Annotated in this window: 44 protein-coding genes; 20 read left to right on the top strand and 24 right to left on the bottom strand. The window is 34.9% G+C overall.

The window, feature by feature from the left end:
- Positions 1-468 precede the first annotated feature (468 nt).
- From VB796_RS20750 to VB796_RS20740, 3 genes are all read left to right on the top strand, one after another.
- Complete coding sequence (locus tag VB796_RS20750; protein ID WP_323348500.1) at positions 469-1185, top strand: class I SAM-dependent methyltransferase; 717 nt, start codon at positions 469-471, stop codon at positions 1183-1185.
- A gap of 65 nt (positions 1186-1250) precedes the next feature.
- Positions 1251-3008, top strand: coding sequence for a glycosyltransferase family 39 protein (locus VB796_RS20745; protein ID WP_323348499.1), 1758 nt, complete (start codon positions 1251-1253; stop codon positions 3006-3008).
- 129 nt (positions 3009-3137) lie between these two features.
- Positions 3138-4667 (top strand): SulP family inorganic anion transporter, encoded by a 1530-nt coding sequence (locus VB796_RS20740; RefSeq protein WP_323348498.1) that lies wholly within the window; start codon positions 3138-3140, stop codon positions 4665-4667.
- Between the two features lie 479 nt (positions 4668-5146).
- On the opposite strand, the gene VB796_RS20735 is transcribed toward VB796_RS20740, so the two are convergent.
- Positions 5147-6457 carry a phosphatase PAP2 family protein gene (locus VB796_RS20735; protein WP_323348497.1) on the bottom strand — a complete coding sequence of 437 codons (1311 nt, stop codon included), beginning with the start codon at positions 6455-6457 and terminating at the stop codon, positions 5147-5149.
- A gap of 467 nt (positions 6458-6924) precedes the next feature.
- On the opposite strand from VB796_RS20735, the gene VB796_RS20730 reads away from it, so the two are divergent.
- Both VB796_RS20730 and VB796_RS20725 read left to right on the top strand, forming a co-directional pair.
- Positions 6925-7716 carry a sensor histidine kinase gene (locus VB796_RS20730; protein WP_323348496.1) on the top strand — a complete coding sequence of 264 codons (792 nt, stop codon included), beginning with the start codon at positions 6925-6927 and terminating at the stop codon, positions 7714-7716.
- A complete protein-coding gene (locus VB796_RS20725) occupies positions 7709-8392 on the top strand; it encodes a LytTR family DNA-binding domain-containing protein (protein ID WP_323348495.1) in 684 nt (227 codons plus the stop codon). Before VB796_RS20730 ends, VB796_RS20725 begins: the two co-directional genes overlap by 8 nt.
- A gap of 850 nt (positions 8393-9242) precedes the next feature.
- On the opposite strand, the gene VB796_RS20720 is transcribed toward VB796_RS20725, so the two are convergent.
- The 4 genes from VB796_RS20720 to VB796_RS20705 all read right to left on the bottom strand — a co-directional run bounded on the left by VB796_RS20720 (position 9243) and on the right by VB796_RS20705 (position 14026).
- On the bottom strand, positions 9243-9395 hold the full coding sequence (locus VB796_RS20720) for a hypothetical protein (RefSeq protein ID WP_323348494.1): 153 nt from the start codon (positions 9393-9395) through the stop codon (positions 9243-9245).
- A gap of 43 nt (positions 9396-9438) precedes the next feature.
- On the bottom strand, positions 9439-11697 hold the full coding sequence (locus VB796_RS20715) for a xanthine dehydrogenase family protein molybdopterin-binding subunit (RefSeq protein WP_323348493.1): 2259 nt from the start codon (positions 11695-11697) through the stop codon (positions 9439-9441).
- Positions 11698-11773: 76 nt separating this feature from the next.
- Complete coding sequence (locus VB796_RS20710) at positions 11774-12139, bottom strand: nuclear transport factor 2 family protein (RefSeq protein ID WP_323348492.1); 366 nt, start codon at positions 12137-12139, stop codon at positions 11774-11776.
- A 264-nt stretch (positions 12140-12403) separates the two neighbouring features.
- Positions 12404-14026, bottom strand: a complete 1623-nt coding sequence (locus tag VB796_RS20705) for a carboxylesterase/lipase family protein (protein ID WP_323348491.1) — start codon at positions 14024-14026, stop codon at positions 12404-12406.
- A 735-nt stretch (positions 14027-14761) separates the two neighbouring features.
- Between VB796_RS20705 and VB796_RS20700 the strand changes: the two genes are divergently transcribed.
- From VB796_RS20700 to VB796_RS20685, 4 genes are all read left to right on the top strand, one after another.
- A complete protein-coding gene (locus VB796_RS20700; RefSeq protein ID WP_323348490.1) occupies positions 14762-14887 on the top strand; it encodes a hypothetical protein in 126 nt (41 codons plus the stop codon).
- Positions 14888-15332: 445 nt separating this feature from the next.
- A complete protein-coding gene (locus VB796_RS20695; RefSeq protein WP_323348489.1) occupies positions 15333-17525 on the top strand; it encodes a peptidase domain-containing ABC transporter in 2193 nt (730 codons plus the stop codon).
- 152 nt (positions 17526-17677) lie between these two features.
- Complete coding sequence (locus VB796_RS20690; RefSeq protein WP_323348488.1) at positions 17678-18967, top strand: HlyD family secretion protein; 1290 nt, start codon at positions 17678-17680, stop codon at positions 18965-18967.
- A 4-nt stretch (positions 18968-18971) separates the two neighbouring features.
- Entirely contained in the window at positions 18972-19535 is a 564-nt protein-coding gene (locus VB796_RS20685; protein ID WP_323348487.1) for a Crp/Fnr family transcriptional regulator, read from the top strand.
- A gap of 62 nt (positions 19536-19597) precedes the next feature.
- Here VB796_RS20685 and VB796_RS20680 read toward each other — a convergent pair whose 3' ends face one another.
- The gene (locus VB796_RS20680) at positions 19598-19861 is read right to left on the bottom strand and encodes a hypothetical protein (RefSeq protein WP_323348486.1); all 264 of its coding nucleotides are present in this window, start codon (positions 19859-19861) and stop codon (positions 19598-19600) included.
- Positions 19862-20072: 211 nt separating this feature from the next.
- Between VB796_RS20680 and VB796_RS20675 the strand changes: the two genes are divergently transcribed.
- Entirely contained in the window at positions 20073-21509 is a 1437-nt protein-coding gene (locus VB796_RS20675; protein WP_323348485.1) for a TolC family protein, read from the top strand.
- 133 nt (positions 21510-21642) lie between these two features.
- Here VB796_RS20675 and VB796_RS20670 read toward each other — a convergent pair whose 3' ends face one another.
- From VB796_RS20670 to VB796_RS20645, 6 genes are all read right to left on the bottom strand, one after another.
- Positions 21643-22131, bottom strand: coding sequence for a DUF1905 domain-containing protein (locus VB796_RS20670; protein ID WP_323348484.1), 489 nt, complete (start codon positions 22129-22131; stop codon positions 21643-21645).
- A gap of 140 nt (positions 22132-22271) precedes the next feature.
- On the bottom strand, positions 22272-23132 hold the full coding sequence (locus tag VB796_RS20665) for an alpha/beta hydrolase (protein WP_323348483.1): 861 nt from the start codon (positions 23130-23132) through the stop codon (positions 22272-22274).
- 30 nt (positions 23133-23162) lie between these two features.
- On the bottom strand, positions 23163-24020 hold the full coding sequence (locus VB796_RS20660) for a 3-hydroxyacyl-CoA dehydrogenase family protein (RefSeq protein WP_323348482.1): 858 nt from the start codon (positions 24018-24020) through the stop codon (positions 23163-23165).
- 90 nt (positions 24021-24110) lie between these two features.
- Positions 24111-25193 (bottom strand): bile acid:sodium symporter family protein, encoded by a 1083-nt coding sequence (locus VB796_RS20655; RefSeq protein WP_323348481.1) that lies wholly within the window; start codon positions 25191-25193, stop codon positions 24111-24113.
- A 48-nt stretch (positions 25194-25241) separates the two neighbouring features.
- Complete coding sequence (locus VB796_RS20650; protein ID WP_323348480.1) at positions 25242-26006, bottom strand: IclR family transcriptional regulator; 765 nt, start codon at positions 26004-26006, stop codon at positions 25242-25244.
- 95 nt (positions 26007-26101) lie between these two features.
- The gene (locus VB796_RS20645) at positions 26102-26518 is read right to left on the bottom strand and encodes a VOC family protein (RefSeq protein WP_323348479.1); all 417 of its coding nucleotides are present in this window, start codon (positions 26516-26518) and stop codon (positions 26102-26104) included.
- Between the two features lie 113 nt (positions 26519-26631).
- Here VB796_RS20645 and VB796_RS20640 point away from each other — a divergent pair, with 113 nt between their 5' ends.
- The 8 genes from VB796_RS20640 to VB796_RS20605 all read left to right on the top strand — a co-directional run bounded on the left by VB796_RS20640 (position 26632) and on the right by VB796_RS20605 (position 33761).
- On the top strand, positions 26632-27474 hold the full coding sequence (locus VB796_RS20640; RefSeq protein WP_323348478.1) for an FAS1-like dehydratase domain-containing protein: 843 nt from the start codon (positions 26632-26634) through the stop codon (positions 27472-27474).
- A 6-nt stretch (positions 27475-27480) separates the two neighbouring features.
- Positions 27481-28689, top strand: coding sequence for a CoA transferase (locus VB796_RS20635; protein WP_323348477.1), 1209 nt, complete (start codon positions 27481-27483; stop codon positions 28687-28689).
- Positions 28690-28850: 161 nt separating this feature from the next.
- Entirely contained in the window at positions 28851-30065 is a 1215-nt protein-coding gene (pcaF, locus tag VB796_RS20630; RefSeq protein ID WP_323348476.1) for a 3-oxoadipyl-CoA thiolase, read from the top strand.
- Positions 30066-30071: 6 nt separating this feature from the next.
- Positions 30072-30884 (top strand): SDR family oxidoreductase, encoded by an 813-nt coding sequence (locus VB796_RS20625; protein ID WP_323348475.1) that lies wholly within the window; start codon positions 30072-30074, stop codon positions 30882-30884.
- Positions 30885-30981: 97 nt separating this feature from the next.
- A complete protein-coding gene (locus VB796_RS20620; protein ID WP_323348474.1) occupies positions 30982-31725 on the top strand; it encodes a hypothetical protein in 744 nt (247 codons plus the stop codon).
- A 493-nt stretch (positions 31726-32218) separates the two neighbouring features.
- On the top strand, positions 32219-32422 hold the full coding sequence (locus VB796_RS20615; protein ID WP_323348473.1) for a helix-turn-helix domain-containing protein: 204 nt from the start codon (positions 32219-32221) through the stop codon (positions 32420-32422).
- A 17-nt stretch (positions 32423-32439) separates the two neighbouring features.
- Positions 32440-32766 carry a HipA N-terminal domain-containing protein gene (locus VB796_RS20610; RefSeq protein ID WP_323348472.1) on the top strand — a complete coding sequence of 109 codons (327 nt, stop codon included), beginning with the start codon at positions 32440-32442 and terminating at the stop codon, positions 32764-32766.
- Positions 32763-33761, top strand: a complete 999-nt coding sequence (locus VB796_RS20605) for a HipA domain-containing protein (protein WP_323348471.1) — start codon at positions 32763-32765, stop codon at positions 33759-33761. The genes VB796_RS20610 and VB796_RS20605 overlap by 4 nt, the downstream gene beginning before the upstream one ends.
- Positions 33762-33800: 39 nt before the next feature.
- Here the strand turns inward: VB796_RS20605 and VB796_RS20600 are convergent, their stop codons facing one another.
- From VB796_RS20600 to VB796_RS20575, 6 genes are all read right to left on the bottom strand, one after another.
- Positions 33801-35159: a replication initiation protein gene (locus VB796_RS20600; RefSeq protein WP_323348470.1), complete on the bottom strand. Its 1359-nt coding sequence runs from the start codon at positions 35157-35159 to the stop codon at positions 33801-33803.
- Positions 35160-35769: 610 nt separating this feature from the next.
- The gene (locus VB796_RS20595; protein WP_323348469.1) at positions 35770-36978 is read right to left on the bottom strand and encodes a hypothetical protein; all 1209 of its coding nucleotides are present in this window, start codon (positions 36976-36978) and stop codon (positions 35770-35772) included.
- An 18-nt stretch (positions 36979-36996) separates the two neighbouring features.
- On the bottom strand, positions 36997-37944 hold the full coding sequence (locus tag VB796_RS20590) for a ParA family protein (RefSeq protein WP_323348468.1): 948 nt from the start codon (positions 37942-37944) through the stop codon (positions 36997-36999).
- Between the two features lie 397 nt (positions 37945-38341).
- Entirely contained in the window at positions 38342-40765 is a 2424-nt protein-coding gene (locus VB796_RS20585; RefSeq protein ID WP_323348467.1) for an alpha-L-rhamnosidase C-terminal domain-containing protein, read from the bottom strand.
- A gap of 238 nt (positions 40766-41003) precedes the next feature.
- Entirely contained in the window at positions 41004-42479 is a 1476-nt protein-coding gene (locus VB796_RS20580; RefSeq protein WP_323348466.1) for a RagB/SusD family nutrient uptake outer membrane protein, read from the bottom strand.
- 11 nt (positions 42480-42490) lie between these two features.
- Complete coding sequence (locus VB796_RS20575) at positions 42491-45517, bottom strand: TonB-dependent receptor (RefSeq protein ID WP_323348465.1); 3027 nt, start codon at positions 45515-45517, stop codon at positions 42491-42493.
- Positions 45518-45834: 317 nt separating this feature from the next.
- Here VB796_RS20575 and VB796_RS20570 point away from each other — a divergent pair, with 317 nt between their 5' ends.
- Together VB796_RS20570 and VB796_RS20565 are read left to right on the top strand one after the other, a co-directional pair.
- Positions 45835-48696 (top strand): triple tyrosine motif-containing protein, encoded by a 2862-nt coding sequence (locus VB796_RS20570; RefSeq protein WP_323348464.1) that lies wholly within the window; start codon positions 45835-45837, stop codon positions 48694-48696.
- Between the two features lie 483 nt (positions 48697-49179).
- The gene (locus VB796_RS20565) at positions 49180-49908 is read left to right on the top strand and encodes an NUDIX hydrolase (RefSeq protein WP_323348463.1); all 729 of its coding nucleotides are present in this window, start codon (positions 49180-49182) and stop codon (positions 49906-49908) included.
- Between the two features lie 504 nt (positions 49909-50412).
- Here VB796_RS20565 and VB796_RS20560 read toward each other — a convergent pair.
- The 6 genes from VB796_RS20560 to VB796_RS20535 all read right to left on the bottom strand — a co-directional run bounded on the left by VB796_RS20560 (position 50413) and on the right by VB796_RS20535 (position 57541).
- Positions 50413-52836, bottom strand: a complete 2424-nt coding sequence (locus VB796_RS20560; RefSeq protein WP_323348462.1) for a TonB-dependent receptor domain-containing protein — start codon at positions 52834-52836, stop codon at positions 50413-50415.
- 5 nt (positions 52837-52841) lie between these two features.
- On the bottom strand, positions 52842-54194 hold the full coding sequence (locus tag VB796_RS20555; RefSeq protein WP_323348461.1) for an HTTM domain-containing protein: 1353 nt from the start codon (positions 54192-54194) through the stop codon (positions 52842-52844).
- Positions 54181-55305: an imelysin family protein gene (locus VB796_RS20550; RefSeq protein WP_323348460.1), complete on the bottom strand. Its 1125-nt coding sequence runs from the start codon at positions 55303-55305 to the stop codon at positions 54181-54183. Before VB796_RS20550 ends, VB796_RS20555 begins: the two co-directional genes overlap by 14 nt.
- 12 nt (positions 55306-55317) lie before the next feature.
- Entirely contained in the window at positions 55318-55806 is a 489-nt protein-coding gene (locus VB796_RS20545; protein ID WP_323348459.1) for a transcriptional repressor, read from the bottom strand.
- Position 55807: 1 nt separating this feature from the next.
- Entirely contained in the window at positions 55808-57214 is a 1407-nt protein-coding gene (locus tag VB796_RS20540; protein ID WP_323348458.1) for a di-heme oxidoredictase family protein, read from the bottom strand.
- A gap of 81 nt (positions 57215-57295) precedes the next feature.
- A complete protein-coding gene (locus VB796_RS20535) occupies positions 57296-57541 on the bottom strand; it encodes an imelysin family protein (RefSeq protein ID WP_323348517.1) in 246 nt (81 codons plus the stop codon).
- Between the last annotated feature and the right edge of the window lie 130 nt (positions 57542-57671).

Genomic DNA, 57671 nt, shown 5'->3' with positions numbered 1-57671 from the left:
AGCCATTTGGTACTTAACCAATTTTAATAAAAGGAGATTTTCAGAGAGCATGGTTGTACGGGATAATCATTATTTTTACTGAGAAAATCTAATTGATATTCTAAATATTGCCGTAGTTGTGTATATCACACACCCAAATGGTCAAGATGTGTGTGATACCAGACATAAATAATATTAATTTATTTATTCCAAATAAGTAATAGTCCACAAAACAATAAATCGTAAAAAGCAAAATCTTTCAATATTTACTTAAATTTAGTTGGCAAACCAAATTTAGGTAGATATTGAAAGATTTTGCTTTTTATAATACGCAACTTATTGTTAAATTAGTAACTAAAGACGAAGCGAACAACCTACCAACCATTTTATATACTCCTTCTTGAGTCATGACCCTACTTTTGTAGGCTAATAATGTCATTTTATACGATATGTGTACCTGATTATATTTTCATATTTAAACTCAAAATTATGTTAAAGCAAAACGTAGAAGTATTTAATCAAAATGTTCAAGAAAATGGTGGGTTCTTATACACCACAAATTCTCAATTCTCTTCCTATGTAGCCAACAAAAGAATATCAGAGGAGATTTTCAAGTTTATTAAACCACAGTACAAAACACTAATAGATATTGGGTGTGGAGATGGTTCATACACAAATGAAATTAAACAAAATTTTCCCCATTTAGAAGTCAGAGGGTTTGACCCTGCTTCAAAAGCCATTGAAAAGGCTGGAATAATTTACCCAGATGTTATTTTTGAGACGGTTAACCTTTTGGATGAAAATTTGCAAATTCCTGCTAAAAAATATGATGTTGGTGTAATCAGAGGGGTGCTACATCACCTCAGTGACCAACAAAAAGCAATTGAAAATGCCTTTAAATTAACAGATAACATCATTATCATGGAACCTAATGGTAACAATCCGATTTTGAAGTTAATTGAAAAAACATCAAAGTATCATATTGAGCATGAAGAGCAGTCTTTTTTTGAATGGAATTTAAAAAAGTGGATTAATAATGCAGGAGGTAAAGTTGTCAAATGGTCTTACGTTGGTTACGTTCCGTTTTTTTTCCCTACTCCAGCAGCAAAACTTATCTATTCACTACAACCAGTTTTAGAAAAAATCCCTGTTTTAAAACACATATTTTCTGCTCAATTTATTATCTCTTGCAGTAAGAAAAACTAATATCTTTAATGTTCAATTTCAAAACACGGAATCATATTCCGTGTTTTTTTAAACGCTCAATTTATATGAATCTTACTCGTCTGAGTTACATTTTTCTATTTTTTACGATACTCTTGGGCTTGGGAATCAGAGTTTATAACCTTGATAAGCATGGGATATTCTTAGATGAAAAAGCAACGATTCTGATAAGTCAAGGAATGGCTTTAGAAGGGAATTCTCAGAAGAATTGTTTTTACACCGTTGGAAAAAGCACTTTTACACCAAAAGAGTTTTGGGCAGAAAAAAACCTCGATGATTTTTATGATAGCATCAGAAGAAGTGATATTGGCAATAGTCCCTTTTACTATCTTGTGTTGCATAATTGGATTAAAGCCTTTGGAATTAGTGATTATTCAATTCGATTTTTATCAGTATTTTTTAGTTGTTTGACTATCATTCTGCTATTCTTTTTCATAAAAGAACACTTAAATAACTTAAAACTGGCTTTGTTAGCTTGTATTTTAATGGCAATAGAACCTTTTTTCATTGCTATTAGTCAACAAACACGGAATTATTCGATGAGTTTTTTCCTAACATTGCTGGCAACTCATATCTTCTTAAAAATTATAAAAAATGAAGAAACCGAGATTAAATCGTTGAAGCTGTATTGGTTTTATGGCATCTTATCTGCCTTATGTCTGTTGTCTCATTTCCTAACTGCAACCGTTTTTATGGTTCATGGACTTTACGTTTTATTGTTTGTTAGAAAATCAAGACCATGGTATTTATTACCTTCTTTTTTAATGATTGGAGGCATCGCTTTTGGCTATTGGATAACCTACGGAGGTGGTGATTACACCTTTCAAACCCTTAACTATCAAGCAAAAATATATTATACTCAAGCTCATCTCAACCCAAATCCACACGCTGGATATATTGACCCTGCAACCGTCAAAAATGTAACTAAAAAGGCTATTCCAATATTTACGGATTTATTTATTTCCATGAATAACTTAACGGCAAATATGGTAGGCAAAAAGAATATTTTACTTGCTCTTGCGATTACAGTTTTCTCTATTTTCTCGCTTTGGAAATTTAAAAAGACACAAGAAAAATGGTGGTTATTCTCCATAATCGGTGTAAATATGGTAGGCTTCTTTGTATATTCAACTGCAAAATGGCAACATTTGGAAATAGTAAATGGTGGTATGTTATTCTACTTATTTATCGAATATTGGAGAAATACGAAGGAAGGTATTGCGAAAAAACAACTTTGGTTATTCCTGTTTTTAACTTTAGTCCCGACTATATTTTTAATTATTATGACTTTTAAAAACGGGCATACTTTTGGTCTAACTCAACGTTACTCAGGTTTTTCATTTCCGTATTCTATCATCCTTGTCAGTATAGCATTATTGAGTGCGAATCAGACTATAAAACCGCTCAATTATTTTATTTGGGTTGTATTTGGAGTACAATTACTTTTTGTAGGAAAAACAATTAAAAACGTATTAAATGATGAATCGCTGAAGTATAATTATCGAGACAAAGCACGTGTTGAGAATCCATATCCAAAAATTGCTCTTGAGTTGACAAAACAATACCAAACAGGCGATACAATCGTTTATCCTTCCTATCTAAAAACATTTTATGAAGGAGACTCATACGTTAATAGCATCAAAAGGTCAGTATTAGATGCACAATATGTAAATTTGTACTTACCAAAAGATGCAGAATTTATCCAAACTATTGACAATAAGGAAGTTAATAAAGTCATACTTAGAAAAAAGGATGGAAAAAGGATAGAAATCTTTGATTTAAAGGGAGATACCTTTCGGTACTAAGTCGGTAAAATCCTTTAAATTCAATTCATTTTAAAAAGATTGGGAAATTCGTCTGATGTGTAAAGCTATATTTTCTGTTGAGAGTATAGCTTTACACATCAGACGAATTATTATTTTCCAATAAAAAATATGACACAAATTTTCAAATTATTCGATTTTAAGCAAAAAGTAAATTACAGAATCGAAATTTTAGCAGGTTTAACTGTGGCAATGACTATGATTCCAGAATCATTATCATTTGCTATTTTAGCCAAATTCCCACCTTTGATGGGTCTGTACGGTGCTTTTATTATGGGAATTATAACGGCTATTTTTGGCGGAAGACCAGGTTTAATTTCAGGAGGAGCTGGAGCAACGGCGGTTGTTTTAATTGCCCTGATGAATGCTCATGGACTGGACTATGTTTTTGCTGCCATTATTATCGCAGGAATATTTCAAATATTAGTCGGTGCTTTCAGATTAGGAAAATTTATCAGACTCGTTCCGCAACCTGTTATGTTTGGCTTTGTGAACGGTTTGGCAGTTATTATTTTCATGGCTCAGGTAGAGCAATTTAAAACCGTCGTTGATGGAAACTCGGTTTGGTTATCGGGTAATTCGTTGTACACAATGGCTGGTTTAGTAGCCATGACGATTGGCATTATCATTGTTGCTCCACGAATAACCAACGCCGTTCCTGCTTCATTGATAGCTATTATTGTAGTTGGTCTTTTAGTTTTTGGGCTAAATATTGACACCAAAACGGTCATAGATATTGCCTCCGTTAGTGGTGGTTTACCTCCTTTTCATCTTCCAAATGTCCCACTGACGTTAGAAACTCTCAATATTATTCTGCCTTACGGACTTATCATGGCAGGTGTTGGACTTACCGAAGGATTACTGACACTAAACGTTGTTGACGAAATTACACAAACTACTGGTGATGGCAATAGAGAATCGTTAGCACAAGGAGTTGCCAATATCTTTAATGGTTTTTTCTTTGGAATGGGAGGTTGTCCAATGATTGCCCAAACCTTAGTTAATTTGTCGGCAGGAGCAAGGGCAAGATTGTCTGGGATTGTAGCCTCTCTAACGATTTTGGCAATAATTTTATTTGCTTCTCCAATTATCGAAGCCCTACCAATGGCGGCATTGACGGGTGTAATGATGATGGTTGCCTTTGGTACTTTTGAATGGATGAGTTTTAAAGTCATTAACAAAATGCCGAAAACGGATATTTTTGTAGGGGTTTTGGTAGCAATAATTACGATTTGGCTTCATAATTTGGCTTTGGCGGTATTAATTGGCGTTATCGTTTCTGCTTTAGTTTTCGCTTGGGAAAGTGCCAAAAGAATCAGAGCCAGAAAATACATTGATGGAAATGGAGTAAAGCATTATGAAATTTATGGCCCGCTTTTCTTTGGTTCAACCACTACTTTTTCAGAGAAATTTGATATACTAAACGACCCAGAAAAGGTAATTATTGACTTTAAAGAAAGTAGAATTGTTGATATGAGTGCCATTGATGCAGTCAATAAAATTACAGAACGGTATGCTAAAGTGAATAAAACAATTCATTTAAAACATCTGAGTGCTGATTGTCGTCAACTTTTACAAAATGCTGATAAAATCATTGAAGTAAACATCATTGAAGACCCTGATTATCTTGTTATGGTGTAGGTTTTTTGATTGTGGCTTTAAAAAGTGTCATCTAATAACGAAACTGTTAATTATTGATTATCACTATTGATTGATGATTAGGAAAGTCTATTGATACTTGAAATAGAATTAGGTCTGGATTAAAAAACTACGGAACTATCTACAATTTGTCGCAGAATAAAATTAGCCCACAGATTGTACTGATTCAACGGATTTACACGGATAAATTTAAAGAAAAATCAGTGTAAATCTGTTTTATCTGTTCTATCCGTGGTCTAATTTTGTCTTGCGACAAATAGTAGATAATTCCGTAAATTAATTTTACACGATTATTTAACATGCCACTGATTCAGTACAAATATAGTAATCAACCCAAAACACTTCAATGAATGTTATTGAAGTGTTTTGGGTTGATTATAAAATATTGAGTAATCGTGTAAAATTAGGCAATGTTTAATTTTAAATAAAAATCTGATTAACAGATAGTTCTGATAATTTTTTCAATCTGCTCCATCCATTTTTAATTTTTTCACAATTTCAGAAGCTACCTTTTTCCCAAGTTCAAGTCCCACTTCATTATCAGTTCTAAAATGAATACCGCCATGAAATCGGGATTCTGCCACATCTTTTGCTTTATTTTGGAAATATACCTCATCTTCTGGGAAAAAATATGAATATATCTCGGCCGTAGTGCTACTCACCGCTGCATGACCAGATGGATAGCCTGGAAAAGGCGGACTTGCAAATAACACAGGTTTAAAAGTTGTATCATATTGCTCTGGACGAATACCCCAATAAGTGTATTTGGCATCAAAACACGAGACAAACCCGTCGTAATAACCAATCGCAGATGCTGCATAAATTCGGGCGGCTTTTGGAGCATTTAAGTGTAAGTTTTTCTCAAATATTTTCTTGGTAATTACATCACTCCAAAATGGTTGGCTATCATAAAAAAACGCATTCGACATAGATTTATGCGTGGGTTTAAAGTTTTTCAATTCAGCCATATCTTTGGCAAAATCTGGTGGTGGCAATGGTCTGAATTGACTACCACTTAATAAAACAATGGTTTTACTTTTACCTGCGTTGGCAAATGCCGCATATTTCCCATTCCAAAGCCCTTCCCCTTCTGGATATTTTCCATCCCAAGCAGTATTTACCAAGAAATCTTTGGTATATTCTATTTCGTGCTGGGCGATTCTTTTTCCTAATTCAAAGCCAGCCCTTGTGTCACTCGGAAAAGCTACACCAGTGGCAATTCGAGATTCCATTGCAAGTTTGGCCATACGGTTTACAGAATCCGCCATTTTAGGAAAATAATGAGCTATTATTGTGGATGCAACACCTGCTGCAACTGAATACTCACAAGGGTATGATGGACTATCAGGCTTTATTCCAAACGTTTGTATTCGCTTATCGGTTGCAAATGGACGAGTACGATTGTACGCATATTTACTATCCCAAGCGGCAAGAGTGGCATCATATATACTCACTGAGACAAGCATATTAGCCAAAATTCCATTTTTTTGTGCATCGGATTGCCATAATTTACTAATCAAATCTTGCCATCGAAAACTCGGAGAACCTGTATTCCAGAATTCAATATTTTTCTTATCGGCCAAGTTTAATTGCTGTTGAATAGCGAGTATCTCAGCAATTTCGTTCTTGTTTGTTGAAGGTGCTGGCAAGCGAAAGTCTTTTCCAGAAGAAATAAACCACGTTTTCCAATTTCCTGCTTTGGGTTCAACTTGTGCTTGGAGCGTAGTAGCCAATAAAATAAGGGCTAATAAAGAGGTCAGTTTTGGGGTCATATTTTTGTTTTTTCTTCAAATTTAGAAGCCTAAAAAAACAAAAAATGGTATTCAGCATATACAACAGTTTTGAGTAAACCAACAACATATTATCATCAATGAATTTCTGAATTATTAACCCGAAATTATTGTATTTACATGATTTTCAAATTGTTATTATTTTTTTGCAAATAAATAATGCCTTTATTTGCACCCAAGAAGTTTCAATATTAAAAATCAGAAAGAGGGTGTTAAAAGAACGAATTAAGTTTTATTTATGGGTAGGACTAAGCTTGTTGTCATTAGAAATTTTTGTTGAGTTGGTGTCCAATACGGATGTATTTTTCACTAAAATGACAAACAGTTTTTGGTTGATGACTTATGTTATGATAGTCAATTTTTTCATTTTTGAGTATTCTATTCCATTTATCAAATTTAGTTGGAAGAGACTGTTGACAATACCCTTTATTTTTGTGTTTTATATTTTCATGTTTTCAGTTGGATTTTATTGGTGGAGAAATCTTGGGGTGGGCTTACACATTTATTTTGCGTTTACTGAATATAAATCTACCAGAGAAGCCTTATCAAGTTTTTTCCCGAGAGGACTTTTTTCAGCCATTGTAATCGGTATTATTAAGTATTCTTATGATTTTAGGATTTTAAAAGAAACGGCTCAAAAGCTACGAATCGAGAAACAGGAAGCAGAATTGAACTATCTTAAATCCCAAACTAATCCACATTTTTTGTTCAATACTCTCAATAATATATATTCATTGGCAAGAGATAATAATCCCTTAGCATCTGAGTCTATCTTACGTTTATCAAAAATTTTAAGATTCATGTTGTATGAAACCAACGTCGATTATATTGCCATCGAGCAAGAATTGAAAATTATGGAAGACTATATTTCGCTTGAAAAACTGCGGTATGATGAATCATTAATTGTCAATTTCAATCACACCATCGAAGATATGAAACAAGCAATTCCACCACTTTTATTAATACCATTTGTAGAAAATGCCTTTAAACATGGAGCCTCTGAAACCCGAAATCATCCTTTTGTGGATATTCATTTGTCTGCCCAAAATCATACATTATTATTTATCGTAAAAAATTCAGCAGAAAATCCTCAAAATCAAGAAGTTGTCAAAGAAAATATTGGGCTTTCCAACCTCAGAAGGCAATTAGAATTGCTTTATAAGGACTATGAAGTGAGCGTTTTTCAGGGAGAATCTGACTTTACGGCAACATTAAGGATAAATCTAAAAAGTCATGTCTAATATCAAATGTATCATTATCGAAGATGAACCGTTAGCCGTAAAAGTGTTAGTGGATTATATTGCTCAAATACCATTTTTAGACCTAAAAGGTTCGTTCAAAGATGCTTTTCTCGCTTCTGAATATTTACATAAGCATGATGTTGGACTAATTTTTTTGGACATCCATTTGCCCAAACTTAAGGGTATGGCTTTTCTAAAAACACTGATTAATCCTCCGAGCGTAATCATCACAACTGCCTATCATCAATATGCCATTGAAGGATTTGACTTGAATGTGACAGATTATTTACTGAAACCTTTTGAGTTTGAACGGTTTTTTATGGCAGTCAATAAAGTAAAATCCGCTTCAATTGAATCGAAAAATTCGGAAATAAAAGATTATATTTTTGTAAATGTTCAAAAGAAGAAAGTGAAAATTTTATTTTCAGAAATCATATTCATTGAAAGTCAAAAAGAATATATCAGAATTGTGACGACTAAACATGAATATCTTTCAAAAATGGGAACGGGTGAAATAGAAGCACTTTTACCCGAAAATCTTTTCAAAAGAATTCATCGTTCCTTTATTATTTCCTTAGAAAAAGTTGAATCATTTAATGCTGAAATGGTTGAAGTAAACGGCATAACGATTCCAATCGGGCGAGGTTATAAGGAAGCCATAGAAGGTTTTTTTTGATAAATGAGACGAGTACTTACTACGTTTTCACAAAAAATGTTTAATCGCCATTATAGTTATTTAATTTTTTAATGGGTTATAGCAAGTTTTATTTTTTAAGCAAAGTTGGTTTTGCAAAAACTGAAGGTAAACAACAAATTTCAAATATTGATTAATAATGTTAGTCGTGACTATGTTTCACACCGACATTTACACATTCGTTATTTCTTATAAATAAAGGCTTTTTAGTAATCCTTGATAATTCATTTGATAACTTTTCGGAACTATCTACAATTTGTCGCAGAATAAAATTAGACCACAGATTGTACTGATTCAACGGATTTATACGGATAAATTTAAAGAAAAATCAGTGTAAATCTGTTTTATCTGTTCTATCCGTGGTCTAATTTTGTCTTGCGACAAATAGTAGATAATTCCGTAACTTTATTCGTAACATCAGTCAAAAAGATGTGTCCTATTTCATTCAATTCACAGAAACCTCACCAATGCTTATTCATTCCCAACTCCTTTAACCTTATTTCAAAACCCCAAATTTCTTATTCAGGCGTTCTATAAAAATGAGAGGTTTTATAAAATCTAACTTGAACAAAATCTAAAACTTAAAATAGTACATAAATCGTGTTTCATAATTTTATATTTCTGTTGCTAAAATCAAATTGTATTTTAATTGATTTGTGTTGAGTATTATGGAATATTGCCAGAAAAGATATTGAAGTATTTCTTCTTTTATAGGTAAAGTAGGAATTTACCCCTCACGAGCAAAAAGACATATTTGAATAGTGATGGTTAATGAACGTATATTTTCTCTTTCAGAATAAGACTCATTCCAACATTAACTAATGAATGGTCGTCAATGATTATGACTTTCGTTTTCATAAGGAATTTCAATGATAAAACTTGTCCCGTTTGGTGGTGAGTTGATGATAATTTTCAAATTAGACAAATCGGCTCTTTTATAAATATTTTGAATACAGATTCCATTAGTTGCTAAATTTTTATCCATGCCAATCCGGCACTTTTTGCTTAGTCTATATTTAACGTATAATTTACAAATTTTCAATAAATGGTTGTTGGTATAAACGTTTGCCAGTAGCCTTATAAAGGGCATTTGCCAAAGCCGCATGAACAGGTGGGTAAGCAGGTTCGCCCATACCTGTTGGCTTTTCGGTATTTTCCACAAAATGAATTTCAATCAATTTTGGAGCTTCATTGTGCCGAATCATACGATAATTATGGAAATTATTTGACTCAGGCATACCTTTGGTAAAGTTCATTTTGCCGTACATCGCTGCTCCAATGGCATCAACAATGCCACCTTCTGACATATTTTTAGCGGCATCAGGGTTTATCACAATGCCACAATCAATGGCACAAAAAACTTTATTAATAATTGGAGAGCCATCTTTCATTTCTACATCTAACACATGAGCCGCATACGAATCGTGACAGAAATAGGCTGAAAAACCTAATTTTTTTGAGAACTTTGTACTTTTCCAATTTGATTTTTCTCTTACCAATTCCAATACTTTTATGAATCTACTCGCATCATAATCGTTATTTTTACCAACGAGATTTTCTTTGGCTTTTTTCAATAAATCAATTCTGAAAGCGATTGGGTCTTTGCCTGCGGTTTCAGCTATTTCATCCAAAAATGATTGCTCGGCAGCCGCCATAAAATTGGAATGTGGAGCTCGGTAAGAACCCACCGTAATATTAGTATCAATGGTAAAATCTTCTGCTAAATAATTATCGACCGCCCCCGCAGGAAAACGATTGGGAGTTAAAGGAGTCTGTGGCATTCCACCCACTTTTACATGGAAACCAATCAAATTATTATTGGCATCAAGAGCAGCTCGATATTTTGCCGAATAAGACGGTCGGTAAATTCCTGCCGTCATATCGTCTTCACGGGTATAAATTAGTTTAATAGGGGCTTTTACTTTTTGAGAAATCAAAGCTGCTTCTATCAACCAATGTGCATACGAACGACGACCAAAACCACCACCCAAACGAGTCAATTTAATATCTATTTTCTCCAAAGGAATTCCCAAACGATTTGAAAGTGCTTGCTCGGTAAATTCTGGTTTTTGGAGAGGACCAGAAAGCGATACTTTTTCGTCGGTAAAATGAGCAAAGAAGTTCATCGGCTCCATGCAGTTATGAGCCAAAAATGGGGCATTATAAGTGCGTTCAATTACTTTTGACGCATTTTTGAAGGCATTTTCTATGTCTCCATCTTTTCTGCGAACATTAGCCGATTTCGCTAAACCTTCGGCTAATTTCGCTGAATGCTCAGTGGAGTTTTCCAAACCAGCAGGTATTTTTTCTTCTATTTTTCTACCCAACATATTACGTTTTTGAGTAAAAGCGGTTTGCTCTTCCCAAGAAACTTTTAAGGCTTTCTTGGCTTGCATTACTTCCCAAGTGGAAGAACCAACAATTGCTACAACCTCGTTGAATTGGGTGGTATCAAAAAACGTTTTCTCATAATCATCATTAAATATTTTGATTGGAAAAATGTCTTTTATTCCTTTCATTTTCTTAATGATAGCATTGTTTTGAATAGCTTTAAACTTCAACCCCATTGCTGGCGGATGAACAATCATGGCTATCAACATTCCATCAACTTTGGTATCAATGCCAAAGAGTGGTTTTCCCGAAACAATTTTATCTAAATCTACGTTTCGCTGACTTTTTCCAATGATTTTAAAATCTTTTATTTCTTTTAGTTTTACGTCTTTCGGAACTGGAATTTGTGCTGCCTCCGTTGCCATTTCGCCGTATTTGGCAGATTTTCCTGAGTTTTTATGATACAAAACGCCCAATTCTGTACTAACTTCTTCAATAGGCACATTCCATTTTTTGGCAGCGGCTTCTCTCAACATTTGGTGAGCGGTTGCTCCTGCGGTACGTAGGATTTGCCAACCTTGATGAATCGCCTGACTTCCACCGATAAACTGTCGAGTAAAATGTTTGGTATCTAAATCGGCTTGTTCGATGATAATTTTTGTAAAATCAACGTCCAATTCTTCCGCAACAATCATGGGCATCGAGGTTTTTACACCTTGTCCGCCTTCGGGGTTGGGCGACATGATTTTGATAACATTGTCGGCAGTAATTTTTACAAAACCATTTAATTCATTGAAGTCTGATATGTTGTTCGTGAAGACACTAACAACATCATCTGCGTTTTCTTCTGACTTCTCAAGCGGTTTAAAACTCGACAAGAATCCAATACCCAACATAAAGCCACCACCCGAAAGAGCAGAGGCTTTGAGAAATGAACGGCGACTTTGATTCTCCATATTTATATGACTTTTTTAAGTAAATATAAGGGAATATTCCTATGAATTAAATTGTACTATTGTCGATTTGAAATTACTATTTCTTAATTTGGTGCGTATCACGTACACTACTAAAAGATAAAGCTAACATTTTCCATTCTTTTTTCTGCTTTTGATAAACCTCAGTTACCGTAAATTCGGTTTTAACTTCTGTTCCTCTAACCATCGCAATTAAGGTAATTCTGTTCCAAACGATTGCTGTTTCGCCCGATATTTCAATGGCAGTATCATGCACTTGTGCTTCTTTGTACCAAATATTTCCTGTTTTGATGATTTCGAGTTCTTCGGCTTTTTTCCATGTGCCACTCATGTGAAGGAATTTAGCTTTATCGTCAAACAATTTTTCGAGTTTATCTACGTCCTTATCAGCCATCCATTGCCATTTATCTTTGGAAATTTGCAAAACAGTTGACTCATCTTCGGAAGATTGACCAAAAGAAAAAGTTGTTCCTAAAAGGAAAATGCAATAATTAAATGTTTAGCTTTCATTTTTGTAAACTGTTTTTTTATTTACGGAGCTATAAACTATTTGTTGCAGACAAGATTCGACCACAGATAATACAGATTATTCTTGATTTTATCAGACCGTGCGTCCCAGTGAAAATCTGTTAAATCTGTATTATCTGTGGTCTGATTTTATCTTGCGACAAACTCTTTATTCCGTTTTTTAAATTCCTCTCGACTGAATTTTACCTCTATTTTTCATCGCTTTTTCAATAACATCTAATCTTGCTTTGCGAGGGTCGGGTTTGGGTACTACTTTACCGTCTAATTCTACATCAAGCATATCTTGGTTTTTGTTGTTGTAAAGTGACCAATTGGGTAGCCCTTCTCCGTTTGGATTACCTGTTTTAGCAAAATTTGTCCAATAAATATTCATGTTTTTTGCCAATTCTTTTTCCTGTGCGGTAGGTTCGGCAGGAGGCCCCCAACGAGCATTTAAGGTATTGAACACAAACGAAACTTCTGAACCATGACCAGCACCATAAGGAGAACGTTGTTGAGCATTGGTAGGCACATAACCAAACTGATACACATAAGCAGGGGCTTGTTTGGCAAGGAAAACTCTCGCCGTCATACGTGCAGGCTCGCCCCAAACCCAGTCTGTATTAAATTTTGCAATAACCTCATTAAAGGTTTTGCTACCATCGGCATCATAAGCGGCTTTTGCTTCGGCTTCTAAGTCTCCAAACGAAGCAAATAATTCTTCTTTGGTTTTGGCATTACTTACAAAAGCTCCACCGATTTCGGCACTACAATTTCCTATCATCAAGGGCATTTTGGGTTGACGACCCGCCATATAAGCACTTTCGGCAGTTTCTACTACTAATTTTCCATCAAGAATTGGCCCCGAATAAGTACGTGGCCCGTTAGTCCCGTCGGTTTCTTGACCGCTATCGACTATTTGCTCAACTTTCAAGGCTCTTAATTTTGCTAATGCAGTTGCATCTGTGCCTTCAATTCCTTGTTTTTTGGCAAAATTCATTCCGATGGTTTCTGCCGAAACGGTATAAAAAACATCAGCATTTTCTTTGTTTATCGGTCTGCCTGTAAGTACACCGTCTCTTCCACCGCCTGACTCACTTATTAATTTATGAAAAAGACCTTTGGCAGCAGGAATTGTCAAGAGAGAATGTACTGATACGCCACCTGCCGAAAATCCAAAAATGGTTACATTTTTGGGGTCACCACCAAAAGCAGCAATATTTTTCTGAATCCATTGAAGAGCTGCAATTTGATCCATATAACCATAATTTCCCTTTAATTCATTTGGAAATTCAGCGTTTAAAGCTGGATGAGAAAAATAACCTAAACGTCCCAAACGGTAATTAATGTTCACTAAAATCACCCCATTTTTGGTAAATTCATGACCAAAGTTTTGTGGACTTGAACCACTTCCACCTGTAAATCCACCACCATGAATCCAAACCATTACAGGCAATTTTGATTTTGGGGTATAGTTTGCGGGTGTCCAAAGGTTAAGATAAAGACAATCTTCTGATGAACCTTCGGCAATTGTTCCAGGTTTTGCTCCCCAACCTGCTTGAGCACAGTTGGCTCCAAACTTGGAAACATCTAATTCTCCTTCCCAATTTTTTACGGGTTGTGGTGGTCGCCAACGAAATTCTCCGACAGGGGGAGCGGCAAAAGGAATACCTTTAAAAATGGCTACATCACCTTCGGTAGTTCCTCTAACAACACCATTGGCTGTTTTTACTTTGGGAGCATTGGTCTGAGCAATGGAAGAAAAGTTAAATGCGATTAAGAATCCTAAGATTATTTTTTTCATGATTGAATAGTAATTTATGCTACAAAGGTCTCATCAATTTTCAACACGGATGGTATAAAAATTACTGCATTTTCTACCATTTTTACTGATTGCCATTTCTCTGTAAAAAAATAAATTTATTATTTAAGTTCTTGAGAGATAATGTATTAGATGAATGAAGGAGATTGCCAAAATAGATAATATCAACAATTATAATCTTGCACCCTTTGGTTGAGTGTGATTGATTTTTCGAAGGTAGTCCCGAGAGATTGGGGAGGAGATACATGGTTTAATTTTTCATGCTGATTTTTTGTCAGGAACTTCCCTCGGTAAAAGTATTTCTAATTATTAATTCTTTGAATATCAATCAAATGGGTATTTAATTGGACGGGGTTATTTAAAGTATTCCAACGGTATATTTTAACCGCAATACTCATCTCAATATTCCGATGAAATCGAGCAGGTTCTAACGATTTATATTAGAATGATTCATCCGAAAAAATTGAGTAGTTGTGGATAGGCTCTCTGTTTTTTCATGGTTGTTATTGATAAAGGATAATTGTGAAAAATATCACAATTTGTTCAATAAAAATAAAGCAAGTATCCGAGAATTTACACCACTACTTAATTCAACAATTCGTCAAAAAATAAAGAGATATAATAAGTTGTTCCAATATAAGGATTGCCGATGGTGGTTCGATATACTCCCCCGCCAAGATTTTTTCCTCCCACTTTTATGATTGACTTAATTGGAAGATGAAATTTCATCAAATGCTCCAATTAATGGCAGAAATTCGGAGCATTATTGAGATGGAAAGACCATTAGGGCTGTTTATTATTTTGGGTTCGCCTTCGCCTACTTTGATAAAAAAGTACGGATAGAAGGAAATATTGCGGTAACATCATTGAAAACATTTTTGCAGGATATTTTAGAATATCACCGCAAATGTTGGTTTCCTGACAACGATATTAGGATGGTGCATACTTCTGATTTAACGTAATTTGAACTATTTATCAAACATGAGAGTGCTTCATGTTTAAAGCCATTAACCATTCGTGGTACAATTTTTGCTTGAAAATAGGCATATAATTAACCCATAATAATCCATTCAAACCCGTTATTTCAGCAATAGACTTCCTGCGAAAGTGTTTTAAGTCGTAAAACAACATCTTTTCGGCTACAAATAGCGAAAATTTTTCAACCGTAGCTCTGCTATGCTTTCAAAATTTCCGCTATTTTCACTCGAAAATATACCATTTTTCAATCATAAAACACTTTCGCAGGAAGTCTAATAGTTCAATAACAGTTTGAATAGTTTTTTAATTTATGCCAAGTTTCCCTTTTTTTAAGCAATTCGATACAATGGATTGCGGGCCTACCTGTTTACGAATGATAGCCAAGCATTTTGGTAAAAATTATTCGTTACAAACTTTGCGTGAAAAAAGCGGAATTAATAAAGAAGGTGTGTCGATGGCTGGTATCGGAATGGCTGCCGAATATATTGGTTTTCGTACCTTAGTTGCCAAAGTTTCCTTTGAAAAAATCGTTTCAGATGCTCCATTGCCCTTTATTGCTCACTGGAAACAAAACCATTTTGTAGTGGTTCATGCCATCAAAAAGGATAAAGTTTTTGTGGCAGACCCAGGTGTTGGTTTGGTAGAATATTCAATAAAAGACTTTAAAACCAACTGGGTAAGTAGTCAAAATAGTACCAACGAACAAACGGGTATTGTGATGTTGTTTGAAACTACGCCAAAGTTTTTTCTTAACGACGAAGACAAACAAGACGCTGGACTATCTTTTAGGTATATTTTCAATTATCTTTTTACCTACAAAAGTCTTCTCATTCAAATTGCGTGGGGTTTATTAATGGGCGGGGCTTTACAACTAATTCTGCCGTTTCTTACCCAATCTATCATCGATATTGGTATCAATACCCGAAATATCGGCTTCATTAATCTAATTCTTATTGGGCAGTTTGTACTTTATTTTGGTCGGTCGGTTGTAGAATTTATTCGAGGCTGGATTTTCCTGCATATAGGGTCAAGAATTAACATTTCTATCCTTTCCGATTTCTTCATTAAGTTGCTTCGTCTGCCGATTTCGTATTTTGACACCAAATTTCAAGGAGATTTACTCCAACGTATTGGCGACCACGAAAAAATAGAAAGTTTTCTGACCAATACCGTCATTAGCACTATTTATGGGCTTTTCAATTTTATCATTTTTAGTATTGTTTTGAGCATTTTCAGCGGCAAAATATTCTTGATGTTTTTGGCAGGAAGTATATTGTATGTCCTTTGGATTTGGCTTTTTCTGAATCAAAGGAAAATTCTCAACAACCGAAGTTTTGAAATAGCCGCTAAAAGCCAAACGGCTACTTTACAGATAATTGATGGTATTCAAGAAATAAAACTGACCAATAGCGAGCAACAAAAACGTTGGGATTGGGAAAATATTCAAGCCTCCTTATTTAGGCTTAATATGAAGGGTTTGGGGCTTTCTCAGATTCAAAGTGCTGGGGCGTTGTTTATCAATGAAGGCAAAAATATTTTTATTACCTACCTCACGGCTCGTGCAGTGATTGAGGGCGAAATGACTCTTGGTATGATGCTTTCGGTAGGATATATTTTGGGAATGTTGAATGGGCCAATCGAACAATTTATTCATTTTATCCAAGATTATCAGGATGCCAAATTGAGCCTCGAACGCCTCAATGATATTCATAAAGTGGAAGACGAAGAACCTGTTGGCAAACAACGTTCGGTGCAACTTTCTGCCAATAAAACGCTGGCATTCACCAGTGTATCGTTCAAATATCCAGGCACGAGCCGAAATATTTTAGACAATATTGACTTTGTAATTCCGCAAGGAAAAACCACTGCCATCGTGGGGTCAAGTGGTAGTGGAAAAACGACGATTTTAAAATTATTACTTAAATTCTATCAACCAAGTCAAGGACAAATTATTGCGGGAAATAACTTTTTGAGTGGTATCAATCATAATTTTTGGCGAAGTAGATGCGGTGCGGTGCTTCAAGATGGCTTTGTTTTTTCGGATACTATTGCCCGAAATATTGCCGTTGGCGAGGATTTCGTAGAACCAAACCGTCTCAATCATGCGGCTCATGTTGCCAATATTGCTGAATTTATTGAGGGTTTACCTTTGGGCTATAATACTAAAATTGGAGCAGAAGGTAATGGGCTAAGTCAAGGACAGAAACAGCGTTTACTGATTGCCAGAGCCGTTTATAAAGACCCAGACTATATCTTTTTCGATGAAGCTACCAATGCTTTGGATGCCAATAATGAGAAAGTGATTATGGAAAACTTGACCGAGTTTTTTAAAGGTAAAACCGTTATCGTTGTTGCTCATAGATTGAGTACGGTAAAAAATGCCGACCAAATTGTGGTTTTGGAACAAGGAAAAATTGTAGAAAAAGGAACACACGAGCAACTTACCAACTTACGAGGATATTATTACGCCTTAGTAAAAAATCAGTTAGAATTAGGAAATTGATTTTTGAGTAGGACAGGTTTCCAACCTGTCAGTAAAGTCTATTTGACAGGTTGGAAACCTGTCCTACTCAAAAATCATCCGCTGACAGGTTAGAAACCTGTCCTACCCCAAACAAATATGACAGGTCGGAAACCTGTCCTACCCCAACCATTATGGAACAAAAAATATATAAAGAACTTCGCAGCGATTCGGTGCAGGAAATAATGAATTACCAACCCACTTGGCTCATTAGGTATGGTACAGCATTGTTCACTATTTTCTTTTTATTGATGTTTGGAGGCACATTTTTCATTAGCTATCCTGACATCGTGAAGGGAACGTTAAAACTGACTTCTTACAATATGCCAAAAGCAGTTGTGACAAAAACATCGGGGAAAGTCATAAAATTATTCGTAAAAGAAAACACTTTTGTAGAACCAAATAATGTTTTGGCGTATTTAGAATCTACCGCCAATCACCAAGAAGTTTTAGAACTTTCAGCCCAATTATCAGTTATAGAAAAAGAGGTTTCTGAAGGGCGTTATGCCAAACTGAATGCTTTACAAAAAGGAAATTTTATGAATCTTGGGGAGCTTCAACCTGATTTTCAGCAATTTCAATCTTCTTTAATTCAATTGCAAACAATGCTTTCTTCTGGTTTTGGAAACCAAAAAAAGAATATTATCGTAAATGAGTTAGAAAACTCAAAATACTCCGCCTCTAAACTTAATGAACAAAGACAAATCTACCAAAGAGATTATATACTTGCTGAAAAAGACTTTGCGACCCAACAACGATTGGCTCGTCAGGGTATTATTTCGGCTAATGAATTATCAAAAGAAGAAAGTCGAATGTTAGGTAAACAATTGGCTTTAAAGCAAATAGAATCTCAAATTATCAGTAATCAAGCAGAACAAAGTAGCAAATCAAAGGAATTGCTGGAGTTGGATAAGAATCTTTTTGAACAAAAAAAGTATTCTTTTGAAGGTTTGAAAACACTCATTAGTGCTGTCGATAAATGGAAAAATACCTATATTTTAACAGCACCGTCGGCGGGATATGTCTTATTTCAAAGCAATATTCAAGAAAATCAAGTTGTATCGGCTAATCAAGAAATATTTTATGTTGGCAATCAACAAAATAATTTACCGATTGGGCAAATTCAGATTGCCCAAGATAATTTAGGAAAAGTAAAAGCGGGACAAAAAGTAATTATCAAATTCAATAGTTACCCATCAGAAGAATTCGGAACGGTGGATGGAATTGTAGAATTTATCTCCCAAATTCCCGAAAAAGATAATAGTTATTTGGTTACGGTAAAACTACCAAATGGATTAATCACAACCTATCATAAAAAATTGAGTTTCAGAAATGGAATGTTGGCGAGTGCAGATGTTATCACCGAAGACAAATCATTGGCAGCCAAGATTTTGTATCAATTTAGGAAAGCTCTTCAAAGATAAATATATGAACGATTCATTTAACATATTTAAGGAATATGAAACTCTAAATCCATGTATTCAGCATAAGATATTGTCAAAACTACAAGTTTTACAATTTGCAAAACATGACCATATTCTGAAGAAAGGAGAAATTTGCAAAGGTATTTTTCTGATTGAAAAAGGTTGTTGCCGAACTTATCTTGAAAATGGCGGAAAAGAAATAACAACCAATTTTAGGATTGAGCAAAACATCATTAGTAGTGCTTATAGTTACTTAACACAAATGCCTTCAGAAGAGTGTATTCAAACATTGGAAGATACAACGTGTTATTTTTTCTCCCATAAAAATATTCATTTACTTTTAGATGAATATGTGGAATTTAACATTTTTGTCAGAAAAATATATGAAACTTTATTAATGAATGAAATAAACTTACTTAACTCCATTAGGTCAATGAGTGCTTTGGAACGCTACGAACAGTTCATGGAAAAAACGCCTCAAATATTGCAAAGAGTTCCTTTGGGGCATTTGGCTTCTTTTTTGGGCATGAGCCAAGAAACGCTGAGCCGTATGAGGGGAAAAGTTTAGACAGATTTAATAGAAAAAGCCTTGAATTTCAAGGCTTTTTCTATTGTTATATCGTAGGCAAATTATTTGCAACCGCCCAATGAAAAGTTTAATGAGAATGAAAAGCCTGTATTACAAGTTGTTGGCTTTGGAGCTGTTGTAGGATATACAGTTGTGTTGCATGATGGCTTTGGAGCAGTATAACACGGTGCTGGTTTTGGTGCTGGCTGACAAGCAACTGGTTTTGGAGCACAAAGACTTAATAATGATAAAAGTCCGAAAGTACCACCTTTTACTTCTTCTGTACTTGTGATTTCAAGAGCTGCAAAATTGTTTAATGATTTCATTTTATTGATATTTTAAGGGTTAAATCTATGCCATTTTGTACCATAGAATATTAGAGTTACTATACAAATGTAAGAATTTGAACTTGGGATACACAAGCCCTTAAATGCTTTTTGATATATGTCAAAAAGAAAAAAAAAGCCTTTAAATGGTACGATTTTTGGTGTAAAATAGTAAAATTAACCCACTTCAATAAATAGTATTAGACGTTTTATGGTCAGAATATCCGTGTTCGTTTTATTGTTACTCACAATACAAGGTTTTTCGCAGACAATAAAACCACTCACCTTGCAGGAATGTATTAGTAAAGCCCTTGCCAATAATCTACAAGCACGACAAATTCAGTTTCAAATTCAAGAAAATGAAAACCGAATAGTATCCTCAAAATTCAGTCAGTATCCCAATGTCAATGGTTCGTTATCCCAAAATTTTGCTTCGGGCAGAGTTATCGACCCTTTTACGAATGTTATCATCAATCAAAATACTAATTATCAAAATTTAGGTATCAATTCATCCATCGTGGTTTTTGAAGGAGGAGTTTTACGTAATAATATTCGCTTGAATGAATTGGAAGTGAAGTCGAGTCAACATGAATTAAATGCCACCAAAGAAAGCATCAAACTAAAAGTGATTGAAGCATTTTTTCAAGTATTAAATGCCCAAGAACAATTGGCAATCACCAAGAAGATTTTTGAAAGCTCAACTTTTCAGCTCACTCGTATCGAAACGTTATTGAAGGAAGGAATGGCTTCAAAGGCGGTACTGTTGGATATTCAAGCCCAAATTGCGGGAGAAGAATTGAACGTATCAACTGCCGAAAGTGCTTTTGAATATTCAAAAATTGTGCTTTTACAGGCAATGAATGAAAATAAAACAACCATCGAAATTGATGCAAAAGGCATAACTCAATCAACGACAGAACCTTATAACTTTTCTGTCAATGCCATTATGCAAAGTGCAGTCGGGACTCAATCGATGGTGGATGTTGCTAAAACGAAGGTAGAAATGGCTGAAATTGGGATTGATTTGGCGGAAGCCAGCAATAAACCAAGTGTTAGTGCTAATCTGAATATGGGAACGAATTATTCGAGTGCCGCCCCAAACCAACAATTCGTTTCTGATGGGAAACCGTCAAAATTTATTGAATCCAAATCAAATGATTATGTTTTATCAAACGGACAAAAACAAAATATTGTCAAACAAATTGAAGTACCCAGTGGCGATTTTCAAAAATTAGGTTACACCAATCAATTAGGTTATAATTTTAGTACCATAGTTGGTTTCAATGTTAGAGTACCAATTTTCAATGCTTTTGATTCAAAAATAAAGGTTCAGCAAGCTAATTTATCCAAACTAAAAGCTCAGAATGAACTAAATATTACGCAAATTCAAGTCAAAAATACGGTAGCATTGGCCTATCGAAATATGCAAACGGCTTATTTAAAATTAGGTTTAATCAACAAACAATTAGTTGCTCTTGAAGTAGCTTTTGACCTGACCAAGAAAAAATTTGAAGAAGGAAATTTGAGTTCTTTAGAATATACGCTTGCTAAAAACAATATTGATAAAGTGCGTGTGAGTGTAGTACAAGCCAAATATGAGTATATCTTCAGAACAAAGGTTTTAGATTTTTATGCAGATAAAATTTGAAATATTTAATTTTCAAGGACTCATAATTCGTTTTAGTTCCCCGTCCGACTGCCGTCTGACTCCGTGTAAAGTTCAACTCAGTCAGACGATAGTCAGACGGGGTAGCTCGACCAGACGATAAGATTCTATCTAATCAAGAATTGACATAATTGCGAAAGTTTAAACAGGTTCTTAGTTTATCAATGTGGTTTATGATTAGTTTAATCTGTTTTTCTTCATTTTTTTGAAGCATTATACTGTCTAAAATATCGTTTTTCTCTATTTCGTTTAGTTTATTAAACACTTCTAAAACATTTGATTCTTTAAAGGTTTCTAAAATCTGCATTTTAGTTATTTTCTCTTTATTTGATAAAAGATAAAGGGTAACATTAACAATATCGCCCTCTTTTTTATTGATTGCTTTTCGTATTTCACCATTTATCGAAAGCATTTTATCTTCTCCATTTATTGGGGCAAGGTTTCTTGCTTCAATTTTAAAGCTATCTATGAAGCCCGAAACCTTAATATCACCCCATTTCCCTTCAATATTTTTTGAATTTGGAATGCGTAAATGGTATGTCCAAGCACCTTTTCCTTTTTGGTACTTTAATTCAAGTTTTTCGTCTTTGATGATGTATTCCATTCGTTACAGGATTATCTGAATTAAAGCATTCTATAAAGTGGTGTGAAATATTACATTTCCTATTCACCAAAATTGACAAAGAGCATAATTCGTATATTATACACTCCAGAATGAGAAATCTAAAAATATGCTACCTTTTATTAATTCTTTAAAAATGGCAAAATACTTGCCCATGTCGCCGCAAAATTGTCATTATGGCATCCATGCCCTGTATTTGGAATGATACTGATTTGATGATTAGGAATGTACCTTGCCGCACTAACTACACGCTCCACAGGGTTTCCGCCATCTTTATCACCAGCCATTACTAAAACAGGACATTTTATGGTACTCAATAAATCTTTGCTTACTGTAACATTATTGTAGCAATTGGCTACTTGCGTAAATAAATCTTCTACTCTATTGGGTTCGGGCATCAATTTTAGTTGTTGCTCCCAAAAAGGTTTATCCATTTCCATTGCCATTTTTGCCGTGAACTTAAATACTCTTAGTCCTGGGCGAACTTCACCAGCACCAATGACAATCATTTTCTTCACTCGTTCTGGATACATTGCTCCTAATCTGTAAGCCGAATATCCTCCATCGCTAAAACCAAGGACAATAACGCTGTCTTTGGTAACAGCATTGATAACCGTCATAGCATCGGTAGCTCTTTGCTCAAGCGTAAGCGGTTCTGTTCCTAATTCTGATTTACCATGTCCACGAGTAGAAATCGCAATTACTTGAAATTTTGGTTTCAATTGGTCAATGAAATCCGCAAATTCAACGGTTGAGCCAAATAATCCGCCGTGTAACAACACAATCGGTTGACCTTTACCATACACCTCATAATAGATTTTGGCATCTTTTGCTTGCATATAATGCCCTGCTTTGGGATTATTCCCATAAGGAATTTTGTTCACCACATTAGCAGGCTGGAACGCTCTTCTTAGTGTTTGTTGTGCCTGAATATCAGCACAAATGAGTAGTATAAATAGTGCTGTAATAACTTTTGAAATCATCTCTATAAATGGTTAATTGTGTCTTAGTATCTATTCGTAATCATAAAATCCTTTTCCTACCTTTTTCCCCCATTCTCCTTTGGTGTATTTTTCAACAACCGTTGGCGAAGGTCTATCGGATGCGTCGCCAGATTCGCTGTATTTTTCCATGCCTACATGATAAGCTAAATCTATTCCTGTTAAGTCCAATAAAGAAAAAGGTCCCATCGGATAGCCCAAACCGTTTTTAGCTGCAATGTCTATGTCTTCAAAACTTGCTACGCCCATATCTAATAATTTCAAGGCTTCTTGTCTGGTGGCTTGCAAGAGACGATTCACTAAAAAACCATAGATTTCTTTATGCAACAATACGGGTGTTTTATTCATTTTTGTTGCCGCATTCATGACCGCCTCAGCCGTTTCGTCCGAAACGTGCGAACCTTTTACGACTTCTACACATTTCATCACCAAAGCAGGATTGAAAAAGTGCATATTGCACACTTTGTCAGGTCGATTAGTAGCATCGGCAATTTTAGAACTTACGATGTAAGAACTGTTAGTAGCCAAAATGGTATGAGCAGGACAAAGTTTATCTAACTCAGCGAAGAGCTTTCTTTTTACGTCCAATTTCTCAATAATGGCTTCAATTACAAGGTCTACATCAGAAACAGCCTCTTCAATATTAGCAGTAAAACCGATGTTTGTTTCTGCTTGTTTGGCAGCTTCCTCACTTAACTTTCCTTTAGCTACTCGTTCTTTTAGATAGTTATCAGCAAACGAAATCGCTTTTTCCAAAATATCAGGATTAGAATCCGTACATTTTACACTGAATCCCGATAAAGCGGCACACATTGCAATCTGATGCCCCATGTTACCTGCTCCAATAACGGCTATTTTTTGTATTTCCATGTTTTTATGAGTGATAAGTTATAAGTGATGAGTGAAAAAGTGATGACTAAAATTTGGATTGAAAAATTATCCCATTCAAATACTCATCACTTATCGTTCATCACTACTTTTGTTTCTCCACCAATTAGCCAACAATGAACCCGAAATGGTCATCCACGGCACCGAGATAGCTGAAGCCAAACCAACCGTGGCGATTTTACCCATTTGTAAGGCAATGCCCGATGCGAGTCCTCCATTTTGCATTCCTACTTCTAAGGAAATCGTGCGACATGATTTTTCGTCAAGTCCCATCAATCTACCACTCCAATAACCTAATAAATAGCCAATTGAGTGATGAATCATCGACGATAAAAATAGCAAAGGACCAATTGCCAACAGAGAATCTCTACCCGAAGAAACAATTACAATCAACATCATTAACACGCCTGTCATAGAAATAATAGGCATAACAGTTTGTAGCCATTTTACGCCATTTCTAATCAATTTATTGATAATTAGTCCTAATGCGATTGGCACAAGAATAATTTCAACTACGTGAATCATCATTTTCAAGAAATCAATTTCAACGTATTGACCTGCCAATATTTTCATCAAAAATGGGGTCATAATGGGGGCAGCTAAGGTTGAAATTGCCGCAATGGTAACCGATAAAGGCATATTTGCCTTGGCAATAAAAGCAAGTACATTAGACGTTACCCCACTTGGCACAGAGCCAATCAAAATAACTCCTGCCGCAATTTCGGGGGGAAAACCAAAGCTTCTTGCCAACACAACCGCTACTAATGGCATGATGGTAAAATGACTCACCAGTCCAATAATAACAGCTTTTGGTGTTTTGACAACCCCTTCAAAATCTTTCAAACTCATTTCAGTTCCCATCGAAAACATAATCAACTGAATGAGTGGAACAATGAGACTCGTAAACTTAAACTCCCCTATTTGCTGGAAATATTGAGGGTAATACATTCCCAAAGCAACCGCAGCGAATACCCAAATCGTGAAAGCCATTTGCTTAACCATTGGAATACTACGCCCACCTATTGCCAAACATATCAACGAGCCAATAACAAAAGGAGCTGTTGCCATTAAGCCACTTCCCCAAATCAACATTCCTATTGCTAAAATTCCCAAAACAGCGGAACTTAGGAGTAAGAATTTATATAGTTTATTCATAATAATGTGAAATGTTGATTGTATCAAATGGGGATACTGGCTCAAACTCTATGAAACAGTATGCCCAATTGCTAATTTTCGACTTAGATTTAATACGCTATCTTTCAATAAATCTTCAACTTGTTCTTGCGTAAATTGCATAAATCCATCAATACGGGCCAACATTGGAACGGTCATGGCGGCGACGGCATTACCATTCATATCCAAAATGGGAAACGAAATGGCATGAAGGCCCGCATACTGATTACTCATGATGGAAGCGAATCCTTTTATCGCAACTTCTTTTAAGGTATTTCTAAAAACTTCAATTTCAGCTTCTGATTGGCTTGGAAGGCTTTCTTTAATCCTGATTTCTTTGATAACAGGGTCTTGAAAAGCCAATAAAACTAAACCAGATGCCGATGGAGCAACCTCAATTTCAGAACCCACACGAGTCATAAACCCAAGTCCATTTGGAGGTTGAATAGCCGCTACAACTGTTTGAACGCCATTGTTATACACCCTCAAATCGCAAGGAAAAGAGACTAATCTCGAAAGTCCTTCCATAATCGGAAGTGCTTCTGTTAACAAGCGATAAGTAGGTGGATGAAAATGAGATAACTGAAATAACTTAGATGTAATGGTATAAGTATTAGCATAATTGGCAACATAATTTCGCTGTACCAAACAGTTAAGCATTCGATAGATTTCACTCAAATTTCGCCCTAACTTACTGGCAATTTCTTGTTGTGTCAATCCATTTTCACTCTGACACAATACTTCTAAAATATCAAGTCCTTTCTCTAAGGCTGGAGCTGAATAAGAATTTTCCATTTACGATTGATTCGATTTACGATTGATTTGATGTAAAATTACAGTTATGAAGTATTAAAAATCGTAATTCGTAAATCTAAAATCGTAAATCATAATCACATTCCTATCTGATGCACCTCAATGATATTTCCATCTGGGTCATGGAAAAATACCTGATACCAGCCTTTCAAAGCCCATTTTCCATAGTCGGCATAAGGTATATTTAGTTCTTCTAATCTCTTTTTAAAGCCTTCAATATCATCCGTTCTAAAACAGTAATGCCCTTTTTGCATCGGATTTATCGGCATATTCTGGCGGAATCCCGTATTGTGGTCTTTAATAGCAATATGAAATTCAACCTGTCCGTCTGTTAAAAACTCTACTTGTCCTTCGTAGCGATTTACAGTATCCGTACTTGTAAATCCATGCTCCTCATCTTGGATTTGTGTTAGTTCAAAAACTGTCTTGTAAAAATTTGATAATCTTGGCACGTCCTCTGTGCAAAAATTCGTATGATGGTACTTTAAGTTCATAATATGTAAAAGTTAACAACATTAAAATGTTATGCAAATATGAAATTATATTTTCATATATAAAAATATAATAATACTTTTGTTAGAAATTATATCAGTAAACATATTTATATATGCAAGATTACCTTTCAGCATCTCCCATAAAATCGAAGGAACTATGCAGCTTGACTATGGTTCGCCGTGTAGCTGCCATGTTAGATTTAGAAACACAATCATTTGCTGAGGGCGATATTCTTCCGAAGGGTTGGCATTTTTTTATGTTGGCTGGCGAAACCCGTAAATCTGAATTACGTAAAGATGGATTCCCTGGCTTGGGTGTTCAGATACCTGATTTGGGTCTTCCAAGATTACTTTTGGGGGGTAGAACCGTAGCTTATCATGGGGAAATTGTGATTGGTTCGGTAATAGAAAAAAGTAGTTTTATTAAAAGCATTACCGAAAAGACGACGAAAAACGGACAAATGGCAATTGTTACCCTTCAACACGAATTGCGTTCGGTTGAAGTCGATACGCCTGCTATTGTGGAAACGCAAACGTATATTTTACTGGAAGAGCAAAAAGGGAAAAATAATGTTATTGCAGAACCTACTGAAAATCAGCTTCCGATTAGCAGTAATCAGAAACAATACGTGCCTGATGAAACACTTATATTTCAATATTCAGCTTTAGGATTCAATTCTCATAAAATTCATTTAGATAGAAACTATGCTCAACAAGTAGAAGGTTTACCAGATTTGGTCGTGAATGGAGGACTATCAACCGTGCTTTTAACCGAATTTATAAGAGTTGATTTGGGACTAAAATTGACCGATATAAAAGTAAGACATATTGCCCCGCTTTACTGCAATAACCCTTTGACAGTGACTGCTGAACAAAGCAAAAATGCGTGGCAACTAAAGATTTATGATGATAAAAATAACATAGCAGTGGAAATGGAAGCTACTATAAAAGAATAAAAAACTATGTTTGAACCATTAAAAAATATCAAAATTCTTGATCTTACTTCTGTAGTAGTTGGCCCTGTAGCTACGTGGCGACTGGGACAATACGGAGCGGAAATCATCAAAGTAGAAAATCCTTCAGGCGATTTGATGCGTGGTTTGGGTGGAATGTCACCGACTGGACAGCACTCTGGAGCGTACTTACACCTAAACAGAGGAAAGAAAAACATTTGTCTTGACCTAAAAAAAGAAGGTGGAAAGGACATTATCCAAAAATTAGTAGCATGGGCTGACGTGATTGTCGCCAATATGCGACCCGACGCTCTGGAGCGTTTGGGTTTAGGAAGCCAAACGATTCGAGCAAAATATCCCGAAAAAATTTACTGTCTCATTACAGGCTACGGAACAGATGGGCCTTACTCGGGACTACCCACTTACGACAGCGTTTTGCAGGGTGCTTCGGGTATGGCTGGACTTGCTTTGGCACGTGATGGCAAACCCGCTTACGTACCCATGTTAATTTGCGACCACGTAGTTGGCGAAATTACAGCTGGTGTAGTAATGGCCGCTTTGATGCAAAAACAGAATACAGGCATTGGTGCAAGCCTTGAAATACCGATGTTTGAAACAATGGCATCCTTTGTTTTGCAAGAACATTTGGCTCAACAAAGTTTTGAACCACCTATTGGAGTTGCGGGCGACCTTCGCTTATTGAGTCCTCATAATCAACCTGTTAAAACCAAAGACAGCTACATTTCTTTTACTATCAATACCGATGTTCAGGTAAAAGCCTTTTTGAAAATCACTGATAGGGCACAACTTCTAAACGATGAAAGATTTCAGACCGTAGCAAGTAGAGCAAAGTATGTTTCGGAATGGTTCGAAATTCGTGGAGCAGCATTAAATAGCAAAACAACCGAAGAATGGCTTAAAATATTCCGCAAAGTTGATTTGCCAGCCATGCCTTGCCATACCCTTGAAACCCTGACACAAGACCCACACTTGAAAGCAGTTGAACTTATCAATTTTGAAAACCATCCCACAGAAGGTAAAACAGCGGTGATTCGTTCAACGATTCAAGTAGATGGCGTATATCCTTCTGCTCGTTCTTCAGCTGCTCCTTGCGGTTGGGATACGAAAGCGATTCTCCATGATTTAGGCTATTCTGATGAGGAAATGGAAAGTCTGATAAATGAGAATGCTACTTTTCAATTTACAGTATCTAAATAATTTATGCCACCAAGACACTAAGTCACAAATGGTTTTTTCAACACGGGTTCTTCAGATACCATTCCGCCTAATTTTGCTCATTTCTGCTTAAAACAAATTGGATTTGAGTCTTTGTGGCTAATTAATTACAACAAAATAATCTTATCAATACATTGAAACCAATGAAACAATCCTATATTATCGATGCCATCCGAACGCCCATTGGTAGTTTGGGTGGTGGTTTATCGAATATGCGTGCCGATGATTTGGCAGCTTTACCGATTCAAGAACTTATCAAAAGAAATCCTAATTTACCCTTAGAATTAATCGACGATGTGATTTTGGGTTGCCATAACCAAGCAGGAGAAGACAACCGAAACGTGGCTCGTATGGCATTGCTATTGGCAGGATTACCGTACTCTGTTCCAGGCGAAACCGTCAATCGTTTATGTTCGTCGGGGATGTCGGCCGTTATTCATGCCAACCGAGCCATCAAAGCAGATGATGGTGATATTTTTATTGCAGGAGGCATGGAACACATGACTCGTGGACCGATGGTAATGAGTAAATCTTCCAAACCTTTTGGGGGCGATGTTCAACTATTCGATTCAAGTTTTGGGTGGCGATTCATTAATCTCAAGTTACACAAAATGTACGGCACAGATGCCATGGGAATAACGGCAGAAAACTTGGCAGAAATGTATAAAATTAGCCGTGAAGACCAAGATTTATTTGCCTTTCGTTCGCAACAAAAAGCCTTTGTAGCACAACAAAACGGAGTATTAGCCAAAGAAATTGTGAAGGTAGAAATGGCTGATAAAAAAGGGAATATCACTGTTTTTGATAAAGATGAATTTATCAAAGGAAATACTTCGCTTGAAATTTTATCTAAATTAAAACCCATTTTCAAAAAAGAAAACGGCACAGTAACCGCAGGAAATGCTTCTGGACTCAACGATGGAGCTGCCGCCATGCTGATTGCTTCAGAGGAAGCAATCAATAACTATCACTTTAGCCCCAAAGCAAGAATTGTAGCTTCGGCAGTGGTAGGTGTCGAGCCAAAAATTATGGGCATTGGGCCTGTCGGAGCAAGCCAAAAAGCTTTGAAAAAAGCAGGTTTGACCCTCGACCAAATAGATATTTTTGAATTTAACGAAGCTTTTGCTGCACAGTGTTTGGCTGTTACTCGCAATTTGGGTATTGCCGATGACGATGCAAGAGTGAACCCGAACGGAGGAGCAATTGCGATGGGGCATCCGCTCGGAATGTCGGGAACTCGAATTATTCAAGCTGCTGTAAATGAGTTAATTCGTTCAAAGAAAAAGTATGCCCTCGCCTCTATGTGCGTTGGCGTAGGAATGGGTTATGCCGTAATTATTGAAAATGTTACCCTTTAGAAAGATATGAAAAATAGAGCATCCGAAGAAAATTCCAAATATCAGCTTTTACAACTCGAAAACAAAGTTTGTATCATCACAGGTGCAGCGTCTTTACGCAGTATCGGTTATGGAACGGCAGAACTTTTTGCGGCTCATGGAGCAAAATTAGTGATTTTAGATTTGGCAATGGACGACCAAATAGCCAGTCAATTAACGAATCATATTGAAACACAAGTTGGCAAAAAAATAGAAATTATCTGTATTCAATGTGACATTAGAAATGCAGCGGATTGCGATAATGCCATCGAAAAAAGTGTAGCTTATTTTGGCACGATTGACTGCTTAGTGAACTGTGCGGGCATTGTAAAATCAGAAGGAATGCTGTCGATTACTGAACAAGATTATGATTTAATCATGGACGTAAATCTAAAAGGTACTTTTAATATTTGTAAAAGTGTCCTGAAAGTTTTTGCTGAAAAACAAGCGGGTGTTATTGTCAATTTGGCTTCTTTGGCGGGTCAGCGTGGGGGCGGATTAGTCGGTGGCTCTCATTATGCCGCTTCAAAAGGTGGCGTAATTAGTTTAACTCGTTCAATCGCCAGAGAATTTGCTCCGATGAATATTCGTGCCAACGTCATTTGTCCTGCTATGATAGAAACACCTATGTTAGACGGACTGACCGATGAACAATTGGATAACGTAGTAGCAGGAATTCCGTTAAGACGTGTTGGAAAAACCTCCGAATTGGCAGGGGCTTGTCTTTTCTTAGCATCTGACCTTTCGGGTTTTGTAACAGGAGCGACTATTGATGTGAATGGAGGAATCCATATTCATTAAGCGATGAAAAGAATCTATTTTTTATGGCTTTTAGTTCGGCAAAAGTCTACTTTAACTAATTGAAATCTAATATTTAAAACAATCAAATAAAATTCAAATGAAAAAACTTCTTGTATTCACTCTAATTTGTCTGTTATCAATAAAAAGTTTTAGTCAAAACTTAAAACTTGGCAAGCAAACATTTGAGTTGCACAATGTAACTGGAGAAATTGTCAAATTTAAAGGCGATAAGGTTCTGAAAATTGAACGTGATTTAAAAGCTCTTCCGTTTGATGAGAAAAAATTAGAAACCACGGTTGATGACCGTCATTATGCCCGATTTTTAGACATTGATGATTTTGAAAACGGCACTATCGAAGTAAAAATGTATAGCCAAATTCAAGACCCATCGCCATATCCACCAGCGGCAGGTTTTATTGGTTTATATTATCGAATTTCAGCAGATGATTCGGCTTGGGAATCTATTTATTTACGTCCAAAAGTTGGAAGAATCAATAACCAAATGGCAAGAAACCACGCAGTACAATACTTTTCATATCCCGATTTCAAGTTTCAAACTTTGAGAGACAAATTCCCCGCAGGTTCGTTTGAAGGTTCAGCCCCTGTGATGCTGAATGAGTGGATTACGATGCGATTGGAAATTAATGGCGAAACCGCAGAAATGTTTATCAACGATATGAAATACTCTTCATTTATCGTCAATAAAATGTTGGGCAAAAACAAAAAAGGCTACGTCGGGCTGTATGTAGATATTGCAACAACTGGTTATTTCAAAGATTTGAAAGTAACGAAAAAAGCCCTAAAAGTGAAGAAAGAAGGAGAAAAAGTAGGTGATATTTAAGGGAAATGAAATGTTTAATTTGCTGAAAATCAATAAGTTAATTTAATTTTATCATCAAAGAACGACTAATTCCAAATCCAAAAAATAGTGAAGTCTTAGTCAAAATCAAGGTATTTCGATTGAATCACTCGGAATTAATGACCAGAAAAGTCTCTTTTCCGAAAGTGAAATTTACAAGAATTTTGGTCAATGAATGTGTAAGTAGTTGAGCACTCAAAATACAAAAAGACGAATCACTTCTTATTGAAGGTGGTTCGTTTTTTATTGGTGTATTGGCTACACACATGGGGCTATATTTACGAAGAAGCGAGCAGTCGGAAGTAATTGAGCATTTGGAAATAAATGTATAATTATTACAGGAAAAACGGAAAGTATAAGCAGATTTTTACTCAAAAAGGTGCTATATAAAGCACTTTTTTGAAAATATTATGACCAATCTACTTGAAATTCTCCATAAAGTGCCATATATTGCCCTTATTTAATAATCTTTCTCATGAATTTAGCACAAGAACTCCGAATCAGGCGAGAACAATTGGGCGTTACCCAAGAATATTTAGCTAATTTATCGGGTGTAGGACTTCGAACTATCAAAACTTTCGAGAGCGGTAAAGCTAATCCACGACTCGAAACTCTCACAAAATTATCCGAAGTTTTGGGGATGGAATTGGTATGGACTATTCTTAAAACTGGTTTATAAGAATTACAAAACTTAAAATGAGACAATTAGCCGTGTATAGAAATAATATTTTAGCTGGTATTCTTACAGAAGAAAGCCGACAAGATTATCATTTTAAATATGAAGATAATTATTTTTTATCTTCTGATTGTCAGCCTATTAGTCTAACATTTCCTAAAATTCAACAGGTATTTCAAAGTACATTTTTATTCCCTTTTTTCTACAATATGTTAAGTGAGGGTGTCAACCGAAAACTACAATGTTTACTTTTGAAAATTGACGAAAATGATAATTTTGGACTTTTGGCAAAGACATCACAATTTGATACTATTGGGGCAATTACCGTAAGACCGTTACCATTATGATAGATTTAAGATACTGCCCAAGCACCTTGGTAGAAGGCTTTTCTACATACAGTCCAGCCTGTTTGCGAAAAGTATTCCGCAATAAAAAAGTGAGTCATATTTTGCCCTATCCCAAACCGCAAACCAATGATGAAATGGAAGAATTGTTTATTGAAAACAGGAAACGAATTTCAATTTCTGGCGTGCAAGAGAAATTAAGTTTAATCTTAGAAAAAAATCAATTGAGGCTTACCAAAGAAAACGAACAAGGAGAATATATCTTAAAACCCATTCCACGTGATTTAAAAAAAATAGACCAAGTGCCTGCCAATGAACACCTTACAATGCAAATTGCTTGGCAAGTGTACGGAATCAATACCGCAAATAATGCCATGATTTTCTTTAAAGATGGCACACCTGCATACATCACTAAACGCTTTGACCTAAAAGAAGACGGGACAAAATGGGGCGTAGAAGACTTTGCAAGTTTGGCAGGAAAAACGAAAGATAATTTTGGCATAAACTATAAATATGAATTCAGTTATGAAGAAGTGGGAGAACTCATAAAATTATACGTGCCAACATGGAGAATTGAATTGGAAAAATATTTCACTTTGCTGATTTTCAATTACTTATTTAGCAATGGAGATGCTCATTTAAAGAATTTCTCATTGATGGAAACTCAGAAAGGGGATTATGTATTAAGTCCCGCTTATGACCTTATCAATACTCGCTTACACGTTGATGATACCGATTTTGCCTTAAATAAAGGGCTTTTTAAAGACGATTTTCGTTCAAAACGACAAGAAATTTCGGGTCATGTCCATCAAGATGATTTTATAGAATTAGGAAAAAGATTAGGTATGAATGAATTAAGAATTGGTATATTATTAGCTCCATTTTTGAGTAAACACCCATTGGTAGAAACACTCATTAGTCATTCTTTTTTGACGGATGCCAATAAAAGGGCTTATTTACAGATGATTAGTGAAAAGCGTAATTTTTTGAACAAGTAATGATTTTCTTTATCATAGTTATATTTTAAAATATACCAATTAGCCTATCCATCCCAATTCTCGTAATTGTTGTTTAATGTTTTTTTCATGAGCCCAATATTTACTATCTAAATCCAAAAATAATTGAGGATACGCTTCCTTGACTTTCGTATTTATGATAGCAATTAGTGTTACTCTTTGCAGATTTTCTTCCAAACTAATGTTTCCGTCATAATGTGGACTCAACTGGATATACTCCAACACACGTTTATTCTCTTTTTCATTTTTCAATAAAAACTCATTGATAATTTGATTTTGCGTTTCATAATAGAAAATTTTCAAATCTTCCAATTCTTTCATTTTATCCTTGATACTTTTCTCTGAGATTTTAGTGTTTTTATTGGCGGTTATTTTAGTTGGGTTTTTCTCATCCGTGATGGTGAAAAGGGTATCTTGAAGCATCAATTTTTGAAGATACCCCATTGGATTTTTGATGTCTTTCCCCTTTGCTAATTGCTTTAATAATATATTGACCCTTTCTACAATATATTCATGGCTGTATTTAGCAAACCAATCATTTATGGTTGTTTGATTAACGCCAGGGAATTCTTTGACAAGGTTATATATTTCTACATTACTTGAATTTTCATCAAAAACTTTTGTTAAAATTGGGGTTAATAATTTCCGCTCTTCAACAATTGTTTTATTTGATTTAATAGTAAAAATAATTGACTGAATTGCTCTTCCCTTTTTAACTTCCTCAAAAGTAAATCTAATATCTGTATAGGTGGCTAAATCCTCTTGAGCCTTCATGATGATTCTTTGTTTGAAGTTTGCATAAAGGGGATATTTGTCCATTACAGCAAGTGTTTCTTTTAAATCATCTACGGAAAAAGTTCTTTTCCCTATCTTCTCATATTGTTTTAGAAGCTCATAAATTCTTACAGAGTATGAACTTTGGAGTTGTAACACATTTCTTACATCATACATCAAAAACTGTGTCTGTAATTGTAGCAGAAATGGCTTCATTTTTGGATGAAATGATATATCGAGATAACTTCCTTGTGTTCTACTGGTAAAGCTGTCTAAACCAACTGCAATATGAGTCAGAAACTCCTTTTCTCCCTCTTCTGTATCACGAATAATTTTGATTTCTTTTTTCATCAATTTCACCGCTCCATCTTTTAACAATTTGTAGGATTGTTTGTCTGCCGCTAAATTAAAATCATCAATAACTTCTTTGAGATATATCCTATATTCTTTAAAATCTTCGTCACTGGGTAGAATCATTGTTAACATTTTGGTAAAAACACGCATTTCCCAAATATCAAAACGATATTTTCCTTCAACTAAATTATTTGCTTTGCGAACTAATTTAACTGATTGAACTCGACTTGCTGTATTTTTCTTTTCACTCATTTTATCCGAAGTAGTTAATTTATTGATACCTAAATTTGTTATAGAAAACCCTAAATATGGTATATTTAACCCTAATTATGGTATAGTAAACCCTATTAATGTTATAAAAAACCCTAAATTTGTTATGTTTAACCCTAAATTTGTTATAATTATGCTTGTAAAGTGCTGTTTAACAATTAGATAGCACGCTTGAAAATACATAAAATACAAAAAAGTAATAAAAAACAACAACAGAAAATAAATTAATTACTAAAAATAATAGTCTTTAATCTCATCCTTGCTAATGACACTCTTATTTCTAAATTATTGATAATGAATTTAAAATATACAATCTGCTTCACCCTAAATTTGTTATAATAAGCATTTGCCATCCCTAATTTTGTTATAGTAATAGTCTCAATAGAACGATTTATTATACTTTGACACTTACATATTCGTTCAAAATTAGTTTATAGGTTGACTATGTGGCAATAATCTGATTAATAATAGCTAAATCCCCCATTTTTACACCTACTTATCGTTTTTATTTATTGATTTTGAGAAGCCTATTTCATCCCTATTTTTGTTATAGTATTTGTGTAACTAACTGATAAATAGTAGATTAAGTTATTTATAAAGCCTGCACAATTCCCAAATTCACTGCTTGAAAAATGGATACTCTATCAGTGAAACTTTCATCAATTATTATATCGTCAGAAAAACCTCTAAGCTTTTTCCAAACATCAACTAAGCCATTATTGATGATGAACGCCCCTTTTATTTCAACAGTAACATCCGAATCAGAGGCATTTTTTAACCCTTTTTTGACTTTTTTTAACAGACTGTCTCTCGATTCAGCATTTTTGTATTCGAATGTTACTGATTCTGGAGTCTCAACAGTATCCTTTGAATTGGCATTAGATAATAAAGTAGAAATTTTTTCTAAAGAATCAATTAATTCTACCGAATTTTCTAAATGAGCCAGTTGTTGAATTTCTGATTTCTTGGCTTTGAGTTTACCAGATAAAATATCTTTTTTCAAATCAGGTGTGAGTAAGTTTAAACCTTCTGCAAATTCTGCATCACGCTTTATTGTTTTCTCACTAACATTATATTGCTTGGAAAGTCTTGCGGATGTAGATTCTTTTTTTGCCACTGACCCATAAGGGACATTTTGACCCTTATGGGTCAATGCTAAATCTTCATTAGTTTCGGACAATCCATAAGGGACATTTTGACCCTTATGGGTCAATGCTAAATCTTCATTAGTTTCGGACAATTCATAAGGGACATTTTGACCCTTATGGGTCAATGCTAAATCTTCATTAGTTTCGGACAATCCATAAGGGACATTTTGACCCTTATGGTCGATTCGTTCATATTTACCTTTACTTAGCTTTTCAGTATTATATCTTAATCCTCTTAAATAAGATGCTTGTTCAGGTATTAGGTTTCGCCTACCTAATTGATTATCAATCATATAGTCTCTTACTTCCTTTAGAGAATTAAAAGAGATTAGATGAATTTTGAAGTTTAATTTATGTTTTAGACATATCCCATAACGGTTGTGTCCATCAACTAAAATATAAAGGGCTGAGGATTCCGTAGAAGTTGGTTCAACGATATTTGTTGTTGTTTGCCAGATTAACAGGGCTTCCCGACAACCTTCTGCCAAGATATTTTTCTCTAATTGATTGATTTCTTCTTCTTGGAGCGGCGGAATCAAATCACGAAGTTCATCAAGAATCGTAATTTGTTGTTTAATAGCTTCATGATTTAGAAGGCTTTGGTCTTTGATAATTGATGTACCACCAAAATTACCCATATATTTTTTTTGCATATTCTTAGATTTTATGGGTTAATAATTAGAACTAAATTCTTTTGCTAAATTCATATAATCGGTTGCTCCGTTAGAATTTGTATCATAATCAAAAATATTGATTTGTGAAATTTGAGACTCCTTTAAGGCAACGTTTATTCTGATTTGGGTTTTATAAATTCTAAAATTGTTCAAAGATTGATTGACATATTCAATCATATCTCGGTGTACTTTTAGGCGTTTATCAACCATCGTTAAAACAATTCCCTCAACCACTAAATCAGGATTGATTCTTTCTCTAACTTGAGAAATTCTCTCAAATAAATTATTTACTCCTTTCATGGCAGATACTTCTGGTTGAAGCGTTACTAAACAGCCATTTGAAGCAACCAAAGCCGAATTTGTAAAAATATTAAGGGCTGGAGGACAGTCAATTAGTATATAATCGTAGAGTTCTCGGAGTGGATTCAATTTGTTTTTTAATTGATTTACACCGCCGACAGCTTGTACAAGTTCCAAATCTGCATACGCTAATTCTAAATCACTGGGCGATAAATGATAATTTTCATCAATAGCAACTACGGGCAAATCCTCATTTTTTAAAAGTGCATTTACTACTTGTTTTTCAGGATTATCAATGCCAAGCGATTGAGATAAATTTCCCTGAGAGTCCATATCTACCAACAAAACTTTAAATCCTAATTTTGTCAGAGCTTTTCCAAGATTAATGGTTGTAGTTGTTTTTCCTACTCCACCTTTATGATTAACAATTGATATTACTCTTGCTTTTTTATATTGAGCTTCGTTGTATCCATACTTTGTTAAAATTGGATATAATGCGTTGAGATGCTTAGTATTTAAGATTCTGTCACCACCAAGAGCTTTTGCTAAAGTGCTGTTTGGCAGTCCTGCTTCTTTTTCGAGAATAGAAATTGATAATGCTGGATTTCTTCTGAGAAATAGAATTGTTTTGTCGTGCGATATCATTTTTTTATTATTTATGTCTCAAATTTAGGATAAATAATATATAATGTCAATATATTTGGACAAATTATTCATTTTCTGCGGGTTATAAATTTCGGAACAATATCCTTAAGAATACAACTTGTAAATTCAGACAAAAATTATGGATGTTTTTTAAATTTTGACCCCGATACAGAATATCGCTAAATAGCGTAAATTTTAAACTCACATTTTTAATTTACGTCAAATATGTATAAACTATAACAAATTTAGGGGATGATTTAGGCGTTTATTTACTTGTAATTCCACTCTCTTTCAAAGAATAGCAGTGCCTTTAGGATAGCTTTTACCTATTGAAACCTTTAATATCTACATGATTCGAGCCAAAAGTAAAGATGAGTTTATACAATAAGGATTCAACTTAACGAAGAATTTTATTTTCTCCCTCCTTTAATCTAATAGTTTTTCCCTTCCAAACTAACGTTCCAGTTATCTTTTGAGGCAGATTAATTTCTATTTTCCATTTACCTTTTTCTAATTTGTAACTGGTTGATATTGTGCCTTTTGGGTGAGGAATACTTCCTCCAATATCCGTTATTTGTCCTAAATGAGGGATTATTTTTACTTTTGAAAAGCCAATACCATCACTATCTATACCGAGTATTGTTCTATAAAATTCAATGTTCGGACTTGCTCCCCATGCGTGACAGTCGGAGCGAGTGGTGGCGGCATCGGTATCTTCTGCCCAAGTCGTTAAGCCCATTGCTATATGATTTCGCCAGATGTTTAACCACGATAAATAGTCATTTCCATAGCCTGCTTTTGTTAAAGCTGAATGCACATAATATTTGAAATAAATGGAGGCTTCTTGTAATGAATGGTCGTTAATTAATTTTCCACCCAGTTCTTTTGCATCTCGCTCATTAACAATTCCTGCTAAAATAGCCATAGCGTTTGCGTGTTGCGAAAATATATTTTTCTCAGGTGTATCCGCAAAAAGCCCTTTATTAGCATCCCAATAACGATTACGAATCATCGTTTTCAATGCTTCCGATTTCGCAAAATAGGTATCACTTAATTCTTTTACTCCAAGTGATTTTTCAAGGTCAGTGGCATATTGATATGCTAAAAGTAGCTGAAGGTCAAGAAGAGCTGAGTTTCCATTTTTCCCAATAGGTGGCATTCCTCTATTCCATTTAGCAACCCAATCGACAAAAAACCAATTAGGCAGATTTTTAATAGAACCATCCGTATCACGAAAACCTTCAAAATAATCTAAAATTTGGCGAGTACCTCCCAATTTATTTTTTACAAAATCAGTGTCTTTGCCATATCTCATATAGTCATGTAACATTCCGATATACCAGAGCGAAAATGTTGGGATAATTTGCTGATTCACAGTCGGATAACGACTGGAAGTTAAGCCTTCTGGTTTTCGTGAATTATTCATTAAATTCAACGCATTCTTCACTAAACGGTCGTCTCCCGAGTTGTATAAGGTTACCATCGCTTGAATACGAGTATCGCCAATATATTGTAACTGTTCATAATAAGGACAATCCATATAGGTTTCATTCGCACAAAGTCGGGCAGTACGCCAGCCAATATCCAAGATTTGTTTCATTTCCGAATTACCAGAAATTAGGTTTGCTTTTCTTTCAAAAGGATAGCCAGTAAAAGTGCTATACAGGTCATTTATTTGAAGTGGAGTATCGTTAGTTTCTATTTCCAAAGAAACAAATCTAAAAGTACGATATGCCAAACTGTTAAATTCTTGTTGGTCAGACCCATCAGAAATGATAATATCTTTGCGTCCTATTATGGATTTTTCTTCAATTTCATTTCGCTTTCCTTTATCTTTTTGTCCAAATAAGGCTTCTGCATAAGTCAAGCGAATAATGGCATTTTTTCCACCGCTAAACAATATTGTCGGGTAGGCATTGGTTAATTCTACTTGGTCTAAAAGTATGTTAATTTTGGTATTAGCAGGAATTTCTAAGTTACCATTCTTCAAAAAATCATTGGAAATAGTTATCCCTTCAACTTTAGCTATTTTTTGAAAACGCTGTTTTGTTAGTTCCATTTGAGGAAGAAAAGAAGGCACTAATCGCCAAGCATTTCCACCATCCAAACCAACGGTTTTTTTAGGAATACCAGGGCTAATTTGTTGTGCATTTACCCAATTATTATCGTTAAAAATTGGTTTTTCCCATTGTTTGATGTGATTCGACATGGTTACTTTTTCACCTGCACCCGCTACATAATATCCCTTTGCGGTTGTTTTTTCAAAAGGTAAATTGGGTGCGTAACTATTCACTAACACAGGTTCGTAGCTTTTATCTTGAATGCACTTCCATGATTTATCCGTATTGAGAACTTGACTGTTATTATTACTACCTTGAATAATCAAGCCTGTTTGGTTGGTAATTTGAAATTCTGGTCTAAATTCTGCTTCATTCCATACTTTTACGGCAATCGTATTGCTGCCACTTTTTAGGTAAGTTGCAAGGTCGATACTATCAAAATTCCAATTGAATAAATCACTTTTAGCAGGGCCTGTGCCTACTAAAAGACCATTTACATAGAGTTTATATCTATTGTCTGCCGAAATATAGATAGGAAAAGAAGATACTTTTGAATCCAACTCAACTGTCTTTCTGAAAAGGTAAATACCATATTTTGAACCGTCAGTATTAGGCACTGTAATCCATTTTGCAGACCACATTTTTTGAATATATTCCGTTTTTATTTCCTGAGCAATAGCCTGATTTTCAAGAAATAATACCGCAAAGAACATAATTGTTTTTAGGTATTTATATGACATGGCACTGATATTTAATTTCATTATTATATGATTTTAGTAATTCCAATTCCTTATTAGGAATAAATTATTTGACATTATGTTTGGCGTATGCTATACGCCAATGTTTTGACAATTTTGGCGTATGCTATACGCCACTACAAATCAATGACATTAATATTATTAAATAATTTATTCTTGGTACATATTACAAATAAAAAGCGAATCAAACGATTCGCTTTTTATTAATTTTCCATTTTTCAATCTTAAAGTATTGTCCCAATTAATAACCCGTATTTTGAGTTAAATTCTTATTAAGTTGACGGTCTTGTTCTGGAATTGGAAATATAAACTGGTGTTTATCAGCAGCCATTGTATAACCTAAAGATTTCCCAAAAGAATCTTTTTGATTATTCATTATTTCCACCACATTGACAATTCCATTTTTATCTGCACGTTTTAAATCGTTCCAACGAGTACACTCAAATACTAACTCCAATCTTCTTTCATTCAATACTGCCAAAGCTACCTCATTTTTTGTTTTAGCTGTTGTATTGGGTAAACCCGCTCTTTTTTTGATTTGATTTAATAAATTTATTGCAGCATCAAGGTTTCCTAATTGAACATTGGCTTCAGCAGCTAACAACATGATGTCTGCCAATCTCACAATTACAATGTTATCATCACTTGCAAAACCATTTGGGTCAGGATATTTAAACATAAAAGGTATTGCTTTTGAAGCATCCCAAGCATTGGCTGGCATATTGAAACTTGCCGTAGTAACTGCAAAATTGATAGTTGCCTTATATCTCGCACCGTTATCGCCTGCCGCAGCAAAAGCATCAACCAATGCTTTTGAAGCAATATTTCTTTTAGGAAATTTAAAATCTGAATCTACAAAAATATCGAATCCAAAGAAATTATAAGGAGTTCCCCCACCTGGTACTTGAATTTCAAAAATGGATTCTGTGGTGTTTTTGTTTTTATTACTCCACAATTTCCCAAAATCTGAAACTAACGAATAAGTATTGCTACTGATAACTTTATTGGCGTAAACCAAACTATTGGCATAATCACCCATTTGGGCATACGTTTTGGCTAAATACGCCTGAGCAACTCCTTTCGTTGCTCTACCATATTGATTATTATACGGCTTAAGTGGCAAATTACTTTCAGCATAAACCAAATCTTTGATAATTTGTGCATATACTTCTTGTTCTGTATTGCGAGTTGGGTAATAATTTCCGCCTTGTGAAATTGAAGTAATAATTGGCACTCCGCCAAATTGAGTAACTAATTCGTAATAATTCAAGGCTCTCAAAAAAGAGGCTTCTGCCAATATTTGTTCTTTACGAGTTGTACCACTCCATTTTGAATCTACAATTGACGGAACGTCTGACAAAACTGCATTGGCTGCTGAGATATGAGAAAATAAATCGGTATAACATCCTTGAATAACACCATTTGAAGCATCAAATTTAAAGTTTTCAATCAGCCATTCTTGAGGATTATCCCCATTTACATAATGATTGTCGTTAATGCCCTCCGTGATGTAATAGCGGTTGTACTGAAAGTAACCATTCGTTGCCAATCTACTATAAGCTCCAGTGAGTTCATTTTCAGCATCTTGTGCCGTTGTTAACGTTCCCGAAACTAAACTTGAAACGGGTTTTAAATCTAAAAAGTCTGATTTACAAGAACCCAGCAATGCCAATAGCACTACAAAAGCCATTGATTTTATGTTAAAAAATATTTTCATATTAATGTTGATTATAATTGAATGTTAAGACCTAAAGTAAATGTTTTGGCAGCAGGATATGTTCCTCTGTCGATACCAAGAGATAAAAGAGAAACGGCACTACCAGTATTTGATGCTTGGTTGTTTGTCCCTTGCCCATACGCATTTACCTCAGGATAGTACCCCGAATAGTTGGTAAGTGTCAATAAGTTTTGAGCTGTAAAATATACCTTTACTCCGCTTAGACCTAATTTTGTAACGAACTGATTAGCTAAATCATAGCCTAAGGTTAGGTTACGTAAACGAACAAAAGAACCGTCTTCAACAAAATGAGATGAAATAAGGTTTTGTTGTTTTGCAGCTTCTGCGGCATTTGCACCTCTATTACCCAATGCTCTTGGAATATCGGTTACATCGCCCACTTTTTGCCATCTGCGTAATACGGCGGTACTTTGGTTGGTAAATCCAGACATAGCTTCTGTTTCCATACGCAATGAATTATAAATATCATTTCCTTGCGTTCCATCAATTAATAATGAAAGACTCAAATTTTTGTACTTGAAATTATTTGAGAAACCAAACGTGTATTTTGGCAAAGCACTACCAATTTGCTCTAATTTATCTCCATAAATTAAATTACCCGTTTGAGGGTTAACACCACTTGTTTTATAGCCCCAAAAAGTACCCAAAGGATAATTATTTTTGATAATTTGGGTATAAAGTGGCACACGGCTACCAGCTACTTGCACTGCACCAGTTTGAAAAGAAATATTCTCGTCAATACCTTCTACATTATTTTTATTGAATGAAATGTTGAAGTTTGAATTCCATTCAAAATCTGTTTTATTGATAATATTAGCATCCAACGAAACCTCAATTCCTTTATTGATATTAAAACCTGGCAAATTTAAAGCCGTTAATGCTCCACCAGTTGTTAATGGTAATTGCTGTGTAAAGATTAAGTCTTCTACTTTTTTGTGATAGTAATCAACCGTTAAAGTCAAGTTATTTTTAAGGAAACTTACATCAAATCCTAAATTGGTTTGAATAGCAGACTCCCATTTCAAATCACTATTTCCTAATTGATTAGAAGGACTCACGCCCGAAGATGCCGCACCACCATTGTAGGCATACGGAGCTCCAGCGTTCAACAAACTATAAGACGGATACAACAAGGTATATGGCGGTAAATTACCTGTTTTACCCCAACCTGCACGAATTTTTACGTTTTGAGCCCACGTGATATTCTCCATGAATGTCTCATTAGATATTTTCCAGCCTAAAGAGAAAGCAGGGAAACTACCCCATCTTTGATTTTGTCCGACTCTCGAAGAACCATCTTGTCTGAAAGTTACCGTGGCTAAATAGCGATTATCAAACGCATAATTTAATCTTCCAAAATAAGAGTTAGTAGTCCATTCGTAATTACCTGTATTTACGGTATAATTAGAGCTTGCAGCATTTAAGGTCTTCACGACATTAGAACCAAATCCTTGTGCTGACTGAAACGAATTGAAGATGGTTTCTTTTAAAGCTGCCGTACCAAGAATTACATCGAAAGAGTGCGTACCAACTACTTTTTTCCAGTTTAAGGTATTATCTAAACCCCATCTAAAGACTTCGTTGTATAAACTGTTGGCAGCTCCACGTGTAGGAATACCCACTAAACTTGCAAAAGGGTCTTGAAAATAATCTCGCTTTGTGTTGTTTAGTACCCCATTGAGTTGACTTTTAAATTTAATGTTGAAAGGAAGGGCAATTTCAATAAAAGCATTTCCCAAAAGATTATTTTCAACAGTTGAATTTTGGCTATTATAAAGGTTTGAAATAGGGTTTTCGCCCGAATACAAATTACTTGTTCCATAAAGGCCAGGGTAGGGAGAACCTGCTCCGTAAAAAATAGGTACATATTGTGGAGTTACTAAGGCACTGGTAATTACTCCTCCGAAGTTGGCAGATACGTTATCCGTAATACTTGTTTGATTCGTTCTATTATAATTTAAACCACCACCAATTTTTAAATAATCCGTAGCATTTTGTTCAACACTTAATTTGGCAGAATAGCGGTCAAAATTTGAGTTTTTAACTATTCCTGCTTGCGTTAAATAGCCCGCTCCAAAATAGTATTTACCTTTTTCTGAACCGCCAGATGTTCCCACATTGATACCAGTCTGAGGTGCGTCTCTGTAAATTAAATCTTGCCAGTTATTATTAGTATTTTGTACATCATAATACGGAGCAATTGCCAAGGGAGAACCGCCAATTTCAGCTTGTAAGGCTAAAAACTCTGTATTGTTAAGCACAGGAAGTTTTTTTACTACTTGTTGAATGGCAGTATAAAAGCTAATTTCAGTCAAAGGTTTTCCCTTTGTTCCTTGCTTCGTAGTTACAATAACTACCCCATTGGTAGAACCTGCTGCTCCATAAATACCTGCGGCAGAAGCGTCCTTCAAGACGTTGATAGATTCAATCGTGTTTGGATTAATTGCTTTTAAGTTTGGAGTGATAACCCCATCGACTACGTACAAAGGTTCGCCACCATTTGGCGAGCCAATACCACGAACTCGAACCGATAATTCAGCCCCTGGCGAACCTGAACCACTTAATACTTGAATTCCAGGTGATTTTCCCGTAATGGCATCAGCCGCATTTACGATGGGTCTGCTGGCAATATCCCCTACTTTTACCGCAGCAATGGCAGAAGTAATATCTTGCTTTTTCTGACTACCATACCCAATTACCACGATTTCTTTTAAATCTTGAGACGATAGCTCAAGGGTAGCATTTATTTCGTTTTTACCATTAATTGGTATTGACAAGGTAGTGTAACCAACAAAACTAATTACCAAAGTTCCGTTAGTTGGAGCCGAAATTTCATACTTCCCATCTACACCCGATGTAGTTCCTTTGCTCGTTCCGATAATTGCTATTGTTGCTCCTTGCTTGGGTAATCCTTTTTCATCAAATATTTTTCCCTTAATGGTTAGATTTTGTGTTTGACCACAAAGAGGAAGAAATATTGAAAGTAAACATAAAATAAGTAAATTTTTGACTTTCATTTTTCTTAGATTTTTTTAAATTAATTAAATATGAAAGTCCAATATTAGTGTAAGTATTTTGCTTGTAGGTGTTTTCACTACTTTACAAAAACACATCATTTACAAAATATTTATATTACAAAAACACATCAAGATAAATGTAACTAATTGATTTTTAGGATTATTATTCGTCAAAATGATTGGTTTGAAATTTGTCAATAACGTAAAATATCTATTATCAGCTTAACTTCACTCAATGAAAGATGATAAGTTCGTTTTAGTTAAAAATTAAAGCAATGATTTTGAAATTATATTATTCTAATATTAGCCATAAGTTCATGAGCATAATCTTGATGTTCATCATGAGCTTATGCTCGGCTAATTTATTTGCACAAAATCAGCAAATAGGACTTCCAGAAATCAGGAACTATAATAGACTCAACTACAAAGCAGATCCGCAGAATTGGGATATTAATCAAGATAAAAATGGGAATATCTATTTTGCGAATAACAAAGGATTAATTCAATTTGATGGCTCAACGTGGAGAAAATACAGCTTGCCAAATGGTGGGTTAATCAGGTCTTTCAAAATTGATGGTTCAGGAAATATTTTTGTAGGAGGAATTAACGAATTTGGTTACTTCAAGCCTAAGGCAAATGGGCGAATGGACTATTTTTCCCTTGCTAAATATCTTCCCAATAACATCTATAAGCAAACGGATATTGTTTGGAAAATTCATCTTCATGAAGGGGCTATATTTTTTCAATCCTTTGCTAATGTCTATATTTTCCGAAACCATACGTTAAAAATCGTCAATGCTCCAAGTAGATTTCAGTTTTCGTATCAGGTAAACAATCGTTTGTATTTTCAAGACCATAAAATGGGGCTATTGGAGTATCGTAATGATAAAATGGTTGTTTTACCAGCAACTAACGTATTTAATAATGGTGAAATCTGGGGAATAATCCCTTTCCCAAACACGAACAAACTACTAATTTCTACCTTGAATGACGGACTTTATATATATGATTTCAAAAAAGTAAGTGCTTGGAATACCGAAGTAAATGGTTTTATAAAAAAATATGGTTCATTGGGAGGTGTTTTCTTAAAAAACAAATTTATTATCAATACTCCCACTAATGGAATCATAAAATGCGATACCACAGGGAAAATCATTCAACACATTAATCTAAAAAATGGACTCCAAAACAATGTTGTCCTCAATTCTTTTGTGGACAGTAAGTGTAACCTTTGGTTAGGATTAGGAAATGGGATTGCATTTTTGAATGAAAACGCTGCTTTTACTCATTTAGGAGGTTATTATAACCTCAGTAGTGTTTATGCTTCTACTATTTTCAAAGAACATATATACGCTGCCACAGATGAAGGGCTTTTTTATCATTCTTTAAAAGGAAATATAAAAGACAGCCCGTTTCAATTGGTAGAAGGTACATCGGGGCAAAACTGGAATGTTCAAGTAATTGATAATCAGCTATTTTGTGGAAGTAGCAAAGGTGCTTTTCTAATCAATGACGGACGAATTGTACAGACAATTGACACAAAGGGATATTTAGGATTTAAAAAGATTCCTAATCGCCCCAATACCTTGATTGGCTCAATTTATAGTGGTTTTAGCATTCTTGAAAAAACAGGAAATCGTTGGGTATTTAAGCATAAAATCAAAGGCGTTTATGTTTACCCTTTCTCCTTTGAAGTGGATAATAAGTATCTCTGGTATAAGAAAGACGATTCTATTTATCAAATGGAATTTAGTGAAGATTTAAAGACGTTTAAAAGTGTAAAAAACTTTTACCAATTATCTGCGAAAGATAAAGGAATAGGCAGTGTTCAATTGTTGAGAGATACCGTATATTTTCAAACTAACAACCACTTTTATTACTACTCACCAGTTAAAAATACCTTTGTCGAGGATACAAAATATACACATCTTTTTAAAAGTATTCCTTCGGTAAATGCCATAAAACAAGATAGTTTAGGGAATATTTGGTATGTATTCAAACAGTCATTGGGAGTGTTATTAAAATCAAAAGGTGATTCATATAAAAATGTTATTGCTCCATTTTCTAATCTGACCAATAATTTGGTAACCAATCATTTTTCAATTAATATTTCCAATAAAAACAATGTTTTTGTGGGATTGACAGACGGTTTGGCATTTTTTGATATGAAGCAAATGAATAATTATGATAGCAAGCCAATTGCTATGATTAGAAGTTTTTCTTATCCAGAATTGTCTTATATTTTGAGAAATGGACAAAAAGAATTAGCTGTTTACAACATTCCCTATAAATCAAATCAAGTAGTGTTTACCTTTTCATCACCCACTTATAATAATCTTGAAAACGTTGAATTTTCTTATAAATTAGAAGGCTTTGATGCACAATGGAGTAATTGGTCAAATGCTTATACAAAGGAATACACGAATTTAAGAGAAGGTACTTACAAGATGACCGTAAAAGTCCGAAATAGCTACGGAATTCAGTCAAAAGAAAAAACTTTTACCTTTAAAGTTGCCCCACCTTGGTATCGTCATGCGGTAGCTTATTTTGCTTATATCATGCTTTCATTAATGACGATATATATTATACGTATAAGAATTGAAGCAAAAATTAGAAGAAATAAATACTTTGAATTGATTGAACAAAGGAAAATATATTTAGAAAAAGAAGCGAAGATTCGACAGGAACAGTTTGAATTAGAACAAGAAATTGTAAGACTGAATAATGAAAAATTGAAAGCAAAAATTTTATTTAAGGATAAAGAATTGGTCAATAACTCTTTGCAAGTGGTTAAGAAAAATAAGATTTTAAATGATATTATCACAAAACTTAAAAATATCGAGATTGATACTGTTGAAGAATCCGTTAAAATGCAATTTATCAAGTTGAACAAATCTATCGTGAAAGAGGTAAATTCGGATAAAAGCTGGAAAAATTTAGAAAACCATATAAAAAATGTTCATTATGATTTTCTAAAACGATTAAAAGAAAAATATCCAACAATTTCCCCAAGAGAGCTTGATTTATCTACTTACCTGCTCATCAATATGTCCACTAAAGAAATAGCCGAGTTAATGAATATCACTCCAGAAGGCGTTGAATTGGCACGTTACCGATTAAGGAAAAAATTGGGTCTTCATCGGAAAGACAATCTAATTAGCTTTTTGATGGATATTTAAGCCAAATTTGGTCTTAACAATTCATCAAAAAAAGTGGTAGAAATTATAAATTTTCCTGCTGAATTGTAAAAATGGATTTTTAACCTGCTGACTCTGATTATTGAATGCAAGGGTACTTTACAAGTTATTCTTACCATTCGTTTAGGTCTGAGATGGGATTTTTGAGCAGAATTTAAACCAAACATGAAGATAAATATTTCCAAGAAACCATAAGAAACCCTTGACATCATTTTTGTTTTTTACCAATCAAAAGGATAATGCGATTCAAATAATACTTGCTTTTTTCATTTTTTTGTAGCGGTTTCATCAACACGCTGTTAAATTCTAATGATAATTTCATGACAATGGTAAACAGTTTTCTTTATTGGTTATTAAAAAAGACAATACGGTTTAGTGTTATTTTATATTTGATTATTCATAAAAAATCGTGATATTTAACTGGCGAGACGGTGTAACTTTGTAGAAATATTTTCAAAAAAATAAATGAGTAGATACAACGAACAAAACGTTATTCAACAGCTTGCGATAGACTGTGTGATTTTTGGGTATCAAGATAAAGAACTTAAAGTATTAATCTCCAAATTATACTTTAAGGGTGATTTCTACTCGTTACCAAGTGGATACATTTTTCAGAATGAGGGCGTAGATGAGGCTGCACACAGAATTTTACAGGAACGAACAGGTATTTCTAATATCTATTTAGAACACTTCAAAAACTTTGGTCAAGCTGAAAGAAGTAACAAAGTATTTCTTGAAAGTGTTATTGCACAAAATCAAAAGCACTTCGCCGAAGAAGTAAATTTAACAAAAGAAGATTTTGATTTTCTTTCGAATAGATTTATTTCATTGGCATATTATGCGTTAGTAGATATCAATAAAGTTACGCCCACAAAAACACAAATAGATGAGTCATTGGAATGGTACAGTATCAAAGCGATACCTCAAATGATGATGGATCATCATGAAATGATTGAAAAAGCATTAAAATCTTTACGGTTAAACTTAGATACCAATATTATCGTCTTGAATCTGCTTCCTGAAACCTTTATTATGAAAGAAGTCCAAGACCTTTACGAGACAATTTTTGAAAATACCTACGCCCGAAACAATTTTCAAAAGAAAATTTTGGAGTTAAATGTTTTAGAGCGACTCGAAAAGAAATTCACAGGAGCCTCAAATAAAGCACCGTATTTATATCGGTTTAAAAAGTAAACTTACAATCCCTAAGCGGTCATAAATAACCACTTGGGGATTTTTGTAGAAATGAAAATGTAATTTTTCATTTTTAACTGAATAATTCTTTGACAAAAATATAGAGCAAAAAAACTATTGTTCAATCATACGCTAAAAGTGTTCTTAAGGTAGCGTTTGCTTTTTGAAGATGATTATAAACAGATTGGGTATTTGGGCTACAATCACATTCGTAATTTCTTTGAGACTTTTACCGTAAAAAATTTCAAGAAAAGTGCTTCTTTTTATGTAACATAGAAATGCGAACCAATTTGAACTCCCTCTGTCTGAGTTTATTTTAAACGCAATACTCATTTAGACCACAGATTGAACAGATTTTACAGATTTACACTGGGATACACAGTCAGATAAAATAAAGAAAAATCAGCGAAAATCAGTATAATTTGTTCAATCCGTGGTCTATCGTTTGTCCTGTGATAAACCTAAACCCTTTATTCATTCCGATTTAATTTTCAAGAAATTCTGTTACAATTTCAAACCCACCGTCAAGGCAATACTTCTTGCATCGGCAGGAATAATTCCTGGACCTGGAAACCCTAAGGCTCGACGAGTAAAATAATGATTATTGGTTAAGTTGTTGATACTTAATCCAATATCAATTTTATTAAGGTTGTAATTTGCCGTTAAATCCATGAGCCAATACATCGGGATTTCACCTACTAAACCATCTGCTGTTTGGGGCGAATTGTAGGCATCGGTAAATTGCTGACTGGTGCGAGCAAATTGTACGGTTGTTCTGAATGTTTTTCGCTGAAAAGTTAAGCCTGTTCTGATGATAGTTTTGGGAGCATATTCTACTTGTTTTCCTACAATTAGGGTCTTTAATAATGGGTTAATAGCCTCGGTATAAGCGGCATCGGTATAAGCAAAACTTCCAAAAAGCGATACTTCATTTTTAGGATTTTGACGGGCTATTTTCGAGAAATTTAGCTCGCCGAATGTCTCTACTCCAATACTCCGAGAACGTCCCACATTGGTACGATACCTAACTACTTCGAGTCCATCGGCTGAGGCAATTCTAATGATGCCGATACGATTGTTATAGTCTAAGTAATAGGCACTTACATCATAATTTAGCCAATGTTTATAGTTCCCCCTAAAGCCTAAATCTGCATTAAATCCTGTCACATCTTTCAAATTTGGGTCAACCTGAAAATTGGGTGTTCTTACCAAAATATCTGAATAATTGACAGGGCTATAATTTTGCGAAATATTAAAGTATAGTTCTGATTGTGAATTGATTGCATAATTTACACCAATGCCAAACAAAGGAAATTGACGAATGTTTTGTTGTTTTCCTACAAAGGTTTGGTTCGTCACTTCATCATAACTATATCCGTCAGAATTAGAATTGATATATTCGTAACGTACACCTGGTGTAATGCTTATTTTTTCATTTAACCACCATACATTTTCCAGAAAAATAGCAGCGTTGTAAGACGGAAAACGATAATCAAATTCGTCTAATTTTTTTGGATTGGGGAAATTAAAATTAGCATCATTTGCTTTAAATCCTGTACCTTGCTGACGTTGTGTATTGCCTTGATAATAACGCAAACCCACTAAAAATGAAGCCTTTTTACCAAATAAAGCATAACGGTGCAATAAACGGGCTTCCGTTCCAAAATTATTGTAATTATCGTACGTTAATTGGCGACGTTGGGTTGAGTCTGTTCGGTCTTTGATAGGATTAATAATATTGCCAATCGAGCCTCTTTCAGCAATTAAACCATACGCCCGAATATTAAATTTTGTTCGCTCATCTACCTGATAATCAAGGGTAACAACAGGGACATTCCATTTGGCTTGAAACCAATTTCGATTGCGGTAACTTGCCTGTGGATTCTTATTAAATTGCGTGTCGGTTAGTCCCCCAGGTTGTTGCATAAGGTATGACATCGAAGTTAATTCTGCTCCAATTTTCAATTTTTCGCTCAATTGATATGCCAAAGAAGCATAACCCGTATTGACGTTAAAATTGGTATTTTGTCGCCAGCCGTCTCCTTGTTTATGGGTAAAAAAAGCGTAATAATTTAACTTGCCAATTTGTCCCCCAACGGAATTAAAGGAGTTAAAAAGCCCGTAACTTCCGCCTGTTTGTCGGCTTACAAATTCGATTTTTTTATCAGGATTTCCTTTCTTGAACTGAAAATTTAGTAAACCGCCAAATTGCGTTCCGTATTGCAAAGAGGCCGCTCCACGCACAATTTCTATGCGGTCAATTGCTTCGGTAGGAGGTGTGTAATAGCTTTCTGGATAGCCAATTGGGTCGGCAGAAATATCGTAACCATTTTGGCGAGTATTAAACTCGGTGGTTCGGTTGGGATTTAAACCCCGAGTAGCAATGCCCAATTGAACTCCTGCAGCATCATTTTCTACAATATTCACGCCTGGTACTTTGGCATAAATTTGTCGGGCGTTGTTGGTAGCTAAATTAGCATTGATTCCACCCAAAACGACTACTTCGTTTTTCTTGCCTGCATAGATTGCCATATTTTCAACATCATTCAATCTTCGTAAGCCATTTTGGTCATTTCGTTTGCCCGATACACTTACTTCATTTAAGGCTTTACTATCTGATTCTAACTTTATATTGTATGTCAGTAGTTGACCTTTTGTAAGTGTAACTTTTTGTTTATCAGTAATATAGCCAATAGATGAAATGATTAGCGTATATTTGCCAGCGTTATGTTGAAGCATGAATTTTCCTGCAACATTGGCAACTGTCCCTTTCCCAGATTCATCGATACGAACGCTGGCAAAAGGGATAATTTGCCCTGTTTTATCGGTAATATTTCCTGTTATGGTAGCCGTTTGGGCATTAGCATTGGCAGTAAAAATTACCAAAAAAATGCTCCATAAGACGATTGATTTTTCGTAATGTTTCATGTAAATTAGTTCAATTGATTCACCCAAGTTTTGGGATAAAATCCTTCTTTTTCTTTAACTAAATCTATATTTGGATTGATTAATAATTGACTTCCTCTTCCATTCAAAGATGCGTAACATTCTGCTCTGACTTCGGTTTCTCCAATGCCATTTTCAAGATAATATTGATGTAAATAATGAGCAAATTGAAGAATCATATCGGGTTGAAAACTCATTTGTCGGGCTTGAATTTTGGTTAAAAAATCATTTGGTTTTACGCTAAATTCTTCGCCTGTTTTTTTGATTTTTATATGATATTCAAGGCTGGCATTTTTTTCCATTAACATAATATTCCATGAAAAACGGAAGCCTTGTTCATGCCATAATACATTTCCTTGATACAAATACGACCTGAATGGAATTAGGCATTGTATAAGGAAGAACAGCATTATTAACTTCCCGAAATAATGCGTTTGATTATCAGAAACTTGTATTGTTGATTGAGACTTTCTAATAAAAATGCTTAAAATCCGTTCATGAAAATCAGAAGGAAAAAATATCAAAGCCGTAAAAATCATCATCCAAGGAAACATTCCTATATAAAAAAGAAAATGTGTCAATAAATGGAAGATTACAATGACGATATAAATAGGTAAGCGAGTTTTGCGAAAACTGAGTAGAAAAGGAGCTGATAAATCAAACATCATGGCAAGCCAACTGAGGGTAAAAGCCACCCATTTTTCAGTCAATAAATGTCCGACAATTGGTAGATGTTCGTTTGCAGAAAGCCAAATTCTGAGGGGTTGAGCCGTAAATAGCCAATCGTATCTAAGTTTCGCTATTCCGCCAAAAAAATACACCATTCCCACTTGAACACGTAATGCCCAAAGCATACAGTTTTGAGTGTATGTGTTTGATAATAAGAATGATAGGTATTTTTTAAGACGATTGTCCAACGAAAAATGATGATTCATCGGGAGGAAACACATTAAAAAAGCCAATAAGCTAACTTGGTAATAATGATTGAGATAGACGCTTTTATCTAATAATTCAACGTAGGTAAACAGGATAAAAAACGCAACAATTGCAAAACGATAAAAAAGCCCCGTTGTGATGAGAATACTCAGGAAAACTAAGCCATAAAATACCCAATAAATATATGGCTCGGGTAAAGGTCGAACCCAATCGAAGCCGTAAAAGGTAAAGAAAAATTGCGGTTGTACATAAAAATCTGTTATCCAGCCTTTCAAGATAAACCGCAATTCTGCCACCAAAAGGAGTAGTCCAAAAACAATTCTAAAAAAGGCGAATGAACTACCAATATTTGTAGAAGTTGACTGCCTAAAGCTGACTGCTGAAAGCCACTTAATCTCCGTCATTATCACTAAAAGTTAATAAAACGCCCAAATTATTAATCATATCAACTTCCATCATTACTTGCAAACGTTTGATTTCGTCATAAGCGGCTTGGACTTCTGCCTTGTTATTAACTACGGCAATCGGCAAGGTAGTTGGGATGGCATTTAGCTTGGTATAGACAACGGCAAATTGGTTTTTAATTTTCTTTGAAAGCAGTTCGTCGCCCGATTTAGCTTCTAATTTATCCAATAAATCATCCAAACCGATGCCATCTACTCCAGCGGGAGATTTTCCTAAAAAAGCATTTTCAATACCTTTTAACTCGCTCATTGCTAATGCGATAGAGCTTCCACTTAAAAAAGCTTCTGCTAAATCTGGCTGAGGAGTGCCACTATTTCGGTTTCCTTTTGGCACGCCAATACGCTCATCTCTTACGGTATAAATGAGGTCAATAATTTTGTTTGACAACACACCTAACGAAGAATTAATATCTCGGCTATCTGCACTGATAAATGTTGTAACGTACTTGTTTTTCCATTCATCGACAATCGTTTTTGCTTGATTTTTCAAGTTTACAGACAAAGCCTTTAAATAGGCGGTTCGTTTTACACCCGTACTTCCTGTGTAAGTTGCAATGATTGTTGCATTGACTTTCGCTTTGTCAAAAAGCAAATATTCAAGGGTATGAATTCCTTTTACGGTAGCCCCTTTACTTTCGATATAGGCATTGTCAATGGTTGTGGCATTAGCAATTGTTTTTTCTAAAAGTGTAACATTTAGATAAGCTCCGTTAGCAGAAAAATCAATGGTTGATAATAAAAATTGGTCTTCAATGGGGCCTTGTTTAAACACCGAAGCCTGTTTCCAAGCCTTTGCCATTTCAACCCATGCCACTTGTGCGGTTACCAATTTTTGTTCATTTTTTATATCGGCAGTGTAAGCGTTTACTGCTAAGACAAATGCGTCTGATTTTTGATAAAATGCTTCAAAAGAAGGAATTATGACACTATTTCCAAGATTTGTAAGCATTGATTTGCGGTCAAAACTTTCAAATGTATTGGTTGGTTCTTCTGTTTTGGCACAAGCCCAAATACCTAATAGGACTGTAATTAAGATGATTATTTTTTTCATTGTTAACAATTTTTACAAATTTAACTCATTTTTATCGTCAATCTCCGACTTATTTACACAACCTGCTTTTTTACATTTGCTATAAAAAGTAAGCGAATGATACATTATTTCACAATCAAAAACTTCATTCACCATGTTTTGAATAGCTTGTAGGCGAGGGTCACAAAACTCCCGTATTTGTTTACAATCCAAGCAAAATAAATGGTCGTGTTGTTTTCGCCCATAGGCTTTTTCATAGCGTGCCGCCACTCCTTTATCAAATTGGTGTTTTAACACTAAGCCACATTCTTCCAACATTTCTAAGGTATTATAAACCGTCCCACGACTAACGGGATAGTTTTTATCGTGCATGGCAAAATATAGCTCGTCAGCTCCAAAATGGTCATTACGCCCATATATTTCTTCTAAAATGGCAAAACGTTCATTCGTTTTTCTGTATCCTTTTTGTTCAAGAAATTGGGACAAATGTTGTGTAATAACTTTTAAAATTTCTTGTGCCATTTTATAAAGAATCAATAAATTTTAACACGCTCTCTCGTTCGGTTTTAGATAATTTCATATACGCATTTTTGGCGTTCATAGCTTCGCCACCATGCCATAAAATCGCCTCTTCTACATTTCTGGCTCGTCCATCGTGAAGCATATAGGTATGTTTATTCACTGTTTTTTGTAAACCAATACCCCAAAGTGGGGCAGTTCTCCATTCTACGCCAGTTGCCTCAAAATCTGGACGATTATCAGCCAAGTCTTTGCCCATGTCATGAAGCAGTAGGTCTGAATAAGGTCTGATAATTTGCTTGGCCACATACTTTGGCGAATCATAGTCAGAGGTTTCCATTTTTAAGAGATGGCAACCCGAGCAATTGGCTTTGATAAATAATTGTTTACCCGTTAAAACATCCGCATCTTTCCAATTTCTACGGGCAGGTACCGCCAATGCTTTAATATAGAAAACGACCTTTTGTAAGGTTGTTTCATCAATCTCGGGTGTTCCTCCTTTGGGTAAACTCCCATATTTTTGTTGCTGAAAATCGGTCAATCCTTCTTTTGGAAATAAATTGGAGGTAATCCCAATATCCCCATTAAAAGCCCCTGCTGTTTGCTGTTCTACATTGGGTTGATTAGCTTTCCAACCTAATTTTCCGATGCTTTTTTTCTTGTTTTTTTCGTCCCAAACGTAATTGGCTCTTCCCGAAATTCCGTCTCCATTCGCATCATTTTCATCAGCATTAGCTAAAATGGTTTTCTCAGAAACGGCATCTAACAAACCCATTCCAATCATAGAAGGGGCGATTCTTGGTGAAATCATCGTGCCATTTAACGTTCCATAATTCAGATTTGTGAATTTATAAGTGGGTTTTCGTAAACTGTAAGTTGTACCATCTGGATATTTCCCTGCAATTTCTTCATAAGTTACTGATACTTCTCCTTCAACATCTACATTAGGAATACTTCTCGGATTGAATTGACCTCCGTAATGGGGGTCATCTTTGGGTTCGCCGTGGATGCCCTGCCCTTGAACCGAAAGGCGGAAAAGCATTGCCTGACTCAGACTTACTCCATCACTTTGAAAAGGATTGCCTTTGCCATCCAAGGCATGACAACTGGCACAAGATGCCGCATTTAATAAAGGACCTAAGCCATCACGAGCAGCAGTAGAAGAAGGAGCAATTACCCAATTATTACGGTTAAAAGAATTACCAATCACAAATTTATCTGTTTCATCAGAAGTTAGATTTATGAGTGGATTGCCAAAAGCATTAAAGGTTTCATCAAAAACGGTTCCCTCTCTACCACCTGAAAACTCTTCGTCAGTTTCCTGCGGTGTTATCGGGTCAGAGTTATTTTTACAAGCATAGATACTTACTAAGCAGAGCGTAATTCCACCGATGATTATCAATTTATTCATATCTTTCATTTAATCCAAAAACTAAAATAGCGTAACGAGTTACCCGTTACGCCGTAATATTTTATGATGATATACCTGAATTTAGTTATTCTCAGGAACATTCAAGCTAATTCCTAACTCTTTGGCAACTAATACCAACTGGTCACTTTGTTCTCTGAGCGATTTAATAGCTGCTTGAACCGTCGTTTTTGATGTTAAAATGGCTTGGTCAAATGGTTTAGGAATGGCATTGATATTGGTTGTGGCGGCATCTAACTTCGCAATCATGGCAGTATTTTGAGTGCTACTTTTTGCTTTTACCAAATCATCAAATCCTGCTCCATCAATAGTAGTACCATCAATGTCGTTTAGTTAAGAAAAAATGACTGGTTTGATGAAGTGGTTTAATTGTATTTATTTTGTAGGAAAATGTCTGACCTCCTTACGACTTTTCCTTCGATTACCGCATCCATTTCAA

This window comes from Arcicella sp. LKC2W (assembly GCF_034931005.1).
In the GTDB taxonomy this organism is placed as follows: Bacteria; Bacteroidota; Bacteroidia; order Cytophagales; family Spirosomataceae; genus Arcicella.
This window is presented reverse-complemented; position numbering and strand designations above follow the sequence as displayed.

Coding starts and splice junctions, on each gene's coding strand:
- VB796_RS20750 (WP_323348500.1), top strand. CDS start 469: ATGTTAAAGCAAAACGTAGAAGTATTTAATCAAAATGTTCAAGAAAAT.
- VB796_RS20745 (WP_323348499.1), top strand. CDS start 1,251: ATGAATCTTACTCGTCTGAGTTACATTTTTCTATTTTTTACGATACTC.
- VB796_RS20740 (WP_323348498.1), top strand. CDS start 3,138: ATGACACAAATTTTCAAATTATTCGATTTTAAGCAAAAAGTAAATTAC.
- VB796_RS20735 (WP_323348497.1), bottom strand. CDS start 6,457: ATGACCCCAAAACTGACCTCTTTATTAGCCCTTATTTTATTGGCTACT.
- VB796_RS20730 (WP_323348496.1), top strand. CDS start 6,925: ATGTTTTCAGTTGGATTTTATTGGTGGAGAAATCTTGGGGTGGGCTTA.
- VB796_RS20725 (WP_323348495.1), top strand. CDS start 7,709: ATGTCTAATATCAAATGTATCATTATCGAAGATGAACCGTTAGCCGTA.
- VB796_RS20720 (WP_323348494.1), bottom strand. CDS start 9,395: ATGGATAAAAATTTAGCAACTAATGGAATCTGTATTCAAAATATTTAT.
- VB796_RS20715 (WP_323348493.1), bottom strand. CDS start 11,697: ATGGAGAATCAAAGTCGCCGTTCATTTCTCAAAGCCTCTGCTCTTTCG.
- VB796_RS20705 (WP_323348491.1), bottom strand. CDS start 14,026: ATGAAAAAAATAATCTTAGGATTCTTAATCGCATTTAACTTTTCTTCC.
- VB796_RS20700 (WP_323348490.1), top strand. CDS start 14,762: ATGAAATTTCATCAAATGCTCCAATTAATGGCAGAAATTCGGAGCATT.
- VB796_RS20695 (WP_323348489.1), top strand. CDS start 15,333: ATGCCAAGTTTCCCTTTTTTTAAGCAATTCGATACAATGGATTGCGGG.
- VB796_RS20690 (WP_323348488.1), top strand. CDS start 17,678: ATGGAACAAAAAATATATAAAGAACTTCGCAGCGATTCGGTGCAGGAA.
- VB796_RS20685 (WP_323348487.1), top strand. CDS start 18,972: ATGAACGATTCATTTAACATATTTAAGGAATATGAAACTCTAAATCCA.
- VB796_RS20680 (WP_323348486.1), bottom strand. CDS start 19,861: ATGAAATCATTAAACAATTTTGCAGCTCTTGAAATCACAAGTACAGAA.
- VB796_RS20675 (WP_323348485.1), top strand. CDS start 20,073: ATGGTCAGAATATCCGTGTTCGTTTTATTGTTACTCACAATACAAGGT.
- VB796_RS20670 (WP_323348484.1), bottom strand. CDS start 22,131: ATGGAATACATCATCAAAGACGAAAAACTTGAATTAAAGTACCAAAAA.
- VB796_RS20665 (WP_323348483.1), bottom strand. CDS start 23,132: ATGATTTCAAAAGTTATTACAGCACTATTTATACTACTCATTTGTGCT.
- VB796_RS20660 (WP_323348482.1), bottom strand. CDS start 24,020: ATGGAAATACAAAAAATAGCCGTTATTGGAGCAGGTAACATGGGGCAT.
- VB796_RS20655 (WP_323348481.1), bottom strand. CDS start 25,193: ATGAATAAACTATATAAATTCTTACTCCTAAGTTCCGCTGTTTTGGGA.
- VB796_RS20650 (WP_323348480.1), bottom strand. CDS start 26,006: ATGGAAAATTCTTATTCAGCTCCAGCCTTAGAGAAAGGACTTGATATT.
- VB796_RS20645 (WP_323348479.1), bottom strand. CDS start 26,518: ATGAACTTAAAGTACCATCATACGAATTTTTGCACAGAGGACGTGCCA.
- VB796_RS20640 (WP_323348478.1), top strand. CDS start 26,632: ATGCAAGATTACCTTTCAGCATCTCCCATAAAATCGAAGGAACTATGC.
- VB796_RS20635 (WP_323348477.1), top strand. CDS start 27,481: ATGTTTGAACCATTAAAAAATATCAAAATTCTTGATCTTACTTCTGTA.
- pcaF (WP_323348476.1), top strand. CDS start 28,851: ATGAAACAATCCTATATTATCGATGCCATCCGAACGCCCATTGGTAGT.
- VB796_RS20625 (WP_323348475.1), top strand. CDS start 30,072: ATGAAAAATAGAGCATCCGAAGAAAATTCCAAATATCAGCTTTTACAA.
- VB796_RS20620 (WP_323348474.1), top strand. CDS start 30,982: ATGAAAAAACTTCTTGTATTCACTCTAATTTGTCTGTTATCAATAAAA.
- VB796_RS20615 (WP_323348473.1), top strand. CDS start 32,219: ATGAATTTAGCACAAGAACTCCGAATCAGGCGAGAACAATTGGGCGTT.
- VB796_RS20610 (WP_323348472.1), top strand. CDS start 32,440: ATGAGACAATTAGCCGTGTATAGAAATAATATTTTAGCTGGTATTCTT.
- VB796_RS20605 (WP_323348471.1), top strand. CDS start 32,763: ATGATAGATTTAAGATACTGCCCAAGCACCTTGGTAGAAGGCTTTTCT.
- VB796_RS20600 (WP_323348470.1), bottom strand. CDS start 35,159: ATGAGTGAAAAGAAAAATACAGCAAGTCGAGTTCAATCAGTTAAATTA.
- VB796_RS20595 (WP_323348469.1), bottom strand. CDS start 36,978: ATGCAAAAAAAATATATGGGTAATTTTGGTGGTACATCAATTATCAAA.
- VB796_RS20590 (WP_323348468.1), bottom strand. CDS start 37,944: ATGATATCGCACGACAAAACAATTCTATTTCTCAGAAGAAATCCAGCA.
- VB796_RS20585 (WP_323348467.1), bottom strand. CDS start 40,765: ATGAAATTAAATATCAGTGCCATGTCATATAAATACCTAAAAACAATT.
- VB796_RS20580 (WP_323348466.1), bottom strand. CDS start 42,479: ATGAAAATATTTTTTAACATAAAATCAATGGCTTTTGTAGTGCTATTG.
- VB796_RS20575 (WP_323348465.1), bottom strand. CDS start 45,517: ATGAAAGTCAAAAATTTACTTATTTTATGTTTACTTTCAATATTTCTT.
- VB796_RS20570 (WP_323348464.1), top strand. CDS start 45,835: ATGAGCATAATCTTGATGTTCATCATGAGCTTATGCTCGGCTAATTTA.
- VB796_RS20565 (WP_323348463.1), top strand. CDS start 49,180: ATGAGTAGATACAACGAACAAAACGTTATTCAACAGCTTGCGATAGAC.
- VB796_RS20560 (WP_323348462.1), bottom strand. CDS start 52,836: ATGAAACATTACGAAAAATCAATCGTCTTATGGAGCATTTTTTTGGTA.
- VB796_RS20555 (WP_323348461.1), bottom strand. CDS start 54,194: ATGACGGAGATTAAGTGGCTTTCAGCAGTCAGCTTTAGGCAGTCAACT.
- VB796_RS20550 (WP_323348460.1), bottom strand. CDS start 55,305: ATGAAAAAAATAATCATCTTAATTACAGTCCTATTAGGTATTTGGGCT.
- VB796_RS20545 (WP_323348459.1), bottom strand. CDS start 55,806: ATGGCACAAGAAATTTTAAAAGTTATTACACAACATTTGTCCCAATTT.
- VB796_RS20540 (WP_323348458.1), bottom strand. CDS start 57,214: ATGAATAAATTGATAATCATCGGTGGAATTACGCTCTGCTTAGTAAGT.